Origin of the sequence: Marinobacter sp., assembly GCF_965229985.1 — a bacterium.
Classification (GTDB): Bacteria; Pseudomonadota; Gammaproteobacteria; order Pseudomonadales; family Oleiphilaceae; genus Marinobacter.
In genome coordinates, this window is record NZ_OZ245935.1 from 401,522 (window position 1) to 455,815 (window position 54,294).

The window sequence follows — 54,294 nt, forward strand, 5'->3', positions numbered from 1 at the left end:
TTCTGGAAAGAAGAGATTTTGTCCTGACCAGACAGCCAGCGAAAGTCCTCCTGCTTCACAAAAGTTGCCGCATTCGCCGATGATCCCGTTACCTTCCGGCAGAGGGAACAATGGCATTGGTAGAGGTTGGGAATATTGCCCTCAATCTTGAATTTCACTCCGCCGCAAAGGCACTCGCCTTTCATTGTTAATTCCTTGTCGCATTCATTCCGCAGTTGAGGCTATGGAGCTCTTTGAAAAATGCTCTATTTTCTAAAGGCGCCACCGCATAGGATGAGTCTGTTGAAGCATACCGTCCTCGTCCCAGTCTTCCCAGCCAGTAAAAGGGATGGGTGTTTCATCGAATAGTCCGGGTAGCCGCTCCGCCCATAGGGTTTTCTTCTGTTCCAGCTGTTCCCTGAACCTGGACTCGTCCTCGTAACGAATACCGCCTCCCTGAATGCCATAGCTCACCTGGGGTGGCAGAACATCAAACCCCACGTAATAAAGCGAGGAGTGCATCGGCCATAGCCATTCCACCATATTGCCAGCGCGGCCGAAGGGCATGAAAGCCTGCTCCGGAGACCCGGTGGTTAACGACAACATAGCTTTTTTGCCCCGGAAGTGTCCCCGGTTGTACCGTCGGCTCCCGGAATAGAGCCCTCCGTATACCAGAACCCGATCGAACCAACCCTTGAGGATTGCCGGTTGCGCGTGCCACCACAACGGAAACTGGAAGATCACGAGGTCGGCCCACTCCAGACGTCTGATTTCCCTCTGAACCTCAGGAGTCAGTATGCCTCGTTCATAATGAGCCCGCTGCTCGCTCAACGGGGCGAAATAGGTGTCATCAACCCGCTCGCGGTAGTGGCCCGCACGTTCAATCGGATCAAACTCTTCCTGGTAAAGGTCATTGAGTTCCACTGTGTGTCCAACAGCCTGAAGGGACTCTATCGCCACATCGACCAGCCCGCCATTAAACGATTTGCGCTCGGGGTGAGCGAAGACAATCAGCACGTTCATAGCCCATCACTCCTTTTGCATTCATCTGGCGATAGCCTAAGCTGTTCTTTGGTACACATAAATTCTCAATATGCGCGAACTAAATTTGCATGAATGAACAGCAAATACGGTGGGATGATCTGCAGATTGTGTCGGCTATTGCCGACACGGGAACGCTCTCAGGAGCTGGCAGGCAGCTGGGAATCAGCCATGCGACAGTCTTCCGCCGGCTCACCAATCTGGAAAATCAGCTGGGCGTGGTGCTTTTTGAGCGATCGCGCACTGGATACACGCCAAGCGCTGCCGGAGAGGACCTTTTCTCCGTCGCGAGAAGGGTGCAAGAGGATATCACTGGCGTTGAGCGCCGGCTTGCAGGAAAAGACCTCAAGCTTTCCGGAACCATCCGGGTCACCACAACCGACACTCTGTTTGCGGGTTTGCTGGCTACATTGTTCGAAAAGTTTCGTGTGGACTTCCCCGATATCAAGCTGGAAGTTGTCATCTCGAATCAGGTGCACAGCCTGAGCAAACGGGAAGCAGACGTCGCCATTCGCCCCACCGGGAATCCCCCGGAAACCCTGGTTGGGCGGAAGGTTGGAGTAATTCGTCAGAGCGTCTATGGGCAACTGCGTCATTGGCAGAACCGGCGGGCCTCTCTGGACACCTTAGCCGGGCACCAGTGGATCGGCCCGGATACGCACATGGGCAACCGGGCCCTGGAAACCTGGATGGCCCGGAAGGGTTTGAATGAATTCTGCAATTACCGCGTTGACTCAATGCTGGGCATGCAAACTGCCACTCGATCAGGTGACGCAGTGGCCGTACTTCCAGACTACTTGGGGGAGTCCGATTCTTTGCTCTGCCGGCTGACTGATCCCATTGCGGAACTGGATATACCTCTGTGGATTCTCACCCATCCTGATCTGAAACGCGTGAAGCGAATCCGCGAGTTTACCCAGGTCATCGGTGAGGGATTGAGGCAAGCGCTGGATTAGACCATAGGCCTGAAGTTCGGCAATGCCGCAATGCGATCCAGCCATGCCCGAATCGCAGGGTAGGCTTCCAGCTCAAAACCACCCTCATCTGCGACGTGGGTGTATGCATAGAGTGAGATATCTGCGTTAGTGACATTCTCGCCCGTCAGAAATGGCGTTTGTGCCAGCTGCTGCTCCATCACCTCTAAGGCCTTGTGTCCGCCGGTTTGCTTGGCGGCATACTCATCGGCTCTCTCCGCCGGCAGTCCCAGGTACTTGTTGATAAAGCGCGCGACGGCGATAAACGGCTCATGACTGTACTGCTCGAAGAATTGCCATTGCAGAACGCGGGCCTGGGCGAGGCCGCCATTCGGGTACAGATCAGAGCCGGACGCGAGGTAGTTGATGATGGCGTTGGACTCTGACAGTGTCTCGCCGCTATTGAGCTCCAGCAGAGGAACCTTGCCATTCGGGTTCTTTTTCAGAAATTCATCAGACTTTGTGTCGCCGGCGAGAATGTCGATATCAATCCATTGATGGTCAATGTTCAGCAGGTTGCAGACGAGCTGGACTTTGTAGCAGTTGCCGGACTTGGTATCGCCGTAGATTTTCATGCAGATTCCTTTGCCAGATTGGGCCGGTTTAATCCTTCACCCATTTCTCACCTTCCTTGTGATATTCCTGTTTTACCGCCGCCCAGGCAACCTTATGGGCCGTCTCTTCTCGGCTTGCGTCGCCACGGCGGTCTTCGGGATCACGGTATTCTTCCCATGCTGAATTGAACGCTTTGCGGTAAATTTCCTGAGCATGCCCTGGCAGGTTATTGCGCACGCTGGCTGGCAATTCCGAATTTTTGTTGTAGGGCATGAGGGGTACCTCCAAAAACTTGCTTGAATCAGAGGCTAGCATCTTTCAGCGGGAGGGAGCGGGTACAAGGTTACAACTCCAGCACAAGATTTCTACCGCCAAGAAAAAGCACCCAGACCGTTACAGCCGCCCAGTGAATGATAACCGGCACCCAGATCGATCTGGAAAGCGCATAAGCGTAGCCGCAGGTAAGTCCCATAACGCCCACGATAACCAGAAACCACGGATCAAGGAAAAGAGGAATAGCCGTTGGGTTAAAGGCCAGTGCATTGAACGGATGCCACGCAACGAATAGCAGCGTACTGATTACAACACGCCAGGTCGCTTTTACCCGGCCCGATGCCAGGATGTTTCTTGGAATCAGTACGCCCCTGAAAAAGGCTTCTTCGAGCAATGAGGGAAACAAAAACAATATGAAGGGAAGCAGGGGAGCAAGTGGCGAGTCCAGCCAACCCGGCCGAAATAAGCCAGTGCTGAGGCCGACGGACACTGCAATGATTGCGAAAATCGGCACAAGAGCCCAGGCTTTAAGCGGAGTCTTAAATGGGGAATGCAACAGCGCTTGGGTTAGATCGTCTGCCAAGCGCACTGTTATTTCAGATCACCAAAATAATATAGCGATGCCGGCACGCCTCCCAAGCCAGCTCCCAATGCAATACCCAGAGCTATCCCCGCCATAGGGGTCCACAATGTCACGCCGACAGCAGCGCCAATGGCGATGCCTGAGCCAAAACCAACAATCAGCCAAATTAACGCTTTCTGTCGGCCGGGCTGATTCGGTCGCTCCCTTCTGCTCATTTCCAAAACTCCATCAAAGTATGTCTCCCTCCGGGAAACTTAGAATTTAAGAGATGGTTTAGAACCCTTCAATTATTCCTTCTGATAATCGAAGAATTATCGATGAGGACTGCGCCCGCTAATCGCAACATTTTCGGACGCGTCGACAGTGAAACTCTCCCGATAGTGTTTGGGAGAGGAGCCCACGTAGCGTTTGAACAGCCTACGAAAAAAAGCAAGGTCATCATAGCCAACGGCTCGACTAACCTGTTGGATTGTTTGTTGCTCGTTTTCCAGCAAATGCCGCGCAGCATTGATTCGCAGCCGGTGGAGATAGTCTGTAGGTGTTTCTCCCGTTGCGAGCTTGAAACGCCGGGCGAAATTGCGCGGACTCATGGCCACGGACTCTGCCAGTTCACTGATACGGACCGGGCCGTTGTAATGTTCGAACAACCACTGCTGAGCTCGCCGTACCAACCGATCCTCATGGTTAGCCGCAGGGGGATCGGCTGCGTACCCAATCTGCCAAATCCGGGGCGTTTCCAGTAGCAAGGCCCTGGCGGTCTCGATGGCCACCCTGTGGCCACACAGCTTTTCAACCAGGTATAGGCTGAGATCTACGGAAGCATAGACGCCGCCGCTGCAGAGCAGGTTGTCACTCTCTGTCAGAAACCGCTCTGGCTGCCAATGAACATCGGGATACCGGCGACGACAGGCATCGACAACGCCCCAGTGGGTTGTCGCGGGCCTTTTATCCAGAAGGCCGGATTCAGCCAACAATGCAACGCCGGCACAGACCCCGGCAATTCTGGCGCCTCTCTGATGCCAATCGCGAAGCCAGGGGTAGAGTGGTGCGTTGGCCCGGCAAGCGGCCTCCAGATTTGTTCCCACTGCCGATACGATGATGAGATCGGTGGCGTCCACCTCGTCGAGGCGACGACCGGGCTCCAGGTTCAGGTTCACGGCGGTGGACACCTTTTTGCCATCCTGGGAAACGGTGCGCACCCTGAAACGCGGTTCGGCCGGCAGGCCTCGCATGGAGTTCCAAAGCACGCCGGCTGTGCTGAAAACCTCCACCGGAGCCACGGCGGTCGACGGCATTCCGCCCTCGACCAGAACGACGGTGACATCAATCATCCTGCACCTCGGAAGTCCGAAATGTCCCTTTATTGTGGCGCAGCCGCCACTACGCGAAAAGGTGCAAATAGCAAATACTTTACCCAGTACGTTTGATGGTGGATCCCGGAGCGGATCCTCGAAAGGGCGCAATTACCAACGGCGAGGAGGTGCAGATCATGAGCACGACGACCTACAAAGGAAGCTGCTTCTGCGGTGCGGTTGAATTGAATGCCCGCGGCCAGCCCGAGGCTATGGGCTATTGCCATTGTGATTCATGCAGGCATTGGTCCGCGGGGCCTGTGAATGCCTTTACCCTCTGGAAGCCGGAGGCAGTAGAGGTCACTAAGGGTGCGGACAACATTGGTTCGTATCACAAGACACCGCAAAGCCACCGCAAATGGTGCAGGATCTGCGGAGGGCACATTCTGACAGAGCATCCGGAGCTTGGCCTGACCGACGTTTACGCGGCCATCCTCCCGGATTTGCCGTTTACGCCCGGTGTGCATGTGCATTATCAGGAGAAAGTGCTGAGGGTGCACGACGGCTTGCCAAAGTTCCGGGATACCCCGGAAGACATTGGTGGATCTGGAATAACAATGGAAGAGTAAGCCCCGGCCAAAGACAAGCTCGCGGTGCAGCCGCCGGGCACGGTCAGAAGACCATGCCCGGCGGCCCGTCTCAACCAGCGTTGCGCTCGATACCGCTTTTCTCGTCCAGGGCTGCATTCCTTTCCTCGTTAACCGGAATAGTCAGCGCGCCTTCGGCGGGTGCGCCCAGGAGAACGGCAACCACCTCGGTTTCCTGATTACTGCTCGGGTTAAGCGCCGTGTGGACGGTGTCGCCCGGATCCACCAGTGCGTCCCCGGGGCCGTATTCGCGATCTACACAGTCTTCTGCGAACGTGAATACGAAATCGCCCTCGGTCACTGTGATCAGGACGGTGCCGGGGTGGGTGTGCCAGGGGAACACGGCGCCTGGCTGGATGGTGAACCGCACCACCGTGAGGTGCGATGCGTCATCAAAGGTGATGACCTGTTCTGGCAGACCCTCCAGGTCTTGCGAGATCTTGATCGCGACATCACCGTCAAAGGTGTGCCGCTGGGTCAAGGGTTCCGCCGCGATGGGCTTCGGTTCGCTTGCCTCGGCGGTCGCAGTCAGAACCAGGGCCGCGAGGGCGGCGATGATGGCAGTTTTGCTCAGTGTACGGAACATAGGAACATCTCCTGATTATTGGTGTGGAACACAGGCCCACAGGCGCCGCTGTTGGGCCTGTGAGGCGACATGGCCGGTCTCAGGCCACCTGGTCGATTTGCCAGTCTGTTGTCACCTTGGTGCCGGCCTTGAGGGTTTGAAAAACCACGCAACAGCCCTCTGCACCGACCAGCAGTGTTTTCATCGTCTTCTGGTCGGTTTCCGAGGGAACTTCCAGCCGCACATCGCAGTGCATGCGCTGAAAGCCGACGGGTACTGCCATATCCACCATGAGTGCGCCCCGCACGTCGACGCTGGCGGTTACCGTTACTTCGCTGTCGATGAGGCGTATCCCGAGCCGTTCGGCAACCATGCGAAGCGTTGCGTGCAGGCAGGCGGCGAGAGCCGAGCACAGAAGGTCACCCGGATTGGGGGCGTCGTGGTCGCCGCCCACCGCGCGATGGATTCCGTAAGGAATGCGCACGCCATCGTTGTTGGCGGTCTCCACCACGCCGTGAATCGCGTCTTTGTGGCTATCGGGCAGCGCCCGGGCATGGTCGTTAATCCAGGCATCCTCTGGAGCTTCCGCGTAATGTCGGCTTAGAGACTGCTGGCGTTCTGCGATGGATGATTCATTCGCTACTAACATGGCTCCTGCTCCTCTGCTGACTTGCTTACAGGGTCAGTTTGGGCAGGAGAGGCCTTTCCTTCCTGAGGTGTTTGTCCCGAATGACACAAATGGAATTGCGAAAAGCGGGACGGATGTCCCGGGGAGGGGGAATAAGTGTTTTACGGAGGTTACTCGATGCCGAAGCCTGCATTTCGGGCTTCGATGATCAGCTCCGGCCGAGAGGAAACGGCCAATTTACCGCAGATGTTGCTGACGTGGTTGCGGACGGTTTTCGGCGCCAACGACAGCTCGCTGGCAATGGCGACATTCGACTGCCCCCGTGCAACGTGATCCAGCACAACCCGCTCGCGTCGGGTCAGTTCATGAAATCCCGCAACCGATGCCACGCCCGCGCCTGGTTCCTCGGCGAGGAACCGCCGCACTTCCTCAATGAAGATGCGCCAGCCGGGATCACGCTGTTGGAGTATATGGTTCCGCCCCTCCAGCGGCAGAAACCGGCAATGGGGAATCCGCCCCGCCAGATCGCGGCCGGCCTCAAATGGCACCATGGAGTCGCCCTTGACGTGTGCCACCAGGGTCGGACAATGCACCTGCGGAAGCAGTTCGCGGATATCGATCTCGTGAAATGCACGCCAAAGTCGGGCCGCCATGGACGGATCGGCCGTCAGACGTTGCAGTTCGTCCCACCCGCTGATCTGATCCGCCGCATCAGCGGGCGAGAGCAGGCGAGCGAACACCTCCCGAAAAGCGCCGGTTCTCCGTGCCCAGCCGACTTCGATCATGCGCGCCAGGGTTTCGGCCTCCTGCACGCGATAGCCGGCCATACCTTCGGTAAATGCCCCGTGTGCATAGGGATTGTAAAGCACCAGGTGCGTGACCTTTTCCGGGTGCCGTACCGCGTAAAGCACGGCGATGGCCGCGCCCTGGCAGACACCTAACACAGGGAATTGGCGCCAGCCGAGGCTGTCGACCACTGCCTCCACGTCGCGAACCCAGGCTTCCAGGGTTTGCCCCTTCACGTCTCTGTCGGACAGGCCCGAACCACGAATATCAAAACGCGCCAGCGTGTGATCGCGCGTCAACTCCTGCAGCCAGTGGCGCCATACCGGGCTTTCAAGATCATGTTCGATGTGGGTCATCCAACCGCCGACACGCAGCAACGGCCTGCCTCGGCCGGTGGTTGCGTAGGCGATGCGCACATCATCCTCTGTGGTACAGAAACCGATCCGCTGTCTCATACCGGTAGCCCTTCCCGGCGGGTCCCCGCAGCTTCATCCATGTGTGTCTCATACCTGGAAACTTAGCAGCTGTGAGATGGTTTTGAAGTGTTACTTTTTAACCCGGACAGTTCAGAGCCAACGCCGCACCCGTCGCTCGTACTCCCGGAACTCCTCACCAAATAACTCCCGAAGGGCACGTTCCTCCGGTGCAATCTGGAATCGGTTCATATACAACACAAAGACAATCACGCCGATCAGAGCCCAGGCGGACGCCAGGAAAGCGCCCCAGGCCAGCAGCCACAACCCGAACCCCACATACATTGGATTGCGGGAGAAGCGGTAAACGCCGGAGTTGACCAAGGCAGAACTGGATTCCGGTTTGCGGGGGTCTACGGTTGTCTTCGAGGACCGGAAAGCCAGTACCCCGGCGAGTGCAAACAGGGCGCCCAGCAGAAACAGGGCAGTTGCAACCGCCAAACGCAGCGTGTCGCCAAACTCAACCCGCGGGCCTGCCTCTGCGATGAGCCACATCAGCAACCCTACAATCAGCACCAGAGCGACAGGTGGAATGCGCTTTTCCAGCATGTTCGGTTTCTCTCAGAAAAATCACTCGAATCAGGCAATGGCGGGACGCTAACCCCCGAATGTCAGTTACACCGACATTATTGGACTATCGGAGCTGGCTGTCTTTACTGCCTCTGCGATTGATGCCGCCTGAGTGAGGGTGCTCCTTTTCATAGGCCGCCTGGCAGTCAATGCACAGCCGAACACCGGGAATGGCCTTTCGCCGTGCCTCCGGAATTGGAGCACCGCACTCGTCACATTCTTCCGCGCTTTCGCCTCCGGCTAACTGGCTGCGAGCGCGCTGGATCTCGTCTTCAACGCTGGCGTCAATCTGTTCCTGAACTGCACCATCACGTGACCATCCGCCTGCCATGGGCGTCTCCCGCATCTGCATCATTGATACCACTAAACAGTATCATTGGAGCGCGGGCGCTCAAAGATCCGCAGCGCCGATTCTGCTGATGGGAAGATCAGAGCTTAGCGGGCTCGGTTTCAGGCTCGCGCCCACCTCGAAGAACCAGATATAGCAACGGCCCTGCAGACACAAACACCGCCGTCAGGATAAAAAACGGGATCAGGTATCCCAATCCTTTGCCACGCCTTTTGGCGTCCTGGTACATCCAGACACAAGCCAGGGCAGCAAGGATATAGAGATCAATTACCACTTGGGCGGTATCCGGACTGGACATCAGCTCCGCACCGAAGGCCAGGAGCGATTGCTCAGCTCCGGCCATTACCCAGAAAGTGAAGCCCATGAACAGGCAAAATACGATAAGGGGGAGGGGGGATAGTTTCATAATCGTCCTTGAGTAGGTGTTTCCAAAATGGAGCCTGTTAGATTCAACCTCAGGGATTTTCCTTGTATTGGGGTAAGTCGTCTGTGATCTCAAACCACGGCGCCTTGTTACCGACGTAAACGTGCCGCTCCGGCTTCACGCCCGGATCAGTATCCAGGGTGCCGATCGGGAACCCGAGCACATCCGGCTGGGCATCAAATCTCGTGTACAGGCTGGAGCCGCAGTTGGAACAAAAGGCCTTGTGTTCGCCGGGGGACGACTCGTAGAACTTGATAAGCTCTTGTCCTTTCACCATGTGCCAGTCTGCTGACTTCACTGTTGCACGGGTTCGAAATGCTGACGCGTGCAGCTTTCGGCACATGGTGCAGTGGCAGTTCAGAACATCTGTGAGGGGGCCATGGATTTCGTACTTGATGCCACCGCAGAGGCAGCTTCCTGTTTGGGTCACTGGGTCATCTCCTGTTGATCCTCCGAAGCTTAACGGAGACTTTGGTCTGCGAGTTGAAGCCTAGCGTTCATTTTCCTGGAATTACATGTCTTCAGTGATGCGCTTCAGGGATTCGCCATCAAGAAAATCGGAATCAATCTTGAGGAGCTTTGCATCTTTGCCGATCACAAACAGGAAGGCTTTGTTCCCGTGGTCGGAGTAGGCTAGTGAATAGGAATCCTGCGTCCAGGTGGCGACCTTCCGGTCTCTTAAAAAATTCTCCTGCATGGCCTCGATCAACGTCTGGTCACAATCGGCTGCGGCTTTCTCAAAGAAAACAGCCTCGAAGAAAGTGCCTGGGGGGCAGCCGTATTCCACCGTTTCATCATGGGTCATGTCTGCGAATGCCAGGAATCGTTTACCGAGCTCATCGCCGTATCGGAAAATCAAAATGTTCTGGCTGTCGCCAATATCGCCAACAACGGCAAAGCCTGCCGGAATGCTGAACCTCAAGTCCGAGTACACAAGCTCGATTCGGTTACCGGCATGAACAGCATGCGACAAACTTAAAGCAACAGCGATCAATCCAATCTTGAACATCTCAAATTCCCTTTAGTGCCATATGGATTTCAGAGCGGAAATTCTGGCTGACTTGCAGCTTGCAAATGTAATAAGTCTGACTGTTACCGGAAGCGATGTTTTTACCGATGCCAGCCACTTGCTTCACGATATAGGAGATTCCTGGCTTGCCGCCGCTCGGTCTGGGAACCAGATCCATGGAAGCTGAGCACGATTGCGACTCGGTTACTGCGGTATAGACGACCTCAGCGGATCGTTCATTGACGGATTCAGGTGAGGCCGTGCCATCGCCCCAGAAAAAGTTGATGGCAGCGGAGACATACTCACGGTCGCTGTGATCCATGATCCAATTCCTTTTGTTTACTGAGAGATTACGTCCTCCTGGACGCTTTGCACGTTAGCAAATGATCATTGCGAGAGCGAGAAAATCTAATGCGACCTCGTCACGTTTAGATTCGGAAAATAGATCTGCCACGGTTATTCGCGCCGGTCTCATTTTTTATGCAGCGCCCTGTAGCGTTCTTCCAGTTCGGCACGAATCGCGCGGCGCTCCTTACCGTTGGCAAATCGCCGTATCTGATCATCGGTGCTCGGGACCAGCTGCGGCAGGGCGACGGCTTTTCCGTTGTCATCAACCGCCACCATGGTAAAAAAGCAGCTGTTGCTATGACGGACCAACTTGTCGCGGATGTTCTCGGTAACCACCTTGATGCCGATCTCCATGGAGGTACGGCCGGTGTAGTTCACGCTGGCCAGAAAGGTCACCAGCTCGCCAATCTGGATGGGTTGAAGGAACATCACCTGGTCGACAGACAGGGTAACGACATACGTGCCCGCATAACGGCTGGCGCAGGCATAAGCGACTTCATCCAGGTACTTCAGCAGGGTGCCGCCGTGCACATTGCCGGAGAAATTGGCTTTGTCCGGCGTCATTAGGACGGTCATGCTCAGGCTTGTTGAATTGTTTTCCATGGCGCTTCTCTGGTGGTTTGCTATCCAGTATAGGTGCCAGGGTGCCAGCGGTGGCAGTAGTTATTAATCGGCCTCGAACGTCACCAGATCCACATCTGCTGCCTGGGTGCGTAACGGCACCAATGCCTGATAGGCAGGAGAGTCGTGCCAATCGACGACGGAATCCGCATTGGGAAAGCGGATAACCACCGTATCGGTGTGCCGGTATTGCCCGCTCAGCACCTTTGCCTGTGTACCCCGAAGTATCAGTTCCGCACCCCAGGGCACCAGCGTTTCCGGAACAAGGCTGCGGTACTCCGCCCATTTGTCGGGGTCTTTTACGGTAATGTTGCCGATCACGTAGGCTGTCATTGGTGGTCTCCGGTCATTAATTGAGAGGTCGGGTTAGATCGGATGGTCACGAAAAGCGGATGTCTTCCAGTTTCACATATTCAAACAAACCAGCGATCCGAATACGGGATAACCAAATGCGATTAAGTAGTCTGCGAATTCAGTTCCTCGGACAATAACCGGATAAACTCCCTTACTTTCACGGGCAGGTAGGAGCGCGCTGGAAAAACAGCGTGTATCGGAAAGCTTCGCAAGGGTTTGTCTGGCAGCAAGCGCACCAGCCTGCCACTCTCGATATCTTCCGCAAATACCCACAGAGGGCCAAGATGGATACCTTTGCCCTCAAGCACCAGCCTGCGTACCGCGGTGACGCTGTTGACTGTCAGGTTACTTCGGATCTTCAAGTGAGAATAACGACTGCCATCGGAAAACTCGATGTCACTTCTTGCCTGGCCGGACGAGTACAGAACGAAATTGTGCGCCTCCAGGTGTTCCGGGGATTCCGGCGTGCCATTTTTGCCCAGATACTCCGGGCTTGCCACCAGCACTCGCCTGTTTTGTCCCAGGTGCTTTGCGATCAGACTTGAATCCGGCAGGTCGCCGATTCGCACGGCCGCATCCAAATCGTTCTCCACCAAACGCTCGAAAGGGCTACCCAGTACTAGGTCCACCGACAATTCGGGGGCCAGCTCCTGCAGCTGGCAAACCACGGGAACTACGAATCGGGTCCCGAAATCCACCGGCGCAGTGATACGCAATTTACCGGTGAGTAGCGATACGCCGCTTCTGATTTCCTCTTCCAGAGCTTGTTGATCGTCAAGGATCACGCGCAGTCGCTCATAATAGCGCTGCCCAAGCTCCGTCGGCGTGGTGCGTTGCGTAGAACGACGCAGCAGCCTGACCTGGAGGCGTTCCTCCAGTGCTGCGACCTGTCGGCTCACAGAGGAAGGTTCGAGCTGCAAAGATTCTGCGGCTTTTTTGAAGCTGCCTGATTCCACCACTCGAACAAAGAGTTGCTCGACATGTCCCATGTTTATTGCGCTCTATGCAATTAGTAAATGCAGATTAGCACTCTTCCTGCGATATGCCCAATTGCATAGTCTGAATGGACAGGGAACGGCACCGCAATACCGCGCCGGGACCCCTTCAATAACAGCAGGAGAAAAGTCATGGCAAAGATAGATCTGAACGGGAAAGTGGCTCTTGTTTCTGGTGGCGCCAAGAACCTCGGTGGGCTAATAAGTCGGGAATTTGCCGCGAGCGGAATGGACATCGTGGTGCACTACAACAGCGATGCCACCGAGAAAGACGCTGACGAAACGGTAGACGCCATCAAAGGCATGGGCCGCAACGCCATTGCGATCCAGAGCGACCTGACCAAAGCAGCCAACGTAGCGGCGCTCTTTGAGCAGGCAAAAGACCACTTCGGAGGTATTGATGTTGCGGTAAACACCGTTGGGAGGGTGCTGCGCAAACCGATTACCGAAACTACGGAAGCCGAGTTCGATGACATGATGGCCATCAACGCCAAGTCCGCTTACTTTTTTATAAAAGAAGCGGGGCTGCATTTGAACGATGACGGCAAACTCATCACGATTCTCACCGCTCTGCTGGCTGCGTTTACCGATGGCTACTCCACCTATGCAGGCGGTAAGGCACCGGTGGAGCACTTCACTCGAGCCGCAGCCAAAGAGTTCTCCCCTCGGGGCATTTCAGTGAACAACATCGCCCCAGGTCCGATGGACACGCCGTTTTTCTACGGCCAGGAAACTCCCCAGCGCGTGGAATTCCACAAATCTCAAGGTATGGGTAACCAGCTCACGATGATTGAAGACATTGTCCCCATCGTGAAATTCCTGGCATCTGAGGGATGGTGGATAACCGGTCAGACACTGTTTGCGAACGGCGGCTACACCACCCGCTAACATAGCAAGCCAGTGCCGCCTCCGTCAGCGGGAGGCGGCACTCCTTTCCAGATAAGTCGTAACCAAAGTGACCGGAGACACGCATGAGAACATTAGTCGTTATCGTTGGAGGCATCCTACTTTGGGTAGTCACTATGGGGCTTGCCAGACTGCTTCACATCCACGCGAGCAGTAGCTGGACACCCCTGGGCATCTTTGCCGCCGTGTGGCTCGTGATCAGCGGTTGGAACGTTTGGATCGGGGTAACTCAAGCCGGCTATACCTTCTGGGAGGAATTGCCGATCTTCCTTTTGACCTATCTGCTTCCCGTCGCCGTTGCGGTTTTTATCAGGCTAAGGTGATCACCATGGCCGCAGGCATTATTGGTTCAGAATACCCTCGATCCAATTCAGGAATTTGGCCGCACTCCTCGTTTCGAAGCTATCCCTACCTGGAACGTAATAGCACAAATCTGATGTTACCGATTGAGTGTCGAAGTGCTGCAGAACGTTGGCCTTCAACAGCCTTTCGACGAGCGTTGTAGAGCAGAACACCAGCCCGTTGCCTGCCATAGCCTGTTGGATCCCGAAAAGCTCCTGATCAAACGTTTTGAGTTGAATATTTGCCCCCTCCAGTCCATTTTTCTCTAACCAAGCGGTGAGGGGAGGGGCCGGTAACGCTTTGTTTTTCCACTCCGTGGTAAAAAGGGTTATGGGACCATTTGCCCAGGAGGGAGGCGTCATTCCATAGGCACCAAACAAATTGAATGACTCAAATCGAACGACATCAGAACCCTCAACCACTGAGACATCACCGAGCCGAACGGGAATGATGTAGGATTGGCTGTCGACCGACTCGCCGGTCGATATTTCCACAGAAATCTCGGGGTTGGCTTGTTCGAAATCGTGCTGTGAAGGGATCAGCACCATCGCTGCCAAGGATGATGTCGTCGTCACCCTGACCGTATTGCCTGCCTTCACCACCTCTTCCAAAGCGCTGTCGATTTTCCGAAACCCTTCCGAGGTCGCTTTGGCTAATCGGATGCCCGTTCCAGTCAAGGATATCCGCCTTCCCTGCCGATGAAACAGGCTCACATTCAATCGGCTTTCCAGGTTGCCAATGTGGTGTGAGATGGCTGTCGGCGTCAGCGAAAGTTCTTCTGCCGCCAACTTGAAACTTCCCCGGCGGGCAGCCGACTCAAAGGCTTTCAGCGCTTGTAATGACACCTGCAATGTGAATCTCCAGGTCAATCACGAGTTCATGAACGTTTGGATGAGTTTAATTCATCTGCAAGTGTAATTTTTCCGTTTGTGCAAGTCCATCCAGCGCCACAAACTGGCTCCTGTCATTAATCAGCCAAGGAAATGAACATGAGCACACTATTACACATTGATTCAAGCGTCAGAGCGGCGACAAACCCGAACCCGGATCATGATTCCATATCGAAAAATGTCGCCCGTCGGTTCATTGATACCTGGAAACAGAACCGGCCTGAAGATGAATATATCTATCGTGATGTCGGCGTGAACCCACCCGCTTTCATCACCCAGGATTGGATTGCAGCGGTGTTTACCCCTGAGGAAAATAGGACCCCGGCGCAGCAGGAGACACTGGCACTCTCCGATACACTTATCGCTGAGGTCTCAGCAGCTGACGTTATTGTGATCTCCTCACCCATGTACAACTACGGTATGCCCGCTCAGCTAAAAGCCTGGTTCGATCAGATCGTTCGCATTGGCAAAACGTTTGATTTCGATCTCGAACGAGGGGACTTCCCGCTGCAGCCTCTGCTCTCAGGTAAGACATTGATCATCGTGACCTCCAGCGGAGAGTTTGGCTTTGAAAAAGGCGGAATAAGAGAAGAGTCTGGCCACCTGGTGCCGCACCTCAGAACGTTGAGTAAATACCTCGGGGTGGACACCATTTATGAGGTCGCCGCTGAATATCAGGAATTTGGCGACGAGAGACACCGCATGTCAGTCGCCAACGCAAAAGCTCGAGCCGAGAGCCTTGCTTCAGAGCTGAGCCTTTCAGCCCCGGCGCTATCGTCAAGAAATGAGGTCACCGATGCGTGACCGAATTGATGAAGAACGTCCAGCAACCTGTGGCGAAGGCGCCATTGATCTGGCTATTAGCAATGTAAAAGCCGGTGGTTTGCCGTTTTCCGCTGTGATCGTCAATCAAAATGGAGACGTTGTCGGCAAGGGGGTAAATCAGGTTGCCGAGCATCTGGATTGTACCGCACACGCAGAAATACAGGCGATAAGGGACGCTTCACGGAATGAGAATAGCATCTCGTTAAAAGGGACGACGTTGATTGCTTCAGGAGAGCCTTGCGCTCTCTGTTACTTGGCCATCCGTATGGCCGGCATTGCGAATGTCCGTATATTGTTGGATCGATATGAGGCGGCAGAAAACGGGTTCGATTATCGGTGGACTTACAGGTATTTGAATCCCAGCCTCATTAATGAGCTCGGTGTTGTGACTTTGGTTAACGAAAGGAAGTTACTCCCATTTCAGATGGCCCAAATGGGTCTGATTGATTGAGAGGAGGGGGGGCTAATGGCGTGGCAGCTCAAGCCAGAGCCGCCACGCTGGCATTTCCAAGTTTGTCTGGCTAGAAACTGAGTGCCAACGTAGATGCGTCTGGCAGCAGTCACCCGTTATCCGGACTTTCCTTTAACAATCTGGAGGTTGAACGCCTCGGACTCTTCGGGCGGCTCAAAGTAACCCGTCACCATTCTAAAGACCTCCTCCGTGTCGAACTGTGCTCGTTCGGGTTGTTCTTTCTGTCGCTGTTTCAGCTGCTTTAAACAAACTTCATCGTCTACCGACAAAAAGTACAGCTCATGAGGAATGCCGTGTTGCGAGTATATATCCTTGAACCAGGCTCTCTGCTTACGGGTGTTGCCGGGAAAGTCCAGGACCACAGAGGTACCAGCCAAGAGTACTTGCTCAACGTGTGATTTCAGCACTGGCTTGAGCCGAGATGAGTAACGAATGTAATCATTGAAATCATTGATCTCGCCGGGGAACAGAGCGGCCAGCCACTCATCCTCTGAAATAAGGACGGCTCCCCGCTCGCGAGCGATTTTGCCAGACAAAGTGCTTTTGCCAGCTCCCATCTTCCCACAGAAAAATATCAACGTTCCGTATGAACTCATTTTTTAATTTTTCCGCATAACTATGGTTTCAGCGGTTTCTTCGTTGTAATGCCTTGTTAGCTTCCAATATACGCTCTATATTTTTTGAAAAATCTGCCGTATCCGCGAAATAATTTGGATATGCCTTCCTTAAGCCATGCACCGATTCCGCTGATACTAAGACTACATCTATTTCAGAGTTATCTTTGTATTCCTTCTCAAATTCCGCGTATTTTTTGGTGGCGACATCCATATGATCCTGAGAGTAGCGCATAACTTTAATATTTGACTTGTCAATCTCAAGAACCAATAGAAAGTAGTCATCCTTATTGTTTTTATCTCTGCCCAGGTGTCTAGTTGAAACTGCAAATGCTTTTAATTTTGGAAGAACACCAAGTATATTAATGTACTTAATTAACTCTAAACGTTCTGGAGTGCTGGCATTTTTTGTTAATGATTTATTTTCAATCTCTTGGAACGCTATGCTTGCGAGTTTGAAAAAGTTCAGCCAAGCTTCGTGCCCTTGGCTCGCTTTGAGTCCTTGACGGGTGAAGGTGCCAACAACTTCTACAGCTGTTGCCCAAGAATGCTGGACCTTACTTCTAATTTGAAGCTCAATAGAATGATGTGAATACTCTTTTTTTTGACCATTATAGCGATAAACAACGTGAATGCCTCTGTATCCAGACTCTTTGGGTTCTTTAATGTAATCACGTTGGCGGCGGAGAGTATTCCTAGTTCTTCCATCTACAATGGCATCACGCACTTCATAAACTTGTCTTATATTGGATACTACGATTCTACAACCTCCGATGTCCTCCATTCGATCTAGTTTCATTCCCTCTTCGCGCCTTAGTTTGGCTAGAATTGAGGGCGTACGCTTCAATCTCCTTGCGACAATAGAGTTTTTGTCGACTTCAAAGGCCTTTTTTCTGAAATATCCAAGCATTGATTGAATCGGATACGCATGTGACGATCGCCAATTCTCAAGGATATCGTATGACTCAATAAACTTATCGATGTCAAAGTCCCGATCAATATCGATCAAATAGTCGCCAGCCCGCCTAACTGACTTCTTAGAGTGTTCCAGTTCTATCCACGGCAATGGGTATTTCTCCGTTTTGTATTTGTAAGCTATCGACAGAGTGCACCGGCGCTTTTTTTGCGTCCGCGCGGCGCGAATAGTTAACTCTCGTTGGCATATTGTTCAGCATATTTCGGTGCTCCAATTCCGCGATAGCGTGTGTCCATCGTTGATCTGCATTTTGGACATACCATCTGGACCACCCCCTGTTTGTTTCTTTGCGGGTTGAGAGCCTCTTTGCTCTCCTTGTGGAAGCATGAAGGGCAAACAAGGTGGGGCTGCTCTCCTTGAGAGTGTGATTCCCTTAAGGCATACGCCTGTGCTGGACCACGCCAGGGACTGACAAGTTGGTACCGTGACTTCTCTTTTGTCCAATCGCCTCGGTCTTTCAATTCTGCTTCGAGTTCTCTAATCCTCTCTCGAAGTTCAAACTGCGAGGCTGTAGCTGACAACGCTGCATTCTATGCTTCTAACAATGCGCTCTGGAGTTCGATTACCTTCGCTTGAACCTCAGACATATTGTTCATATCCATTATCGATTTGGATATGTCTGTCGCCGCCTTGAGGCTAGAAATTGCGGCTTGAATTGCTACCACGTCCATCTGACGATCTCCATTGTGGGTATAAAGCTTACGCCCGCAGCGTGCGCCGTCGCAATTCCTTAAAAGTCGTCGTGCCTAGTCTTATTAGGCACTTTATGGGTGTGACGTTGTGCACTCACACCGGCTATTCGTCTATCGAGTTTACCAAGTTTCTTAAGTTAATCAGGTGCCCTTTAAGCCCTAATTCGATACCCAATTTTGTATCGAAGCCGATTGGATCTCCGTCCTGATCAGATAATGAATCCCGGAAATCCTCGCACTCCTCGACAATTTCTTCCGCTTCTTCGTACTCGTCAGAAATTGCTTGAGCACTTTCCTTCACCTTCGCAATATAGATCTTCAAAGCATTGGTGCCAGCTTCGTCATGACTTGCTGGATATCCATATTCGTTCAGCAGAGCATCTTCCAAATCATTTAATCGCTGATTCATTTCCACCAGGTGTGCATTAAAACTCATAAGCAAGCTCCTTTTCGGTTAGTTCTGCCTAGCATCTGTACAGCGGTCGCCATGATCATATTTCCCGAATAAATTTCTGCTCAGGCCAATTTTCCAGTTCACCAAACAAAAAGGCCCGAAGTTCTCACTCCAGGCCTTCTCGTCACTCAGTGCAGTCAATCACCTCAACCGCACTTGCTATCGCCGCAGGAAAGGCAGGTCGCACACCCGTCCATCACGATCACCGCCTTGGTGCTGCACTTGCCACACATGGTGGCGTTCGGCGGGAAGTCGCTGGCCTTTTCATCGTTCGTGGCCGTGCTGTGGCTGGCTTCGAACTCAGCGCGCTTTTCGGCGAGGATGCGCTTGGTGGTTTCGCTCATTTCCTCGCTTTCCAGCAGGCCGATGGCCTTCAGGTGCTTCTCGATCACGGCGCCGATTTCAGCGACCAGAGAGGGCATGAACACGCCGCCTTTCTTGAAGTAGCCGCCGTTGGGGTCGTACACACTGCGCAACTCTTCCACCAGGAAGGTTACGTCGCCACCCTTGCGGAATACCGCAGAGATAACGCGGGTGAGGGCGATAACCCACTGGAAGTGTTCCATCGACTTGGAGTTGATGAACACTTCGTACGGCTGCCGGCTCTCGTGGTCGGTGCCTTCGTTGAGCAGGATGTCGTTGATGGTGATGTACATCGCGTGCTCAGCCACCGGCGGCTTGATCTTGTAGGTGGTGCCCAGCAGGAAGTCCGGCCGCTCGATGTATTCGTTCATCTGAACGGGCTTGGTTTCTGCGTGCACCGGTGCCTGGTGTTCGGCGGCTGCTTCTGGGTCGGCCTTCTTTACGCGGTAGCCGACGATTTTGTTGCTGATTTTAACTGTCATGTTCGTTGTCCTGTGTCGGTTCCCGGATCAGTACTTGCCGTAGGTGCCTTCTTTCAGCGCGTCAAACAGGTTGGCGGCGTTGTGGATTTCGCCGTCGTACTCTACCTGCTCGTTGCCCTTGAGGGTGACCTTGCTGCCATCGTCCAGGGTGAACTCGTACATTGTGTTCTCGAGGTCTTTTTCCTTAACCAGTACGCCCTGGAAGGCTTCCGGGTTGAAGCGGAAGGTGGTGCAACCCTTCAGGCCCTTGTCGTAGGCGTAGAGGTAAATGTCCTTGAAGTCCTGATAGGCGAAGTCTGTCGGAACGTTCGCGGTCTTGGAAATCGAGGAATCTACCCACTTCTGGGCGGCGGCCTGGATGTCCACGTGCTGCGACGGTGTTACGTCGTCGGAGGTGGTGAAGTAGGCCGGCAGCTTCTTGTCTTCATCTTCAGAGAAAGGCATGGCGCCCGGGTTCACCATGTGACGGTATGCGAGCAGCTCGAAGGAGAATACGTCGACTTTCTCTTTAGTCTTGCGGCCTTCGCGGATGATGTTACGCGCGTAGTGGTGCGAGAAGCTCGGCTCGATGCCGTTACTGGCGTTGTTGGCCAGTGACAGGCTGATGGTGCCGGTCGGCGCGATGGAGGTGTGGTGGGTAAAGCGGCCACCTTTCTCGGCCAGTTCTTCCACCAGTTTCGGCTCTACCTGGGCAATCTGCTGCATGTACTTGCTGTACTTGGCGTGCAGGATGCGGCCTTTCACCTTGTCGCCCAGTTTGTAGCCGTCTTCAGACAGCTGCGGGCACTTGGTGAGCATTTTCGGAGTAATCTCGAACTCATCGTCCATGATCGGCGCAACGCCTTTTTCCTCGGCCAGGGCGAGGGACTGGCGCCAGCCTTCAACGGCCATTTCACGCACGACTTCTTCGGTGAACTGTACGGATTCTTCAGAACCGTAAGGCATGCGCAGCATGGCGAGGGTGGAGCCCAGGCCGAGGATGCCCATACCGTGGCGGCGCTTGTAGGTGATTTCATGGCGCTGCTCAGCCAGCGGCAGGCCGTTGATCTCAACCACGTTGTCCAGCATGCGGGTGAAGATGGCCACAACCTTGCGGTACTTCTCGTAGTTAAAGCTGGCCTTGTCGGTGAACGGGTAGTCCACGAACATGGTCAGGTTCACGGAGCCCAGCAGGCAGCTGCCGTACGGGGGCAGGGGCTGCTCACCGCAGGGGTTGGTGGCACGGATGTCTTCGCAGAACCAGTTGTTGTTCATCTGGTTGACCTTGTCGATCAGGATGAAACCCGGCTCGGCGTAGTCGTAGGTGCTGGTCATGATGGTGTCCCAGATGAACTGGGCTTTCAGGGTGCGGTAGATGCGGCAGGCAACCTTGCCTTCACCGTTCACCACGTAGCCTTTCTGCTCCGGGAAATCACGGTATACAAACTTGCTTTCATCGCTCAGGTCCAGCTTCTCGTCTTCGACTTCCTTCTGGGTAACGGGGAAGGAGAGGTGCCAGTCGGCGTCGTTGCGCACGGCTTCGATGAAGTCTTCAGTGATCAGCAGTGAGAGGTTGAACTGGCGCAGGCGACCGTCTTCACGCTTGGCCTGGATGAAGTCGATCACGTCCGGATGGTGCACATCGAACGTGGCCATCTGGGCGCCACGGCGGCCACCGGCAGAGGACACGGTGAAGCACATGCGATCGAAGATATCCATAAACGAAAGCGGGCCAGAGGTGGTTGCACCAGCGCCGGCCACATACGCGCCTTTCGGGCGCAGGGTGGAGAACTCATAACCGATGCCACAACCTGCCTTGAGGGTAAGGCCGGCTTCGTGGTTCTTTTCCAGGATGTCGTTCATGGAGTCCTGAACGGTGCCGGAAACGGTGCAGTTAATGGTGGAGGTTGCCGGTTTGTGTGCTTCGGCACCAGCATTGGAGGTAATCCGGCCGGCGGGAATGGCGCCGTTCTGCAGGGCCCAGATGAAGTTTTTCATGTGCTGGGTGCGTACGGATTTGTTTTCCACCTCGGCAAGGGCTTTGGCAACACGTTCGTAGGTTGCGTTGATGTCCTTGTCCACGGGCTCGCCGGTCTTGGTCTTCAGCTGATATTTGCTGTGCCAGATGTCGATCGAGGCTTCCTGCATCGGGATTGTCGTTACCACTGCCTGTGCCTTAGCGTTCATTTCCACCCTCTGTCTTCCGGTATGTCTTCTTTTGATGGCACCAGTCCTTATACCGGCGGCGCCATACCCCTTGAAAATCGTCTGTTTGGCCTTGGGCCTGTTTTCTTTTTAACCACTATATATGGGCTGAATCTGAGATGAGTATAACAGGATATAGTGTTCTGTGAATAAGAACGCAACTATTGATAGGCGCTTCGGGGCAAAGAAAATCAATCGAAACCGGCTTGAATCCGGGAAATTTTTTCTAAAACAGCGGTTTGGGGTTAAAGGTTCAAAACCACTACATGTTGTGGTTTAAAAATTGATCAGGCCCTAGGAAGTTCAGGTAGTCACATGATTTGTGACCCCTGCACGTACCCGGTTTGAACGTGTCGCTAAAGTATGGACGTGGTGTCGAAAACTGCAGTGGCCCACAGGATGTGAAAAAGACTAAAAACAAGGAAATAACAATGAAAGGCCTGAAACCTACCTTGCTAGCGCTCTGCGTTGCGGGTGTTCCACCTGCAGCCGTAGCCGAGATCCAGATGCTGGATGATTCGGCGATGGGCATGATCACCGGCCAGGCCGGTGTGACCATTGAGCTGGAAACCAAACTGAACATTGATCGCTTCATCTATACCGATGAGGGCTCGCTTGAGATCAACGATATTTTCGTTGGCGGTGCGAATCGGACGGATATGTTTTCAGAGATGAACCTGAACCTAAACGGGCAAGCCACTGACCGGCTGGATAACATCCGGATCAACATTGATATTGCCCAGGACGGCGATGCCATAATCAACCTCCTGCCAATCAGCTTCAACGCGGTGGACTTCCGGATGCGGACCGGAGCCTGGAACCTGACGGGCACTGGGGGCAGCACGACCATACTTGATAACTTCAATATGGACATGCTTATCGGCTCCGGCACCATCCGGATTGATACCGCAACCGATAAGCTGAACCTGCTGACGGATATCGCGATCGATGATCTGGATTTTGATGTGCCGTTCCTGGCTCTGGGAATTCGTGACCTTCAGCTGACTGGCGCCGATTATGATCTTTCTGCGCCACAACCGTTGAGGGTGTTCGCGAATGTGGATATGGACATCTACAAAGCGGCCAATGCGGCTGGTACAGAAGTGCTTGCTGTGGATCTGGACACATTTGAAGCCGATATGAGAATCGGTGGTGTCCTGATAGGCGGCACCTCTATTGGCTCAGTAGCACTGGATAACCTGGCGATTACCAATACCGCCATGCGTATCTACGGGCATTGAGGGCCTCTGGCAAACAAAGAACGGGGCCGATTATGGCCCCGTTTTTTGTTTCGGCGCGTTAGCCCAGCAACAGACTGTCGTCATCCACTTCCAACCCGCGCTGTTTTTCAAACAAGCCGAGTAGATCTTTCACTTCCAGGCCTTCGCGGTCTTTGCCTTCGATATCAAATACCACCTGGCCCTGGTGCAGCATTACGGTGCGGCTGCCGACTTCCAGCGCCTGCTTCATGCTGTGGGTCACCATTAGTGCGGTGAGCTTCTGCTCCTCGATGATCTTGGTGGTGAGTTCCAGCACGAATGCAGCGGTTTTCGGGTCCAGAGCGGCAGTGTGTTCGTCCAGCAGCAGGATACTTGAGGGCGTCAGGCTTGCCATGAGCAAGCTCACGGCCTGGCGCTGACCGCCGGACAGCAGGCCCATCTTGTCGCCAAGGCGCTTTTCCAGGCCCAGGTTCAGGGACGAAAGGCTGTCCTTGAACTTCTCCATGTACTGTCTTTTAACGGCGCTTGTCAGGCTCCGGCGCTGGCCGCGCTTGATGGCCAGGGCGAGGTTTTCCTCGATGGTGAGACCTTCGCAGGTGCCGGCCAGCGGGTCCTGGAATACCCGTGCAACCCGGCCGGCCCGTTTGTGGGTCGGGAGTTTGGTTACGTCCAGGTTGTCCACGATGATCTGGCCGCTGTCTACCAGCACCTCGCCGGCCAGGGCATTCAGGAAGGTGGATTTACCGGCGCCGTTACTGCCTATGACCGTGACAAATTCCCCCTGGTTGACCGTCAGGCTCATGCCTCTAAGCGCGGGGTTTTCCAGCGGTGTTCCTTTGCCAAAGGTAAGTCGGAGGTCGGTTGCACTGATCATTTCGCCTCCTTAGGCCTTGCTACGGGAAAGTTTGCCGGCAATGGATGAGCGCACGCCGGGCAGAACGATGGCCAGGGTAACCAGCACCGCAGTAATCAGGTTCAGATCCTGGGCCTGAAGGCCAAGGAAATCCGCATTCAGAGCGAAGGCAATGGCCAGTCGGTAGATGATGGCGCCCACCACGCAGGCGATAAGGGCACGCAAAACCGAAGAGGGAGTAACCACCGCTTCACCGCCAATCAGGGAGGCAAGACCGATTACAATTACCCCCACGCCCATGGTGACGTCTGCTGCGCCCTGGCTCTGGGCGAACAGTGCGCCGGCGAGGCCAACCAGGCCGTTAGAGACGGCAACGCCAAGCACAATCATGGCGCCGGTGGCGATGCCCTGGGCCCGGGCCATTCTGGCGTTGGCGCCGGTGGCTCGCATGGCCAGGCCGGTCTCGGATTTCATAAAGCGCCACAGCAGGATGAGGGCAACAAAGACCACAATAATGAACAGAAGCACCGGCACCTGATGGTAGGCCAGATCCAGGTCGTACCAGGGAGTCAGCACCGTTTCTTCCGTCAGCAGAGCCACGTTCGGGCGGCCCATGATACGCAGATTGACTGAATAGAGCGCGATCATGGTGAGGATCGAGGCCAGCAGGTTCAGAATTTTGAGTTTTACATTCAGCAAAGCGGTTACCGCGCCAGCGGCCATGCCGGCAATTACCGCGCAACCGGTCGCCAACCAGGGATTCCAGCCTTCAATGATCAGTACAGCGGCGACGGCAGCACCGAGCGGAAAGCTGCCATCTACGGTGAGGTCCGGGAAATCGAGCACCCGGAAGGAGAGGTAGATGCCGAAAGCGACCAGGCCGTAGATCAGGCCGGTCTCGATGGCACCATAAAGAGCGATGTTACTCAGCATGGTCGGGTATCACCAATGATAAAACGGGCAGCCCCTTGTGAGGGCCGCCCGTGAGGGTTCAGGGAGGTTATTTGGCGCTGTCGATAACCTGCTCGGCGTCTGCGATGACGTCATCGGACAAGGTGATACCCATGCGCTCTGCGGCAGCCGGGTTCACGAAAAGGTCCAGTTTTTCCATAGTCTCAACAGCCATGTCACCGGGCTTCTCGCCATTGAGTACCCGGGCAACCATCACGCCGGTCTGGCGGCCATGGTCGTAGTAGTCAAAGCCCAGTGCAGCGACAGCACCACGTTCAACGGTGGCGGTGTCAGCGGCGAATACCGGAATGCCGGCGCGTTCGCCAACAGAGATAACGGCTTCGGCAGCACTGATCACGGTGTTATCAGTGGTCAGGTAAATGGCATCGGCTTTACCAACCAGGGAGCGGGCGGCACCAAGAACTTCGGAGGTTTTGGTGGCGGCACCTTTTACCAGTTCAAGACCGCGGGCGGCGAGGCGCTCTTCCAGCAGTTCCACCAGGGACACAGCGTTGGCTTCGCCCGGGTTGTAGACGGTGCCAATGCGTTTGGCATCGGGCATAACTCGCTGAAGCATATCCAGGTGTTTGTCGATGGGCAGCATGTCGCTCACACCAGTGATGTTGGCCCCTGGCGCTTCCAGGTTGCTAACCAGCTTGGCACCAAGCGGGTCGGTAACAGCGGAGAAGATGACCGGCGTATTGCGGGCTGCTGCGGCAACGGTCTGGGCCGAAGGGGTGGCAATCGCCACGATCACGTCGGGGCTTTCGCCAACAAATTTGCGGGCGATCTGGGAGGCGATGGCGGAATTGCCCTGGGCACTTTCGTGCATCACTTCCAGGTTGTCGCCTTCTTTGAAGCCGCGCTCGGCAAGTTCGTCTTTAATGCCCTGGTAGACGGCGTCCAGTGCCGGGTGCTCCACAATCTGTGTGATGGCTACAACGCGGGGTTCCTGTGCCTGAACGAGGGTTGCCAGCGCCAGCAGTGTGGCACCGAACAGGGTACGCAGGGTTGTCTTGGCCATATGCCCATCTCCGGGTAGGTTAACTGGTATGTTGCAATTCTGAAGGGGCGCAAGTTTACCACAGGCAAAGGGTTTGAGGGGTAGGGATCTTGGCCCGGGAGAGCAGGGATGTGGAAAATAGGTGCAGTTGGAAATTATTTTGCTTGTGTCACGTTTTGACGGCTCATACTATGTTGAAATACCCTACGAAAGTCTAATAATAAGTCATCCATAATTCGAATAACGAACTGCAAGGAAGGTCCATGGACACAACAAATAAACTTCCCCTGGATATGGTCTATCACTGGGAGAAGGCCAAGGCGAACTCTGTCTATATGACTCAGCCCATCGGGGGCGGGAAAACGGTGGAGTACACCTGGGGCCGGGCGGTGGATGAGGCAAGGCGCATGGCGTCTTACCTGAAGTCCCTGAACCTCCCCGAAAAGAGCCGCATCGGCCTGATTTCCAAAAACTGCGCCCACTGGATAATGACCGACTGGGCCATCTGGATGGCTGGTCACATTTCCGTTCCGCTTTATCCCACACTCAACGCCGACACCGTGAATTACATCCTCAACCATGCCGAGTGTGAAGTGGTGTTTGTCGGCAAGCTGGATGACTGGGACATGATGAAACCGGGCGTGCCGGAATCCGTGCGTTGCATCTCCTTCCCGCTGAGCCCGCCCAATGATTTCGAAACCTGGGACGATATTGTCGCCAAGTATCCGCCTCTGGAAGAAAACGTTCAGCGTGATGCCGACGAACTGGCCACCATCGTTTACACCTCCGGCAGCACCGGTAAACCCAAGGGCGTGATGCTCAGCTTCTACAACATGGCCTATGCGGCAGAGGGGGGCATGGAGGTGCTCGGTGTGGGCTCCGAAGAGCGCATGTTGTCGTACCTGCCGCTGGCTCACGTGTTCGAGCGTACCTTTGTTGAGCTGGCATCGCTTTATGCCGGGTTCCACCTGTATTTTGCGGAATCTCTGGATACCTTCGTGGAAGATTTGCGTCGGGCCCAGCCAACGCTGTTCCTCTCGGTACCGCGCCTGTGGGTGAAATTCCAGCACGGTGTGCTCCAGAAGCTGCCGAAGAAGAAGCTGGACCGCCTGCTGAAGATTCCGGTGGTCAACAAACTGATCAAGAAGAAAATCCTCAAGGGCCTTGGCCTGGACAAGGTCAAGCTGGCTGGCAGTGGCTCGGCCCCCCTGGCGAGCGACGTTCTGGACTGGTACCGCAACCTTGGCCTTGAGTTGCTCGAAGGCTATGGCATGTCTGAGAACTTTGCCTATTCCCACATGAGCAAGCCAGGGCGATCAAGAACCGGTTACGTCGGCGAGTCCGCGCCGGGGGTCGAAACCCGTATCAGCCCGGAGGGTGAGATTCAGATCAAGAGCCCGGCCACCATGATGGGCTATTACAAGGACGAGGAGAAAACCCGGGAGACCTTTACCGAGGATGGCTTCCTGAAGACCGGCGACAAGGGTGAGATTGATGAGATGGGCCGCCTGAAGATCACCGGCCGCATCAAGGAAATCTTCAAGACCAGCAAGGGCAAGTATATTGCGCCTGCACCAATTGAGAACCGCCTGATGTCTCACGATGCCATCGAGATGGTGTGTGTCTCCGGTGCCAATCAGACCCAGCCCCACGCCCTCGTGATGCTGGCCGAGGAGTCCCGTCCGAAAATGGCGGATGAAGCGTTCCGGAAGGAAATCGAGGAGAGCTTCAAGAAGCTGATTGCCGACGTAAACAAGACCGTGGATCCCCACGAACAGCTGGCATTTATCACGGTTGTGAGCGATGAATGGTCCATCGAGAACAGCTTCCTCACACCCACGATGAAGCTCAAGCGGAACGTGGTTGAAGACGCATACCAGGAGAAAGTCGACAATTGGTATGCGCAGCGTCAGCCAGTTATCTGGCAGTAACGCTTTCGATTACAGGTGAAGATGTTCTGGCCCGGCTCTGCCGGGCCTTTTTTTGTAGTGGAAAAAACCGACGTAAGTCGCATAGGGAATCGGGGGAAGCAGGCCTAAACTGAAGGGATATCAGGAGGATGTTATGAGCCAGTTGTCCCTTTTCCAGAAACGTATTCAGGACGAGATTCCCCTTTCTCGCGCCTTGGGGATTCAATTGCATTCCTGGGACGGCCATTCGTTGTTACTCAGTGCACCTCTTGAGCCCAACAGTAACCACCAGGGTACCGGGTTCGGAGGCAGTGTTTACTCGGCGGCGGTAACGGCGGCCTGGGGCCTGACGGAGCTGGCGCTCTGGGATCTCGGCCTCCGGGGGAGTGTCGTGGTGCAGAGCGGGAATATCGACTATCTGGAGCCCGTGACATCAGACTTCTACGTGATCTGCCGCCTGCCGGGGGACGAGATTCCCGAACGTTTTCGCAAGAGCCTTGCGAGGCACGGCAAGGGACGGCTGGATCTGACTGCTGAAGTCTTCTGTGGGGAGCCAACCACGATGCCGGAAGGCGACCCTGTGGCTGTGTTCCAGGGGCGATTCGTGGTTCAGGATGTGAAATCCCGGGTCACTTTCTGATCCGCTCAGGCGATTGAGCGGCTGTTGGAAATGGAGCGGCTCATCAGAATGATCGGAATGATGCCAGCCAGGACTATGATCAGCGCGGGCAGGGCGCTGTGGTACAGTCGCTCGTCCGACGCAAACTGGTACACGTAGGTGGCCAGTGTCTCGAAATTGAACGGTCTGAGAATCAGTGTGGCCGGCAATTCCTTCATGCAATCCACGAACACCACCAGGGCTGCGGTAACCAGCGTGCCCCTCAGCATGGGCAGGTGAACACGTACCAGGGTGTTACCCGGGCTGTGTCCAAGAGACCGCGATGCCATGTCCATGCTTGGTGTGATTTTCTGCAACGCACTTTCCACGCTACCGGCGGAAACCGCCAGGAACCTCACGGTATAGGCAAACACCAGGGCGAAGGCCGAGCCGCTGAGTAACAGACCGGTGCTGATGCCGAAAACATCCCGCATCAGGCTGTCCAGCCAGTTGTCAAAACCCGCCAGTGGCACAATCACGCCCACGGCCAGCACCGCCCCGGGCATGGCGTAGCCAAGACTGGACAGGCGCATAAGCACCTGCATTTTGCGAGTGTTGTGCAAGCGGCGGCTGTAGGCGAGCGTGATACCGATCAGCAGAGTGGTGAGGGCCGCAGTACCGGAGAGGAAGAGGCTGTTGAAGGTGTTGCGGACAAAATCCGGGTTCCAGCTTTCGCCAAAATATTCCCAGGCATAGAGGCCGAGCGTGGCTCCGGGAATCACAAACCCGAACAGCACCGGTAATGCGCACACGGCCACGCAAATCATCTGGCGCGGGAATGACATGGTAAAGCGCTGGATCGGATCCCGGTTATCCCGGGCTGCGAATTGTTGTTGGCGTCTTCGCGAGTAGCGCTCAAGGGTCACCAGGATGACCACGAAAATCAGCATGGTGGTGGCTATCTGGGCCGCGCCGCCAAGGTTGCCCAGGTTCATCCAGGTATCAAACAGGCCGGCGGTGAGGGTCTGAACCGCGAAGAAATCCACGGTGCCGAAATCGTTCAGGGTTTCCATCAACACCAGCGAGAGACCCACGGCAACCGCCGGGCGGGCGATGGGGAGAACCACCTTGAAGAACGTGCTCAGAGCGGAGTGGCCAAGACTGCGGCTGACGGCGAACAGAGACGGGGACTGCTCCAGAAAGGCAGCCCGGGCCAGCAGGTAAACGTAGGGATACAGGACCAGCCCGATCATCAGCGTGGCGCCTTCAAGGCTGCGGATTTCCGGGAACCAGTAATCGGCAGCGCTGTTCCAGCCGAAAAGGTCCCTCAGTGCGCCCTGGACCGGCCCTGCGTAGTCCAGGAGGCTGGTGTACACATAGGCAATAACGTAGGCCGGCACCGCGAACGGCAGTAGCATGGCCCACTCAAAGAATTTGCGGCCGGGAAACTCGCACATGGTGACTGCCCAGGCCGAGGCCAGGCCTATCACCAGAGTAAGGGCGCCCACGCCAATCATCAGCTTCAGTGTGGTTGTCAGGTAACGGGGAAGCGTGGTCTCGATGAGGTGAGGCCAGATATTCTCTTCGGGAAAAAACGCCAGGAAAATAACGGAAAGAACCGGGAGGGCGACGATGGCGGTGGTCAGCAATGCGCTGATCATCCATTTTGGAGAGGTACGCTTTGCCAGCAAGGGCTGGGATAGCCCGGGGTTAACGCTGGTTGCGGCCTCGCTCATAGTGTTCCTGTGTCTGGATGTGGGGTCTGTCCGATTGAAGGTTGCAGATTGTAGTCACCTGGCCTGATGCCTGCAATGACTGGCGTCACCCACGGATTGGGCAGTTGCCTGCCGAGTAGCGGGTGAGGGCAGCGAAGCCACCCTCACCACTTGCGATTACTCGCCGTCGTAATCGACGCGGTCAACCAGCTTGACTGCAGCATTGCGGTTGTTGGCAATTTCCTGCAGAGAAAGGTCGTCCGGGTTGATTTCACCCCACTCGGCAACCAGTCCGGAAGGCTGTACTTCCGGGTTTGCCGGGTATTCGGTGTTTGCCTCGGCATAGATGCGCTGGGCCTCCGGCGAGGACAGGAATTCCATCAGTTTGACGGCGTTCTCGCGGTTTGGCGCGCTCTTGGTCAGGGAAATGCCACTGATGTTCACGTGGGTTCCCCGGCCTTCGGCGTTCGGGAACACAAGGCGAACCTGCTCGGCGATCGGACGCTGGTTCTCATCCTGCAGCATGTTGCCGTAGTAGTAGCTGTTACCGATGGAGATGTCGCAGACGCCCTCGGCAATGGCTTTGATCTGGTCACGGTCGCCACCCTGGGGCTTGCGGGCCAGGTTGTCCTTCAGGCCTTCCAGCCACTTCTCGGTCTCGGCCTCACCGTGGTGGGCAATCATGGAGGAGAACAGGGCAATGTTGTACGGATGCTTGCCGCTGCGAGTACAGATCCGGTTGTCCCACTTGTCGTCTGCCAGTTGCTCGTAGGTGGTGATCTCGCCTTCCTCAACGCGCTCCTTGGAGGCGAAGATCAGACGGCCGCGGGTGGTCAGTGCAAACCATTTGCCGTCTGGGTGGCGAAGGTTCTCCGGAATGTTCTCTTCAAGGGTGTCGTTTTCCACGCCCTGGACCAGATCACGCTCTACCAGCTCGTTCAGGCGAGAAATATCAACGGTCATCACCACATCGGCCGGGCTGTTGCGGCCTTCACGTTCCAGGCGCTCTGCAAGGCCCTGTTTGGCGAATACTACATTGCTCTTGATGCCGGTTTCCTGCTCGAAAGCGTTCAGCAGGGGCTCAAGCAGGTATGCCTGACGGTAGGAGTAGATGTTGACCTCGCCGTCTGCGGAGGCGGCCATGGGCATGGCGGTAAGGGCGATTGCTGCGGTGGCAGCCAGTTTCATTCGCATAGTCCCATCCTTTTCAGGTGATTCCGTTAATGAGCTGCCTGCATTGAGATTTGCAGGCGTTTAAAAACGCCAACCATTCTCATTCCTATTAATTGTATAGTCAATATCTCCTTTGGCATATTTTTCTGAAAATGGTGTTATGCTTCGGAAGACTATAAAAACTATGCAAAAAGTAGTGGAATCCTCAGATGGTTGGGAACGATCGAAGAGAACACATGCGCACTGCCATGAGTGCGAAAGTAAAGGTGGTGCACGCGGAGCTGGGAGAATTCATATTCTCGACCCGCGATATTTCCGATGGCGGTGTTTTTATCGTTGTCGACACTGAGCCTTTTGCGCCAAACCTTGGCGACAAGGTCACCGTGCAGGTGCAGGGTCTGCCTGTTCCGGCGCCGGTGCTTGAAATGGTGGTCGTGCGTAAAACCAATGACGGGTATGGCCTCCAGTTTGATCAAAATGGTGACTGATAGGCGGATTCACGGCGCCTGCCATGGATAATGGCAGGGCTAACTCCACCGCCGTCAGGGATGTGCCAGTCAGATGATCTTTTCAGCCTTTTCCAGAGCTTACAAGCCAGTTATTGCAAGCCTGATGCTGTTGTTTACATCGGGCTGTGCCAGCTATTACTCACATTTTGCGATGTTTCCGGCGGAGAATTCATCAGGGGAACCAAGGCATGTGCGGATGTCCTGGCAGAGCGCTGAATACCCCGATTGGTGGTTCGCCGGTGATAAGGCAACCTCGGTAAAGCTGGAAACCCAGTGCAGCGACCGTGTCTGGCGGTTGCGCGACGGCAATGAGGCGGGGGGCTGTGGCACGGGCATTCGCGCCTGCGGCGAACCGGGCAAGGATCTTGTAGCAGGGACGGGCCAGCCGGCAACCGGCTCGACTCGATGCATGTCTATTAATCCGGCGGATCGGGAAGCCCTTATCGCCGAAGTGGACGGCAAACTGGAGCTGCTAGTTTCCTGTACCCCCGCGGCTGTCACCGAGGGTGAGGGCGATGATGCCGTGAACCTTGATTACCTGAGGGCCTCTTCAGTGCCCTACACCGTCTATGTCCGTAAGGCCCCGCGGGGCTCCATGCGTGCACGGTTGCCGGAGTTTGATGAATCCGTATGTGACGCAGAGTGACACTTTCTGACGTTGATATGTGACTCCCATCACGTTGCTACATTTTGTTTCCCATTGAAGATTAGCGTTACGCTTTGTCGCGTTTGGGTTACCTGGCGATACGATATTGTAATTGTGTCTTCCGGCGGTTCGGTCAGAATGGTAGCTATCGAAAAGTTTGTTGTGTGAGGTGGCCCGTGGGTGTCCAACAGAAAAAAGTCGCAGTACATGATCTGGAAGTGGGCATGTTCGTGTCTGATCTGGACCGGCCCTGGCACCAGACTCCCTTCCCGATCCAGGGTTTCCATATTCGCTCCCAGGATGACGTTCGCGCGCTGGTTTCCCACTGTAAGTGGGTCATGGTCGATGTGGCGGAAGCGCGGGAAGCAAAAGAGGTAAAAGGCGGTAGCAAGCCGGTTTTCGGCAAGACACTGAACAAGCGTGGCGGCGGGCGAGAGCAGCTTCAGTTGCCGCCACTGAGTATTCGGGAGCCGGTAGCCTACGAAACCGTCACCAGCCTTAAAAAGGAAATGAAAACGTCCAAACGCCTGCTGGACGATATGGAAGTGGCGCTGGATCAGCTTTTCGAGACCCTCCGTGCCGACGGCGTTCCGGATCTCCGGCCGATAGCGGCAATCACCAGTAAAATGGTAAGTAGCGTTGTTCGCCAGCCTGATGCGTTATTGTGGCTCAGTCGCACCCGTGCGCATGACAGCTATCTTTACCGCCATGCCTTGAACACATCGGTATGGGCCCTGGTTTGTGGTCGACATCTGGGTTTGAACGAAGGGCTTCTTAATCATCTTGGCCTGGGCTGTTTGCTGTCCCAGGTGGGCAAAACCACGCTGCCGCCTGAGTTGCTGGCCCGGGAAGGTCAGTTGAGCGCCGAGGAATACCTTACTTACCGTGGTTATGTTTCCCGTGGTGTTGCCATGCTGGAAAATACTGGGCTCTCACGTGCGGTGCTCAGTGTGGTTCAGGGGCATCGCGAGCGTCATAACGGTTCCGGCTTCCCGGAAGGTGTCCGGGGGGATCGCATTCCGTTGTTGGCGAAGGTGGCCGGCATTGCGGAATTTTTCGAATCTTTGATTGCGCCCCGCTCCCACACCGAGCCCATGACACCAGCGAAAGCGGTGACGCTGCTCTACGAGATGCGCAACATCGAATTCCAGGAAGACCTGGTGGAGAATTTTATCCAGGCGATTGGTATCTATCCCACTGGCAGCCTCGTGGAGCTGACCGACGGCCAGCGTGGCATCGTGGTTTCTCACTCGCCGGAACGCCGGCTCTGGCCCCGTGTCATGGTTATGACAGATGCCGCTTCCAGACCTTTGAAAACTGCCAAGATCATTGATCTGTCCCGGTACAACGAAGGCAAGGAAGCGGCGGAAACGGTGCGGATTCGTGAATGCCTGCCACATGGCACGGAAGGTCTGGATCCGTCCTACTATGATGTTACCGGTGTGGAGTCACGCTGGAGTCTGTCCCGCCTGATCAGCGGATAATCACACGCAGCTGTTTGCGAACCCACCGATAGGTATCCTCCGGACGGAAGCTGAGCAGAAGCTCGGATTCTCCGCCGGGGGGACCGGCGACAAAATACTCCACTTTTCCGCTCTGCCAGTCGGCTGAATTTATCTGGACATCCTGCGGGCGTGTGCTGATGGCTTCCAGCTCTGCCAGGGAGAGCCCGCCTCCGATCTTTCGAACCGCTACCTCCTTCAGGGCTGTATCAGTGGCCGGATGGCTGGCTACGTCTTCGTCCAGGAAATAACGGTTGGCAACGGTTGTACTGATGGCCTTGAGTTCCCGCGTGAGGTAGGTCTGGGCATCTTCCGAGTCGATATCTTCCATGGTGCGCACGGCATTTTCGATCCTGTCCTTTTTAGCCTGCAGGTCTTCACTGTATTCAATGTCCGGATCGCGATCCTCGTCATTTTCCGGCCTTGGAGGCGCATTATCGATCTCCTCCTGGGTTGGCGGCTCCTCACACAGTTCGTCGTCTTCGGGGTAAAAGCAGATTGCGGCGAGCAGCTGGTTGGCCGGGGACATGGGATCCGTTGCAGTGAACTCCGATTCGCTGACAGTGAAGTCAATGGGTGCTGTCAGGTCCGGAAGGGCGGCATTCAACTGCGCAATAACCCGGTCGCGAATATCGATACCTTCCCCTTCCGCGACATTCTGGCTCCAGTTCAGAAGCATCAGAAACCGGGACAGGTTCATCAGCGCCGTGTTTTCCAGAACCTGTTGCTCGGTAAGCGTATGGGTGCTCAGACCTTCATCATCCACCATCGGCGTCTGCAGCTCTGTGCGGGTGGTCTCGAAGAACTCGAGCAGTGTTACGTATTGCCGGGCCGGCACACCACTGACCAACGGCAGGTCCCCAACGCGGAAGGTCAGTGTTTCGCCGGGGTAGTAGCGGAACTCTCCTGCGGGGTTCGTGGTGCCCGATTGGCTCGCCGTCTGGTAGGAGAGGCCGTTAAAGCCGTTGAAATTAACCCGGCCGGCGCTGGTGTCGTCGCCGGAACCTCCGTCGTCATCCAGGCAGCCAGAGAGGGCGAGGGCGCCCAGCAGGGTAAACGTTAGTCGGATGCGGTGAACGGATCTCATGGTTGGTCGTACATTCCCTTCGATTCAGCGCGCCCGCACTCAGGGTGCGGCAGCCCCTTTTGTAAATTGTTGTAACCGCATTATAGGGGCGGGGTTTGCCTCATATCGGGATTCCTGTCGCAGTTTCCGTTATTGGCCAGGGTATACGTCCGGCTGATAAGGGCCTTGAAATCAGCGACTTTGTCACAATAAATAGCATTCTAAATTCTGGCGGGCGGCTGGGGCCGTTCATGCTGTTTTTCACCGAATCGGGATGATTTATGACCAATGCACTGGAAATTGAGGGCCTCACCAAGACCTACGGTGACGGGTTTCAGGCTCTCAAGGGGATTGATCTGCACGTCGCCGAGGGGGATTTCTTTGCCTTGTTGGGGCCTAACGGGGCTGGCAAATCGACTACCCTGGGCATCGTTTGCTCTCTGGTGAACAAGACAGCAGGCAAGGTTCGGGTGTTCGGGTATGACACCGATACTCACCTTTCCGATGCCAAGCTGACCCTTGGTGTGGTGCCCCAGGAGTTCAACTTCAACCAGTTCGAGAAAGTCTTTGATATTGTGACCACCCAGGCCGGCTACTACGGAATTCCGTTGAAGCAGGCTTCCGCGTCGGCCGAGAAGTACCTGAAAAAACTTGGTCTGTGGGACAAGCGGAACACCCCGGCCCGGATGCTGTCCGGCGGCATGAAGCGCCGTCTGATGATTGCCCGCGCCCTGGTCCACGAACCAAAACTGCTGATTCTGGACGAGCCCACCGCCGGTGTGGATATTGAACTCCGCCGTTCCATGTGGACCTTTCTGGAGGAGATGAATCGCCAGGGCACAACTATCATCCTGACGACCCATTACCTGGAGGAGGCGGAAGCCCTTTGCCGCAACATTGCCATTATCGACCATGGCAAGATCCTCAAGCACACCAGCAAGAAAGCACTGCTGCAGCAACTGAGCCTGGAGACTTTTGTGCTGGATACCGAGAAGACCCTCGACTCCGCGCCCGAGCTCAATGGTTTTCCGACACGCCTCGACGCGGAAGGAGCCCTTGAGGTGGAAGTGGAGAAAGGTCAGGGGCTCAACCAGGTGTTTGTGGAGCTTGAGCGGCTGGGCATAAAGGTAGTCAGCATGAGAACCAAGGCCAACCGTCTGGAGGAACTGTTCATTCGAATGGTTGAGGAGAACGCGGAATCCAGCAAGGCAGTGGAGGGTGCAGCATGACCCCACATGCCCTGTTCACCGCCTTCAGCACCATCGTTGTCCGGGAGATACGCCGGTTTACCCGTATCTGGGCTCAGACGCTGCTGCCGCCTGCTGTCACCATGACCCTGTATTTCATTATTTTCGGCAACCTGATCGGCTCCCGGATCGGCGAAATGGGCGGCTTCGACTATATGTCGTTTATTGTGCCCGGGCTGATCATGATGGCGGTAATCACCAGTTCCTATGCCAACGTGGTGTCGTCGTTTTTCTCCATGAAGTTCCAGCGCAGCATTGAGGAGCTATTGGTGTCCCCCGTACCTAACTGGGTCATCCTTGCCGGCTACGTGTGCGGAGGCATGGCCCGGGGCCTCGGTATCGGCCTGATTGTAACGCTGCTTTCACTGGCGTTTACCCGGTTGTCCATCCACAACCTGCCCATGATGATTCTGACGGTCTTTCTGACGTCTGCCCTGTTCGCACTGGGCGGTTTTATCAACGCCATGCTGGCAACCAAGTTTGATGACATCTCAATCGTGCCCACGTTCGTACTGACGCCGCTGACTTACCTGGGCGGAGTGTTCTATAGCATTGATCTGCTGCCCGGGTTCTGGCAGGGCGTATCCATGGCCAATCCCATCCTGTATATGGTTAATGGCTTCCGGTACGGGATTCTGGGTGTGTCAGACGTTAATCCGTTCGTTTCTCTTGGTATGATTCTGGTCTTCATCTCCGTGCTGGCATTCATTGCGCTCAGAATGCTCGAGCGTGGAAAAGGCATTCGCCACTGATCTCAGGAACACCTATGGCACTTAATGACGCGCCGCTTGGCAAAACAAGCGATTACCCGGACAGCTACGACCCGGGCCTGTTGTTCCCCGTGGCGAGGGAGGAAAACCGCCGACGCCTGGGGCTGGAAGATGGCCGCTGGCCCTGGTTTGGCGAGGACTTGTGGCAGGCCTGGGAAATCTCTTGGCTGAGGCCAAATGGCGTGCCGGACGTGGCCTGGGCGGAGATAGTCTTCCCGGCGGCCTCGCCTTCGATCATTGAGTCCAAATCGCTCAAGCTGTACCTCAACTCGCTCAACCAGACGGTTTACTCCTCCCGGGAGCAGGTCGCGGAAGTGATTACCCAGGATCTGTCCAGCGCTTGCGGTGGAGCGGTTCAGGTCAACCTGTTAAGCGTCGACGAATCCGGGGAGGCGATAGGCCGCCCTGAGGGTTTTGAGCTCATTGATGACGAGCCGCTGAGTGATGTGGTGTATGAGTATTCACCGGACTCCCTCAATGCCGGCAATGAGGTGGTGACTGAGCAGCTTTGTTCCCATCTCCTCAAGAGCAACTGTCCGGTGACGGGTCAACCAGACTGGGCCACCCTGCTGGTAAGTTATACTGGCCCGAAAATAGACCGGGCTGGCTTGTTGCGTTATGTCGTGAGCTTCCGGCAGAAACAGGATTTCCACGAGCATTGCGTGGAAACGGTGTTTACCGATCTGATGAGCCGATGCAACCCGGAGTCGCTAACAGTAGTTGCCCGATACACACGGCGGGGCGGGCTGGATATCAACCCCTGGCGAAGCACAGAAACCGGCAAGGATGCCGGGCCGCGACTGATACGTCAGTAATGCCGGTGGTCGTGAGCGCAGGGATGCGCCTCAGGAAACATCCTCTTCCCGTCGCAGACGGTCTGCGGCGTCTTCCAGGGCGATCAGAATGGCCTGGCGTTCCTTCTCGGTGATCTTGTCTGAATCCAGATACATGGCGAAGCCACTGTGCTCGTGCTCGAGGAAACTGCGGTTGGGACCCATGTCGCGCCGGAAATCCACCACCTCATAAATTGGCACCGGTTTGCCGAAGCCTTTCACGGTAATTTCGCCCTTGTCCCGGCACATGATCTTGTCCTTGATCAGCGAGAAGGTCTCGTAGGACACCAGGATTTCACCCGGTTCCGCCAGGGATTCAAGCCGGCTCGCAAGATTTACTTCCTTGCCGATGATGGTGTAATCCATCCGGTTTTCCGCACCGAAGTTGCCGACGGTTGTGTAACCGGTGCTGATCCCCATTCGAATTTCAAGCGGGGTCTTGATGCCCTGGCTGCGCCATTTCTGGCGCATGATTTTCATGTGCTTGCGCATCTCGATGGCCATGGAGACACAGGCAAAGGCGTCCTCGCGCTGGCCCCGGCTGGTGGGGTCGCCAAAGAACACCATGATGGAATCGCCAACGAACTTGTCGATGGTACCGCCATACTTCAGGGCAACTTCCGACATCTCGTTGAAGTAGTGATTCAGTAGCTCGGTCAGGGCCTCGGGTTCCATTTCCTCGGACAGTTCGGTGAAGCCCTTGATGTCCGAAAAGAACACCGCCAGTTTCTTGCGCTGGGTTTCCAACCGCACATCCCGCTCGCCAGTAAAGATGGACTGCCAAACCTGAGGCGAGAGGTATTTGGAAAGCTTGTGGGAGAGTGCGATGGACTGCTCCCGCTGGTTCTGGATCTGGGTTTTTGCCAGCATCAGCGCACGTGCCTGTTGGTGGGAATAATAGGCGGTGACGCAAATATATATGCCGGTTGAGAGAATCGACACAATGCTGGTGAGCAGGGGCGAATGTGGCCCGTCTGCCGGGCCGAGGATAGCGACAGAGCCAGCAATGGCGGCGGCCATGAAAACGGTGCCCATAAGCCACTGGCGGATGCCCCCGACAATCAGGCAGCTGAACATCAGCATCAGGGCGACTGCCAGGGATGGGATGACGATCAGCCCGATGCAGCCAATAAACGCGCCGCCAACAACGCAATCAAAAATCAGCATCTTCTGGCGAATGCGTGGGGAATTTCTCAGGAACGTTCGGCGGGTGAGGGCGTGGGCGATATGTGGCCAGGTCAGGGCACCGGCCACAAGCCAGAGGAGCCATTGGGGAAATGCACCCTGCAGAACACCGGTTACGATAATGGCGGCGGTTGAGGTATAGGCCAGAACCCGGCCGTTGTAATCGGGCATTGGGGGAATCGCAATCGGGTTGCCTGACGCCTCGGACGCCAGGGACCTGCCAGCTGAGCTGCTGGCGCTGCGAAGGTCTGCCGGGGCGCTCATCATTTCAGAAACGGATCCTGCCAATGAGCATGTCACGGAACATGACCCAGTCGCCCATCAGGCTGTACAGTGGGTACTTGAAGGTGGCAGGGCGGTTCTTCTCAAACTTGAAATGACCCACCCAGGCAAAACCATAGCCGATGACCGGCAAGGCCAGAAGCCACAAAAGCTTGCCTGTAGTCAGTGCCCACAAGGCCACGATCAGAACCAGCAGGCTGCCGGCAAAGTGCAGACGGCGACAGGTAACGTCGCTGTGCTCTTCAAGGTAGTAAGGATAGAATTCGGAAAAGTTGTTGAAGGTTTGCTGGTTGCTCATTGTGTTGCCACTCACCGTTGTACGACCGCGTCATTTATAATTGTTGGTAGACCCGACTACGACTAAAGGTTAACAGCATTACGTACAAGCCACAATTCACGGCAGGGAATTGTATTCGTACCTATTTTTCCAACTCATCAGAATAGCGATCAGACAGCGAGCAGATATGACAGCAGTTACCGATTTTCTCCTCAATCGTTCGTCAGAACCCAGGCTGGAGTCGCCGGCGCCGGACCCGACAACCCTCGACCGGGCTTTTGCCTGTGCCGCCCGCGCGCCTGATCACGCGCTGCTGAGGCCCTGGCGCTACCTGGTCGTGGAGGGCGAAGGACTGGAAGCCCTGGGCGAACTGTTTGCCTCTACCTGTGCCAACAACAGCGACGAGAAAGAGATCGAGAAGCTCAGGCGTGCCCCTCTTCGCGCGCCGATGGTGATTGTCGGTATCGCGTCGCCGAAAACGCATCCGAAGGTACCTGAAATCGAGCAGGTGATGTCGGCCGCAGCCGGCATGAGTTTTATTGAGATTGCCCTGCAGGACGCCGGGTACGGCGTTATGTGGAGAACGGGCGGTGTTGCGTACCATTCTTCTGTTCACGCCGGGCTGGGACTGGAAGAGCATGAGCTGATCGTCGGCTTTCTCTACACCGGAACAGTCTCCGCTTCCAAGCCGGCTGTTCCCCGGCCGGGAGTTGATGAGTTCGTGCGTCATTGGCCCTGATCTTTTGATCGAACGCCCCCGGTCCGCGCCGGGGGAAGCAGCTTGCCGCTTTTTCCTGCCCTTTCCTTACTCGCTTTGCCCTGACCGTTAATGCACCACTGGTCAGGGCCCGCCAATACTCGCTTTCCTGACAAATTCACACCACACCTGAATTCTGGCATCCAGCTTGCTTTAGTCCTGTCAAAGAGCACAGCCGGCAAAAACAGGTCGGCATACTGGTGCAGTTTTCGGGAGGCAACATGGCAATTACGTTCGATTCGGCTCTGGGCATTCACCAACACGCGGTTGAAGCGCGGGTTAAACGTGCCGAAGTTCTGGCAAACAACCTGGCGAACGCTGATACCCCGGGATTCAAAGCCCGCGACCTGGATTTTCAGGCGATGATGCAGAGGGCCCAGGAGCAGGTCAGCGGATTCCAGATGGCCAAAACGCATGATGCGCACATGGATACCTCCCTCTCGGCCTCGGAAAGCGATCTGATGTATCGGGTACCTCACCAGCCGTCGGTTGACGGCAATACCGTGGACGCCCAGCAGGAGCAGACCCGCTTCATGCGCAACGCCATGGATTTCCAGGCCAGTTTCCAGTTTCTGAACAGCAAGTTCAGCGGTTTGACCAAAGCCATTAAAGGCGAGTAAGCCGCAGTCACAGGGTTAGCGAAGGAGAGTTTTCATGTCACTTGGCAGCATTTTTGATATCGCCGGTTCCGGCATGACCGCGCAATCACTGCGGCTGAACACAACCGCGTCCAACATCGCCAATGCGGAGACAGCGAGCTCCAGCACCGGCGAAACCTATCGGGCCAGAAAGCCGGTTTTCTCGGCCATTCAGCAGTCCCTGATGAATCCGGGGCAGGGCGGTTTGCCGATGGCGGCCGATGAGGGCCCGGGTGCCGGTGTCAGGGTGGAAGGTATCGTTGAAAGCGATGCGGAGCTGCAGATGCGTTACGAGCCACATCATCCGGCGGCCAACGAGGACGGTTACGTCTACTACCCCAATGTGAATGTGGTTGAAGAGATGGCGGACATGATGTCGTCGTCCAGAAGTTTCCAGATGAATGTGGATGTCATGAATACAGCCAAGTCCATGATGCAGCGCATTCTGACTCTCGGTCAGCAGTAACAGGGTGAGGAGCACAACATGACTGCAGTAAATGCAACAGACGCGTCGGATGTTCTGAGCCAGTACCAGCTGAAGCAACAGAATGGCGGCCAGGGCACCAGCGAGCTGGGCCGGAATGAGTTCATGGAACTGATGCTGGCGCAGTTGAAAAATCAGAATCCGTTGGAGCCACAGGACAACGGCGAATTTATTTCCCAGCTGGCGCAGTTCAGCTCGCTGGAGGAGATGCAGAATCTCTCCGGAACGGTTGAGGATGTGGTCGGGCAGTTCCGATCCACCCAGGCGCTCCAGGCCTCGGCCATGGTGGGTAAAACCGTACTTGCGCCCTCACAGATCGGGATCCTGGGTGCCGAAGGTGAGATTACCGGAACCATTGAAGTGCCTGCCTCTACGGGCGGCCTGCGCCTGTCTATCGAAGGACAGAATGGTGAGCGGGTGCGGCAGATTGATATGGGCAGCAGCCAGGCAGGTGTTGTGTCCTTCCGCTGGGACGGCCAGGACGGTAACGGCAATCCCTTGCCGCCGGGCCCCTACCGCATTGTGGCCGAGGCTTCCTATCCGGATGGGCCCCAGCAGCTGGGCACGATGGTGAGCGCCAATGTGGACAGCGTATCCCTGGGCCAGGGCGGCTCGATAACCCTGAATCTTGCGGGCATGGGCTCCATTGCCCTGTCTGATGTGAAACAAATTAACTGAGACCGGTGAAACACCAAGGGGTGAACCATGGCATTTAATACAGGTTTGAGCGGCCTTCGTGCGGCATCGGTGGATCTGGACGTCACCGGCAACAACATTGCGAACGCCAGTACTGTTGGCTTCAAGGGCAGCAAGGCCCAGTTTGGCGACCTCTACGCCAGCGGCTTCCTGAGCGCAGGCACCAACCCGATCGGTGACGGTGTAAGGGTTCAGGATGTAAAGCAGTCCTTTGGCCAGGGCAATATCAGCTTCACTGACAACGGCCTGGACATGGCGATCAGTGGCGATGGCTTCTTTATTCTTAACAACGGTGGCGAGATTCGCTACTCCCGGGCGGGGCAGTTTGGTATTGATAAGGAAGGCTATGTAACGAATAACCAGAACATGCGGGTGCAGGGCTATACCGCAGACGAAGACGGCAATCTATCCGGGATTCGCGGGGATCTTCAGATTGAGACGGATAACCTGGCGCCGCGTCGCACGACCAATCTGGATTCCGACCTGAACCTGGACTCAAGAGAGTCTGTTCTGGAAACCCGCGTGAGAGATATCGGGCCGTTGACGCTTGCGTCGATTCAGGGTGAGAGCTTTGATGTGCAGTATTCGGACGGCTCGCCGGACTTCAACGTGGCTATTGACCCCACCGCGAGCGCCCGTGAGGCGGCTTCCACCATCAACGATGCCTCTGGATTAAGTGCCTCTGCCACAACAACGGCGACGTTTGACGGTACACCGGCTCTTGATGATGCTTTCATTACCGGAGCCAGTTCTTTCTCCTTCAGTCTCGATATTAATGGTTCGCCGTTGACACTGGATACCTCCAACATCAATTCGCTTCAGGATCTGGTGGATTCCATCAACAATTCCTCTGAAACCGCAATTTCGGCATCTCTAGTGGACGATGGGTCTGGTAGTAATGATGTCCTGCGCGTAATTCATAATCAGGGTGAAACACTGGATTACACCTTTGCAGATGGAAATGGAAACGGCGATACGGGCACCGTTGAGGGAGATATAAATGTTACCGCTGACCGAACGGTAGCTGGCATTACATCAACTACTGCCGATAATGATTTTGAGGTAGCCTTCAACGCGTCTCCGATTCGCGTTACCAACCAATTCAATCCTCTGGATCAGCGCACCTATAACCACGCCACATCCACCACGGTTTACGACAGCCTGGGTAACTCTCATGAACTGACACAGTTCTTCGTGAAAAACCCGTCTCCGGGTAATGGTGTTGGGGTGAGTGAGTGGTCGGTCTATGCCCAGATTGATGGCGAATTTGTGGGCGGAACCGACGTGACACCGTATACGGCCCGGTTTGACCAGGACGGTGCTTTACAGTCTATTGATGGCGACCCAAGCGGTGAAATTCTGATCGACGACTGGATTCCAAAGGATGATGCCGGTCAGCCCAATGGCGCGGACGGACCTCCTGCAGCCGGCGAGACGGTGGTGACGCCGATTCCCGAGCCGCCAACAACCTCGGCTTTTGTAATAAATCTGAGCGGTACAACCCAGTACGGTGCGGCATTCGGGGTAAATGACCAGCAGCAAAATGGTTATACCACCGGTCGCCTTTCCGGACTTGACGTATCGGATCAGGGGGTATTGTTCGCCCGTTACACAAACGGCCAATCCCAGGCATTGGGTCAGGTAGCGTTGGCATCGTTCAATAACACCAATGGGCTGTCGCCGGTAGGGGACACCTCCTGGGTCGAAACCTTCGAATCCGGCCAACCAATCATCGGTGCTCCCGATACTGGAACCCTTGGATCGATCAAGGCCAGCTCGGTGGAAGAGTCCAACGTGGATCTGTCCGCGGAACTGGTCAACCTGATCATTGCCCAGCGAAACTATCAGGCCAACGCCAAGACCATTGAAACCTCCGATGCGGTCACCCAGACCATCATCAACCTCCGTTAATATCGCGACCTAGAGAACATGGCATGACTCCTGCAGGAAGACTGGAAACAGTCAAAATTCCGGCAGGAGTTTTCCCATGGACAAAGCCCTCTATATCGGCATGTCTGGCGCCAAGCAGAACATGCTGGCCCAGCAGGCCCATGCCAATAACCTGGCGAACGTCAGTACCACCGGCTTCAAGAAAGATTTCGCCCAGGCCCGCAGCATGCCTGTCTACGGGGAGCACCACCCGACTCGCGCCTATGCCATGACAGAAAGACCCGGCACGGACCTTTCCGCCGGTGCGCTGATGGAAACCGGGCGCAAACTGGATGTGGCGGTTGAAGGCGAGGGATGGCTTGCCATTCAAAACGATCAGGGCGAGGAAGTCTTCACCCGCAGTGGCAGTCTCCAGGTCGATGTCAACGGCCTGGTGCGCCTGGCCAACGGTGAACTGGTGCTCGGCAACGGTGGGCCGGTGGCGCTCCCGCCTTTTGACAACGTCGAGATTGGCGCCGATGGCACCGTCTCAATTGTTCCTGTGGGTGGACCACCGGACCAGCTGGTTGAAGTGGACCGGCTGAAACTGGTCAGCCCGCCGCCGGAAGCCCTGGAGAAAGGCCTGGACGGACACATGCGCCGCAAGCCGGATCAGGCTCTGGATGGCCCCGAGCCACCGGATGCAAACCAGCGGGTTGCCTCCGGGTTCCTTGAGAGCTCCAACGTGAATGCGGTGGAAGAGATGATCTCGAACCTTCAGCTGTCCCGGCAATACGAGATGCAGGTGAAGGTAATGACCACCGCCAACGAGAATTCCGAAGCAACGGCACGGCTGTTGCAGAACCTTTAAGTAACGACTGAACACATTGGCCTGGCGGGCCTGAAGCGGCAAAAAATGGCCGCCTGACTGCCCCCGGCAAGGAGTAAGCAGCATGCATCCAGCACTTTGGGTCAGCAAGACCGGGTTGAGCGCTCAGGACACCAACATGTCCACCATTTCCAACAACCTGGCGAACGTCAACACCACTGGCTTCAAGCGGGACAGGGCCGTGTTTCAGGACCTTCTGTACCAGATCAACCGGCAACCCGGCGGTCTGACAACCCAGAACTCCGAATTACCTTCCGGCCTGCAGCTGGGTACCGGTGTGCGGGTTGTCGGTACCGCCAAGCAATTCTCCCAGGGCAACCTGCAGATTACCGAGCAGCCCCTGGATATGGCCATCAATGGCCGCGGCTTCCTGCAGGTTCAGTTGCCGGATGGCCAGATTGCCTACACCCGGGATGGCCAGTTCCAGCTCAATGCTGACGGTGATGTGGTCAACCCGGATGGCTACCCGTTGGAACCAGCCATCAACGTGCCGGAGAACGCCACCAATATCACTATTGGCAAAGACGGCACTGTGACGGCAGTAACGGATGATCAGGCGGCACCGGTAAACCTGGGCCAGATTACGCTGGTGGATTTTATCAACCCCCAGGGCCTGCAGGCCATCGGCAACAACCTGTTCAAGGCGACCAACGCCAGTGGCGATCCTGCGGAAGGTGAACCCGGGCTGGCCGGGCTTGGCAGTATCGAGCAGGGCTCCGTGGAGTCCTCCAACGTTGAGGTGGTTGAGGAGCTGGTGAACATGATTACCACTCAGCGGGCCTACGAGATGAACTCGAAAGTGGTCTCCACAACCGACCAGATGCTCCAGTTCATTACTCAAAACATTGGCTAACGCCGCCAGAGGTGACGTCATGAAATTGATGACATCAAACCGGACAACCCGAGGTGCCAGCACACTGGCGACTGTGGTGGTTCTCATTGTGTTGCAGGGGTGCACGGCCATGAGCCGGCCCCGGGCAATTCCGGATGACCCCGAGTATGCACCGGTTCGCCCTCAGGCCATGATGCAGCGGGACAGTGCGTCGGGTTCGATTTACCAGGTCTCCCGGAACTACAACTTCTACGGCGATACCGTAGCGTTGAACGTGGGTGACGTGCTCACAGTCATTCTTGAAGAATCTACCCGAGCCAGCAAGAACGCAGAAACCAGCATCACCAAGGACAATGAGGTAACGCTGCCAGAGCCGACCATCCTGGGTAAGAGCAATTTCGGAATTAATACCTCCCTGAATCACGAACGTGATTTCGAGGGCAGCGCTGAAGCAGATCAAAGCAACAGTCTGGCCGGCAGTATCACCGTCACCGTGACAGAGGTGTTGCCAAACGGTGTTTTGAGGATTCGCGGGGAAAAATGGCTTTCGTTGACCAATGGTGATGAATACATCCGCCTGACGGGTCTGGTTCGCCCCCAGGATATCCAGCCTGATAACACGGTGGCGTCCAATCGCATTGCTGATGCCCGGTTCGCTTATGGCGGCACCGGTGATTTTGACCAGGCAAACCAGATGGGGTGGCTGGCACGCTTCTTTAATAGCGAGTGGTGGCCACTATGACCTTACGCCGTTTAATTGTCTGGGTACTTGCCCTGGCTGTTGTTTCGGCCCCGGTAATGGCGGACCGCCTGAAGGATCTGTCCCGGATCAAGGGTGTCCGCAACAACCAACTGGTGGGATATGGCCTGGTGGTTGGTCTTGATGGAACCGGTGACAAGGCACCGTTTACCAATCAGACCTTCAGGAACATGATGAATCAGTTTGGCGTGACCCTTCCGGAAGGTGTCAATCCGAACCTTGCCAACGTTGCTGCTGTAACGGTGAGTGCGACATTACCGCCCTTCGCAAAAGCTGGCCAGGAAATCGACATCACCGTCTCGTCCATCGGCAACGCAGACAGCCTGCGTGGCGGCACCCTTCTGATGACACCGCTGAAGGGCGCGGACAACAATGTTTATGCCATGGCTCAGGGGAGTCTGGTGGTTGGTGGCTTCGGGGCCCAGGGGCAGGACGGGTCCAGAATTACCGTGAATGTTCCCAGTGTTGGTCGCATTCCTAATGGGGCTACGATTGAGCGCGAGGTAGCTTCGCCGTTCACTGAGGGCGACACCATTACCTTCCATCTGCTGCGCCCGGATTTCACAACGGCACGTCGGGTGGTGGAAGCCGTGAACGACCGGCTGGGACCGGACATGGCCTACGCCCACGATGCCACGTCGGTTTCTGTGCGAGCACCCCGGGATCCGTCCCAGCGGGTTAGCTTTCTGTCGATCCTCGAGAACATCGAAGTGGATCCGGCCGAGGATGCTGCAAAAGTGGTGATCAACAGCCGTACCGGCACCATTGTGGTTGGCCAGAATGTTCAGGTCAGCCCGGCAGCCGTTACCCACGGCAACCTGACAGTCACCATTCAGGAAAACCCCAATGTGGAGCAGCCGAACCCCTTTGCCGGTGGTGACACCGCCATTGAGCAGGATTCCCAGATTGCCATTACCGAGGAGCCAGCTCGGATGTTCAAGTTCGGCCCCGCCGTCACACTGAACGAGATCGTGCAGGCCGTAAACCAGGTGGGCGCTGCACCCGGCGACGTTATGGCGGTACTCGAAGCCCTGAAACAGGCCGGTGCACTGCGCGCCGAGCTGATTGTTATCTAGGTGGCGTGATGCAGGACTACAAGGTTCAACAGGCCCAGGTTTACACCGATTTCAACGGTCTCAATGCGTTGAAGGCCCAGGCTCGCACTGACAAAGAGTCAGCCCTGCGTGAGGTGGCGCGCCAGTTCGAGAGCCTGTTCCTGTCTGAAATGCTGAAGTCCATGCGCAAGGCCGGCGACGTCTTCTCCGAGGGCAACTACCTGAAGAGCAATCAGTCCGAGCTATACCGGGATATGTTCGATAGCCAGATGAGTCTGACCATGGCGGGAGGCAAGGGCAGTGGTCTTGCCGAGGCACTCGTACGCCAATTGAGCAAACAGATCCCGGGCATGAACGATGAAGGTGGCAGGCTCGCTGGCCACAAGGCAAGTCTTGCGGATTATGATCGAAGCCTGCCCGCCCTCAATGCCCGATTACCAGAGCAGGTGCAGAAGGTGAATTCTGTGGCAGAGGAAGCGCCTTTGGCAGTGACCGCGACCCCGCAGAATTTGCCGCACCAGTTTGAATCTCCGGAGCACTTCGTCACCGAGCTGCTGCCGGTGGCCGAGCGAATTGCACGCGATTCGGGCATTGATCCGAAACTCATGGTGGCCCAGGCCGCCCTGGAAACCGGCTGGGGCCGGCACATGATTCGTGGGGAGCAGGGTGAACCCAGTTTCAACCTGTTCGGCATCAAGGCAGATAGCCGCTGGCAGGGCGACGCGGTATCCATCACCACCACGGAATACCGGGAAGGGCTGCCAATGAAGGAGCAGGCCAGCTTCCGGGCCTACCGGGATTACGAATCCAGCTTCCGTGATTATGTCTCGTTCCTGGAATCCAATCCCCGATACCGGGAGGTGCTGTCAGTAGCAGACCAGCCTGAAGTCTTTGCAGAGAAACTCCAGGAAGCCGGCTACGCCACCGACCCCAACTACGGCAGCAAGATCCGCCAGATCATGAACCGTGACTCACTGATGACACTGTCCATGGGCAGTGACGGGATGAAGGAGTAAACCTTATGGCAGGGCTGATAGGCATTGGTCTGACCGGCATCCTTAGTCATCAGGCTGCGCTGAATACTACAGGCAACAATATAACCAACGCCAACACGCCTGGTTACAGTCGCCAGGAAGTGCTGTTTGAAACCCAGGAAGGCCAGCGCACTGGCGCCGGCACCATTGGCAGCGGCGTGAACGTTGCAGACATTCGGCGCCTGGCCAATGAATATCTGGTTCAGCAGGTGCGGGAAGACAGCACGCTGTACGGCGAGCAACAGGCCCTCAACTCGGAGCTTTCCAGGCTTGATAACCTCCTGGGCGGCGAAACCACGGGCCTTAGTAATGCCCTGAACAATTTCTTTGCCAGCCTTCAGAACGCAGCCGAGGATCCGACGTCTCTGCCACAGCGTCAGCTGGTTCTGAGCGAGGCGCAACAGGTTGTTAACCGGTTCCAGGCCCTTAACCAGGAATTCATTCAGCAGCGGGAATCCATCAAGACCCAGATGCAGCAGGGCGTGAAGGATGCTAACACCCTGCTCAAAAGCATTGCGGAACTGAACCTGGCGATTTCTGAATCACCCGGCATTGCCCAGGGGCAAATGCCTAACGAACTGCTGGACAAGCGGGACGAGAAACTGCGTCAGCTTTCCGAGCTGGTCAGCATCAAAGTAACTCCGACCGACGGCAGCCAGGTCAACGTGTCACTGTCGAATGGCCTTTCCCTGGTGGTAGGCAGCAATGCGTCGACTCTTGGTACCCGGGAAAACGCCGAGGACCCGACCCGTTTGGAATTCACCCTGAACAACGGTGGCCGAACACTCAATATTGATGAGCAGATAACCGGCGGCAAGCTGGGGGGGCTTCTGCGTTTCGATACCGAAGGTCTGAAGCCGGCTTTCGATGAGCTTGGCAGAATTGCTATTGCCCTGTCCGACACCATGAACCACCAGCATGAAATCGGGATGGACCTGGAGGGCGAGCTTGGTGGCCTGTTTTTTACCGATATCAATTCGCTCGAGGCACAACGCAGCCGGGTGGTCCCTAACGGGAATAACGCGCCTTCCACCACCGGCCAGCTGGCCGTGGAAATAACCGACAGCTCTGCGCTTCCTGCAGGACGCTGGACCCTGCAGTTCAGTGGCGACGGCCGGAGCTACGAGTTGATTGACCAGGCCACAGGCAAGACGGTGAACCAGGGGCGCTTGCCGGATCCTGCGCAGTCTGAGATCAGCATGCCGGGCTTCAACATCCGCGTTGAAGGCGGCACCTTCAACGCCGGCGACAAGTACCTGATTCAGCCCAGTCGAAATGCTGCTGAAAGCATCGGTCTGGTGGTTAATCGGGAAGAGGATCTGGCCTTTGCCAGCCCGGTTCGTGCGACGACCGGAGACGGCAACATCGGAACCGGCAAGATCGACCAGGGCACCATGTTGAACGTGAGGAATCCGTTCACCAATTCCTTGTTGCCCGCTTTCCAGTCGTCCGGTCAGCTGGCGAATGGCCCGATAACCGTGGAATTTGATGATCCGGGTACCGGCCTGGTGTTCACCGTGACGGACGGCAGTGGCAACCCGATAGGTCCGGCCAATAGGCCATACACTCCAGGCGTTGCCAATGAACTGTTTAGCGATAATCCGGCCGATGGTGCCGAGTATCAGGGCTTTCAGTTCACGATAACCGGTCAGCCGGCCGACGGTGACACCTTCGAGATCAATTACAACTCCAACGGCGTTTCCGACAATCGGAACGCGGAATTGCTGGCCGCCCTGGGCACTGCCAATACCCTGAACGGCGGCAGCCAGAATTTTTCCGAAGGTTATGCGGGGCTTGTTGAAGATATCGGTGTTAAAACGCGCCAGAGTCAACTGGATGTGGATGCCGGAAAAACCCTTCTGGAGCAATCAACCAACCAGCGGGAATCGGTATCTGGTGTCAACCTGGATGAGGAAGCCGGCCGCCTGATCCAGTATCAGGCCGCATACAACGCCTCGGCCCAGGTGATGTCGGTGGCTCAGGACCTGTTCAATACCCTGTTGCAGAGTTTCCGGTAACGGTTGAGGTGATGTGACATGATCAGAATTTCATCACAGCAGATTTTCTCGGGCGGTATAAATCGGCTTCAGGAGCTGAATACCAGCCTGAATAACACCCAGCAACAGATCTCGACCGGCCAGAGGGTAAACAAACCTTCCGACGATCCGGTCGCTGCGGCCCGGATTCTGAAACTGGACCAGGAGCTTTCGCGGGTTGAAACCTACCAGCGTAACGTTGACCTGGCAGACAACCGGCTGAAGCAGGAAGAGAGCGCGTTGGAAAGCTCAATCGATGTGATTCAGCGGATCCGCGAGTTGACTGTTCAAGCCGGTAACGGTTCGTTGTCGGCCAACGATCGACGCTCGATTTCTTCCGAGCTGGAGGAGCGCCTTGGCCAGCTGGCGAATATTGCCAATACCCGCGATGCGTCTGGTGAGTACATTTTCAGTGGCTTTCAGGGCTCGGTGAAGGCCTTTGAACAGGACCCTTCAGGCAGCTGGGTCTACCAGGGCGACGAGGGTCAGCGTGTCCTGGAGATTGATGACGGCGTTACCGTTCCCATCAGTGATAACGGCAAGGACATTTTTGTCCGGGTTCCTGCTGCCATAACCGGCGAGCACAGCACTGTGAATACGCCGGGCGCCTCCATTTCCGGGGTCAGTCTGGTTAACGAAGCAGACCTTGCTGCGGAGTATCCCAATTCCTTCCCGGACGACATCACGGTTGAGGTAGATGCCGGTGGCAATATCATCGCTACAGACAGTCAGGGTGATGTGCTGACGGTAGATCCAGCCACCTATCAGAGTGGCGAGCCGTTCGTTGTCGCAGGTGTTGAGGTGACTCTGACCGATGCGGTGCCGGGCGCGGGCGATGTGTTTACGCTCCAGATCAACGAAAAGCAGTCGGTGTTCGGTACCATCGAAAACCTGATTGCCGGCTTGAACAGCATCGACAAGAGCAGCCCGGGCGGGCAGGCCGAGTACGATGATCTGATCGCCAATTCCCTGATCAACCTGGACAACGCCCAGGAGAGCATCATCCTCAAGCAAACCGAACTTGGTGGCCGGATGAACGCGGTGGAATCGACCAAGACCTTCCTTGAGGATTCTTCCGTTTATACCAATGAAATCCGATCCCAGTTACAGGACGTGGACTACGCAGAAGCAATCAGTAACCTGAGTTTCCAGAGCTTCGTGCTGCAGGCGGCGCAGCAGTCATTTGCGCAGGTTTCGCAACTGTCTTTGTTCGACAGACTGTAAATATCTGAACCAGCGGGCAGTTGTGTCCGCTGGCTTATTGCTTTCGCGATTTAGCTCAGTATAATCCCCAACACTCTCCGATGGCGGCGTGGTGAAATTGGTAGACACGACGGATTCAAAATCCGTTGGGGTAAAACCCGTGGCGGTTCGAGTCCGCCCGCCGCTACCATCTTCTTTCCTTCGGCGTCGTTAACAGTCCATTCCATGAATGTCTCCGATTTTCATTTTGACCTGCCGGACGAATTGATCGCCCGCTATCCGCTCAAAGATCGCAGCGCGTCCCGGCTACTTTGTCTTGATGGCCTTTCCGGCAAGCTCGACCATCGCATTTTCAGTGAACTTCCTGACCTGCTTCAGCCCGGCGACCTGTTGGTGTTCAACGACACACGGGTGATACCGGCGCGGCTTTTTGGCAAAAAGGAAACCGGTGGCCAGGTTGAGGTGCTGGTTGAGCGGGTGACTGGGGAGCATGAAATCATCGCCCATGTTCGAGCCTCCAAGGCTTTGAAGGATGGCCAGAAGGTTATTCTGGAAGACGGTACCTGCATGCGTATGTCGGGCCGGGAAGAAGCGCTGTTTCATCTGGTGTGTGAGGCTGAGGAACCTGTGCTCGACGTTCTGGAGCGCATTGGTCATATGCCGCTGCCGCCTTACGTTGATCGACCGGATGAATCCACCGATAGGGAACGCTACCAGACTGTTTACGCCAGGGAGGCCGGCGCTGTTGCCGCACCGACGGCGGGGCTGCATTTCGATGAGAGTCTGCTGGGAAAGCTGGCCGCCTGTGGAATCGAAAGTACCTTCGTGACGCTGCACGTGGGTGCCGGGACCTTTCAGCCGGTTCGGGTGGACAAAATCGAAGAACACACAATGCACAGCGAGGTGGTGAACGTTCCCCAGGACGCCGTTGACGCGATCGAGCGGACCCGCGCAAGGGGAGGGCGTGTGGTTGCTGTAGGTACCACGTCGGTTCGCTCCCTTGAATCTGCCAGCCGTGGCGGCCGCTTGAGGGCGTTCACTGGTGAGACCGACATCTTTATTTACCCGGGGTATCGTTTCCAGACCGTTGATGCCCTGATAACGAACTTCCATTTGCCGGAGTCCACCCTGATCATGTTGGTCAGTGCATTCGCCGGCTATGACAATGTGATGGCGGCCTACCGGGAAGCGGTGAAGGAACGCTACCGCTTTTTCAGTTACGGCGACGCCATGTTTATTACCGGGCAGGAACCCAGCCGTGGCATGTTGCTGGGTTCGGCCGTGGAATCCAATGAAGCCGGTAACAATAATGCCGGGGAGGCCTTGTGACACAAACCTGTTTCATGTCGTTCGAAAAACTGGGTGAGGACGGGCGGGCCCGTCGTGGCCGGCTGACGTTTCCCCGGGGCACCGTTGAAACACCTGCATTCATGCCCGTCGGCACCTATGGCACCGTCAAGGGTATGCTGCCCCGCGATATCCATGAAATTGGCGCAGAAATCATCCTGGGAAACACGTTTCATCTGATGCTCCGGCCGGGAACCGAAGTGGTCAAAGCACACGGCGACCTTCATGATTTCACTCAATGGCAGGGGCCGATCCTGACCGATTCCGGTGGCTTCCAGGTGTTCAGCCTGGGCGAAATGCGCAAGATTACCGAGGACTGCGTTACCTTCCGCTCACCGGTAGACGGCTCGCCGGTGGAGCTGTCCCCGGAGATTGCTATTCAGGTCCAGCGGGATCTGGGGTCGGACATCGTCATGATTTTTGACGAGTGCACGCCTTATCCTGCTACCGAACGCCAGGCAAAAGACTCCATGGAGCTTTCCCTGCGCTGGGCGCAACGGAGCAAGGATGCCCACGAGGGCAATCCTGCGGCATTGTTCGGCATTGTCCAGGGTGGCATGTACGAGGGCCTGCGTGACCTTTCCCTGGAGGGGCTCACAGACATTGGCTTTGATGGCTATGCCATTGGTGGCCTCTCGGTTGGCGAGCCCAAGGAGGACATGATCCGGATTCTGGATCATTTGCCGCCGAAGATGCCGGAGGACAAACCGCGGTACCTGATGGGTGTGGGGCGGCCCGAAGATATTGTTGAGGCAGTCCGGCGTGGTGTGGACATGTTTGACTGCGTGATGCCGACCCGGAATGCCAGGAATGGTTACCTGTTTACCTCAACCGGGATTGTAAAGATCCGCAATGCCCGGCACCGTCATGATACCTCGCCCCTGGATGAGCGTTGCGACTGTTACACCTGTAAGAACTTTTCGAGAAGTTATCTGCATCATCTGGATAAATGTGGAGAAATGCTGGGCTCACAGCTGAATACCATCCATAACCTCCGGTTCTATCAGAACCTGATGGCTGGATTGCGTGGGGCCATTGAAGCAGGTACATTGTCGGACTTTGTAACCGACTTCTATGCTCTGCGCGGAGAGACCGTTCCGCCTCTGGGCAATGATTGATCTATTCGCTAAACCAACGGAGATATTCAATGAAATCTATTAAAATGCTCGTTGCCGGCCTTTTGGCTCTGATGCCTGCTCTGGCCATGGCACAGGACCCAGGTGCCCAGGGAATGGGTGTTATGGGCCAGGTAATCTTTTTTGCAGGCTTCATCCTGATTTTCTATTTC

General features: G+C 55.8%; 63 protein-coding genes and 1 tRNA gene (2 of these 64 only partly in view). 31 read left to right on the plus strand and 33 right to left on the minus strand.

Annotated features, from left to right (window positions below; translation table 11 throughout):
* On the minus strand, window positions 1-185 hold the beginning of the coding sequence (locus ACO06L_RS01815) for a GFA family protein (protein ID WP_202346761.1). It extends 244 nt beyond the left edge of the window; 185 of the gene's 429 nt are visible here — the first part of the coding sequence; its start codon is at window positions 183-185; its stop codon lies beyond the left edge, outside the window.
* A gap of 67 nt (window positions 186-252) precedes the next feature.
* On the minus strand, window positions 253-1,002 hold the full coding sequence (locus tag ACO06L_RS01820; RefSeq protein WP_202346760.1) for an NAD(P)H-dependent oxidoreductase: 750 nt from the start codon (window positions 1,000-1,002) through the stop codon (window positions 253-255).
* An 89-nt stretch (window positions 1,003-1,091) separates the two neighbouring features.
* On the opposite strand from ACO06L_RS01820, the gene ACO06L_RS01825 reads away from it, so the two are divergent.
* On the plus strand, window positions 1,092-1,976 hold the full coding sequence (locus ACO06L_RS01825) for a LysR family transcriptional regulator (RefSeq protein WP_202346759.1): 885 nt from the start codon (window positions 1,092-1,094) through the stop codon (window positions 1,974-1,976).
* Here the strand turns inward: ACO06L_RS01825 and ACO06L_RS01830 are convergent.
* The 5 genes from ACO06L_RS01830 to ACO06L_RS01850 form a co-directional block, all read right to left on the minus strand.
* On the minus strand, window positions 1,973-2,569 hold the full coding sequence (locus ACO06L_RS01830; protein ID WP_202346758.1) for a glutathione S-transferase family protein: 597 nt from the start codon (window positions 2,567-2,569) through the stop codon (window positions 1,973-1,975). The two genes, ACO06L_RS01825 and ACO06L_RS01830, sit on opposite strands and share 4 nt — an antisense overlap.
* Window positions 2,570-2,597: 28 nt before the next feature.
* Window positions 2,598-2,822, minus strand: a complete 225-nt coding sequence (gene chaB, locus ACO06L_RS01835) for a putative cation transport regulator ChaB (protein ID WP_202346757.1) — start codon at window positions 2,820-2,822, stop codon at window positions 2,598-2,600.
* A gap of 70 nt (window positions 2,823-2,892) precedes the next feature.
* A complete protein-coding gene (locus ACO06L_RS01840) occupies window positions 2,893-3,405 on the minus strand; it encodes a type II CAAX prenyl endopeptidase Rce1 family protein (protein WP_202346756.1) in 513 nt (170 codons plus the stop codon).
* A gap of 8 nt (window positions 3,406-3,413) precedes the next feature.
* On the minus strand, window positions 3,414-3,620 hold the full coding sequence (locus tag ACO06L_RS01845) for a hypothetical protein (RefSeq protein ID WP_202346755.1): 207 nt from the start codon (window positions 3,618-3,620) through the stop codon (window positions 3,414-3,416).
* A gap of 96 nt (window positions 3,621-3,716) precedes the next feature.
* The gene (locus tag ACO06L_RS01850; protein WP_202346754.1) at window positions 3,717-4,736 is read right to left on the minus strand and encodes a GlxA family transcriptional regulator; all 1,020 of its coding nucleotides are present in this window, start codon (window positions 4,734-4,736) and stop codon (window positions 3,717-3,719) included.
* A gap of 158 nt (window positions 4,737-4,894) precedes the next feature.
* On the opposite strand from ACO06L_RS01850, the gene ACO06L_RS01855 reads away from it, so the two are divergent.
* Window positions 4,895-5,326: a GFA family protein gene (locus tag ACO06L_RS01855; protein WP_227715806.1), complete on the plus strand. Its 432-nt coding sequence runs from the start codon at window positions 4,895-4,897 to the stop codon at window positions 5,324-5,326.
* A gap of 70 nt (window positions 5,327-5,396) precedes the next feature.
* Here ACO06L_RS01855 and ACO06L_RS01860 read toward each other — a convergent pair whose 3' ends face one another.
* The 12 genes from ACO06L_RS01860 to ACO06L_RS01915 form a co-directional block, all read right to left on the minus strand.
* Window positions 5,397-5,930: a cupin domain-containing protein gene (locus ACO06L_RS01860; protein WP_202346753.1), complete on the minus strand. Its 534-nt coding sequence runs from the start codon at window positions 5,928-5,930 to the stop codon at window positions 5,397-5,399.
* 79 nt (window positions 5,931-6,009) lie between these two features.
* A complete protein-coding gene (locus ACO06L_RS01865; protein ID WP_202346752.1) occupies window positions 6,010-6,558 on the minus strand; it encodes an OsmC family protein in 549 nt (182 codons plus the stop codon).
* 149 nt (window positions 6,559-6,707) lie between these two features.
* Window positions 6,708-7,778 carry an alpha/beta fold hydrolase gene (locus tag ACO06L_RS01870; protein WP_227715807.1) on the minus strand — a complete coding sequence of 357 codons (1,071 nt, stop codon included), beginning with the start codon at window positions 7,776-7,778 and terminating at the stop codon, window positions 6,708-6,710.
* A 111-nt stretch (window positions 7,779-7,889) separates the two neighbouring features.
* Entirely contained in the window at window positions 7,890-8,345 is a 456-nt protein-coding gene (locus ACO06L_RS01875; RefSeq protein ID WP_202346751.1) for a methyltransferase family protein, read from the minus strand.
* Between the two features lie 85 nt (window positions 8,346-8,430).
* Window positions 8,431-8,697 (minus strand): DksA/TraR family C4-type zinc finger protein, encoded by a 267-nt coding sequence (locus ACO06L_RS01880; RefSeq protein WP_104320669.1) that lies wholly within the window; start codon window positions 8,695-8,697, stop codon window positions 8,431-8,433.
* A gap of 97 nt (window positions 8,698-8,794) precedes the next feature.
* Window positions 8,795-9,121 carry a DUF2834 domain-containing protein gene (locus tag ACO06L_RS01885; RefSeq protein ID WP_202346750.1) on the minus strand — a complete coding sequence of 109 codons (327 nt, stop codon included), beginning with the start codon at window positions 9,119-9,121 and terminating at the stop codon, window positions 8,795-8,797.
* 49 nt (window positions 9,122-9,170) lie between these two features.
* Window positions 9,171-9,569, minus strand: a complete 399-nt coding sequence (locus ACO06L_RS01890; RefSeq protein WP_202346749.1) for a GFA family protein — start codon at window positions 9,567-9,569, stop codon at window positions 9,171-9,173.
* 81 nt (window positions 9,570-9,650) lie between these two features.
* Window positions 9,651-10,148, minus strand: coding sequence for a hypothetical protein (locus tag ACO06L_RS01895; protein ID WP_202346748.1), 498 nt, complete (start codon window positions 10,146-10,148; stop codon window positions 9,651-9,653).
* 1 nt (window position 10,149) lies between these two features.
* On the minus strand, window positions 10,150-10,470 hold the full coding sequence (locus ACO06L_RS01900; RefSeq protein WP_014576852.1) for a hypothetical protein: 321 nt from the start codon (window positions 10,468-10,470) through the stop codon (window positions 10,150-10,152).
* Between the two features lie 149 nt (window positions 10,471-10,619).
* Window positions 10,620-11,099 carry an acyl-CoA thioesterase gene (locus ACO06L_RS01905; protein WP_202346747.1) on the minus strand — a complete coding sequence of 160 codons (480 nt, stop codon included), beginning with the start codon at window positions 11,097-11,099 and terminating at the stop codon, window positions 10,620-10,622.
* 63 nt (window positions 11,100-11,162) lie between these two features.
* Window positions 11,163-11,450, minus strand: a complete 288-nt coding sequence (locus ACO06L_RS01910; protein WP_202346746.1) for a DUF1330 domain-containing protein — start codon at window positions 11,448-11,450, stop codon at window positions 11,163-11,165.
* 122 nt (window positions 11,451-11,572) lie between these two features.
* Entirely contained in the window at window positions 11,573-12,460 is an 888-nt protein-coding gene (locus tag ACO06L_RS01915; RefSeq protein WP_202346745.1) for a LysR family transcriptional regulator, read from the minus strand.
* A gap of 138 nt (window positions 12,461-12,598) precedes the next feature.
* Between ACO06L_RS01915 and ACO06L_RS01920 the strand changes: the two genes are divergently transcribed.
* Together ACO06L_RS01920 and ACO06L_RS01925 are read left to right on the plus strand one after the other, a co-directional pair.
* Window positions 12,599-13,354: an SDR family oxidoreductase gene (locus ACO06L_RS01920; protein ID WP_202346744.1), complete on the plus strand. Its 756-nt coding sequence runs from the start codon at window positions 12,599-12,601 to the stop codon at window positions 13,352-13,354.
* Window positions 13,355-13,437: 83 nt separating this feature from the next.
* On the plus strand, window positions 13,438-13,695 hold the full coding sequence (locus ACO06L_RS01925; protein ID WP_202346743.1) for a hypothetical protein: 258 nt from the start codon (window positions 13,438-13,440) through the stop codon (window positions 13,693-13,695).
* Between the two features lie 18 nt (window positions 13,696-13,713).
* On the opposite strand, the gene ACO06L_RS01930 is transcribed toward ACO06L_RS01925, so the two are convergent.
* Window positions 13,714-14,559, minus strand: coding sequence for a LysR family transcriptional regulator (locus tag ACO06L_RS01930; protein WP_320407627.1), 846 nt, complete (start codon window positions 14,557-14,559; stop codon window positions 13,714-13,716).
* Between the two features lie 144 nt (window positions 14,560-14,703).
* On the opposite strand from ACO06L_RS01930, the gene ACO06L_RS01935 reads away from it, so the two are divergent.
* Both ACO06L_RS01935 and ACO06L_RS01940 read left to right on the plus strand, forming a co-directional pair.
* A complete protein-coding gene (locus ACO06L_RS01935) occupies window positions 14,704-15,408 on the plus strand; it encodes an FMN-dependent NADH-azoreductase (RefSeq protein WP_202346741.1) in 705 nt (234 codons plus the stop codon).
* A complete protein-coding gene (locus ACO06L_RS01940) occupies window positions 15,401-15,880 on the plus strand; it encodes a nucleoside deaminase (RefSeq protein WP_202346740.1) in 480 nt (159 codons plus the stop codon). Before ACO06L_RS01935 ends, ACO06L_RS01940 begins: the two co-directional genes overlap by 8 nt.
* Before the next feature lie 116 nt (window positions 15,881-15,996).
* On the opposite strand, the gene ACO06L_RS01945 is transcribed toward ACO06L_RS01940, so the two are convergent.
* The 5 genes from ACO06L_RS01945 to ACO06L_RS01965 form a co-directional block, all read right to left on the minus strand.
* Window positions 15,997-16,497 carry an AAA family ATPase gene (locus tag ACO06L_RS01945; RefSeq protein WP_202346739.1) on the minus strand — a complete coding sequence of 167 codons (501 nt, stop codon included), beginning with the start codon at window positions 16,495-16,497 and terminating at the stop codon, window positions 15,997-15,999.
* 28 nt (window positions 16,498-16,525) lie between these two features.
* Window positions 16,526-17,581, minus strand: coding sequence for a RelA/SpoT domain-containing protein (locus ACO06L_RS01950; RefSeq protein ID WP_202346738.1), 1,056 nt, complete (start codon window positions 17,579-17,581; stop codon window positions 16,526-16,528).
* A gap of 705 nt (window positions 17,582-18,286) precedes the next feature.
* Window positions 18,287-18,619, minus strand: a complete 333-nt coding sequence (locus ACO06L_RS01955; protein WP_202346737.1) for a hypothetical protein — start codon at window positions 18,617-18,619, stop codon at window positions 18,287-18,289.
* 164 nt (window positions 18,620-18,783) lie between these two features.
* The gene (locus ACO06L_RS01960) at window positions 18,784-19,482 is read right to left on the minus strand and encodes a ribonucleotide reductase subunit alpha (protein ID WP_014576864.1); all 699 of its coding nucleotides are present in this window, start codon (window positions 19,480-19,482) and stop codon (window positions 18,784-18,786) included.
* 27 nt (window positions 19,483-19,509) lie between these two features.
* Complete coding sequence (locus ACO06L_RS01965; RefSeq protein ID WP_202346736.1) at window positions 19,510-21,648, minus strand: adenosylcobalamin-dependent ribonucleoside-diphosphate reductase; 2,139 nt, start codon at window positions 21,646-21,648, stop codon at window positions 19,510-19,512.
* Between the two features lie 449 nt (window positions 21,649-22,097).
* Here ACO06L_RS01965 and ACO06L_RS01970 point away from each other — a divergent pair, with 449 nt between their 5' ends.
* Entirely contained in the window at window positions 22,098-22,907 is an 810-nt protein-coding gene (locus ACO06L_RS01970; RefSeq protein ID WP_202346735.1) for a DUF6160 family protein, read from the plus strand.
* Window positions 22,908-22,965: 58 nt separating this feature from the next.
* On the opposite strand, the gene ACO06L_RS01975 is transcribed toward ACO06L_RS01970, so the two are convergent.
* The 3 genes from ACO06L_RS01975 to ACO06L_RS01985 all read right to left on the minus strand — a co-directional run bounded on the left by ACO06L_RS01975 (window position 22,966) and on the right by ACO06L_RS01985 (window position 25,714).
* Complete coding sequence (locus tag ACO06L_RS01975) at window positions 22,966-23,760, minus strand: ABC transporter ATP-binding protein (protein WP_202346734.1); 795 nt, start codon at window positions 23,758-23,760, stop codon at window positions 22,966-22,968.
* Between the two features lie 9 nt (window positions 23,761-23,769).
* Complete coding sequence (locus ACO06L_RS01980; RefSeq protein ID WP_202346733.1) at window positions 23,770-24,672, minus strand: ABC transporter permease; 903 nt, start codon at window positions 24,670-24,672, stop codon at window positions 23,770-23,772.
* Window positions 24,673-24,739: 67 nt separating this feature from the next.
* Window positions 24,740-25,714, minus strand: coding sequence for an ABC transporter substrate-binding protein (locus ACO06L_RS01985; RefSeq protein ID WP_202346732.1), 975 nt, complete (start codon window positions 25,712-25,714; stop codon window positions 24,740-24,742).
* Window positions 25,715-25,956: 242 nt separating this feature from the next.
* On the opposite strand from ACO06L_RS01985, the gene ACO06L_RS01990 reads away from it, so the two are divergent.
* Together ACO06L_RS01990 and ACO06L_RS01995 are read left to right on the plus strand one after the other, a co-directional pair.
* Window positions 25,957-27,624, plus strand: a complete 1,668-nt coding sequence (locus tag ACO06L_RS01990; RefSeq protein ID WP_202346731.1) for an AMP-binding protein — start codon at window positions 25,957-25,959, stop codon at window positions 27,622-27,624.
* A 133-nt stretch (window positions 27,625-27,757) separates the two neighbouring features.
* The gene (locus ACO06L_RS01995) at window positions 27,758-28,243 is read left to right on the plus strand and encodes a thioesterase domain-containing protein (protein WP_202346730.1); all 486 of its coding nucleotides are present in this window, start codon (window positions 27,758-27,760) and stop codon (window positions 28,241-28,243) included.
* A gap of 5 nt (window positions 28,244-28,248) precedes the next feature.
* On the opposite strand, the gene ACO06L_RS02000 is transcribed toward ACO06L_RS01995, so the two are convergent.
* Both ACO06L_RS02000 and ACO06L_RS02005 read right to left on the minus strand, forming a co-directional pair.
* Complete coding sequence (locus ACO06L_RS02000) at window positions 28,249-29,937, minus strand: ABC transporter permease (protein ID WP_202346729.1); 1,689 nt, start codon at window positions 29,935-29,937, stop codon at window positions 28,249-28,251.
* 156 nt (window positions 29,938-30,093) lie between these two features.
* Window positions 30,094-31,110 (minus strand): Fe(3+) ABC transporter substrate-binding protein, encoded by a 1,017-nt coding sequence (locus ACO06L_RS02005; RefSeq protein ID WP_202346728.1) that lies wholly within the window; start codon window positions 31,108-31,110, stop codon window positions 30,094-30,096.
* A gap of 188 nt (window positions 31,111-31,298) precedes the next feature.
* On the opposite strand from ACO06L_RS02005, the gene ACO06L_RS02010 reads away from it, so the two are divergent.
* The 3 genes from ACO06L_RS02010 to ACO06L_RS02020 all read left to right on the plus strand — a co-directional run bounded on the left by ACO06L_RS02010 (window position 31,299) and on the right by ACO06L_RS02020 (window position 33,728).
* On the plus strand, window positions 31,299-31,577 hold the full coding sequence (locus ACO06L_RS02010) for a PilZ domain-containing protein (protein WP_064226887.1): 279 nt from the start codon (window positions 31,299-31,301) through the stop codon (window positions 31,575-31,577).
* Window positions 31,578-31,794: 217 nt separating this feature from the next.
* Complete coding sequence (locus ACO06L_RS02015) at window positions 31,795-32,244, plus strand: hypothetical protein (protein ID WP_227715808.1); 450 nt, start codon at window positions 31,795-31,797, stop codon at window positions 32,242-32,244.
* 176 nt (window positions 32,245-32,420) lie between these two features.
* Window positions 32,421-33,728, plus strand: coding sequence for an HD-GYP domain-containing protein (locus ACO06L_RS02020; protein WP_202346726.1), 1,308 nt, complete (start codon window positions 32,421-32,423; stop codon window positions 33,726-33,728).
* Here the strand turns inward: ACO06L_RS02020 and ACO06L_RS02025 are convergent.
* A complete protein-coding gene (locus tag ACO06L_RS02025; RefSeq protein WP_202346725.1) occupies window positions 33,718-34,833 on the minus strand; it encodes an organic solvent ABC transporter permease in 1,116 nt (371 codons plus the stop codon). The genes ACO06L_RS02020 and ACO06L_RS02025 overlap by 11 nt on opposite strands.
* Before the next feature lie 260 nt (window positions 34,834-35,093).
* Between ACO06L_RS02025 and ACO06L_RS02030 the strand changes: the two genes are divergently transcribed.
* Genes ACO06L_RS02030 through queF form a run of 3 tightly spaced genes read left to right on the plus strand, consistent with a single transcriptional unit; the run spans window position 35,094 to window position 37,644 of the window.
* Entirely contained in the window at window positions 35,094-36,041 is a 948-nt protein-coding gene (locus ACO06L_RS02030; RefSeq protein ID WP_202346724.1) for an ABC transporter ATP-binding protein, read from the plus strand.
* Entirely contained in the window at window positions 36,038-36,811 is a 774-nt protein-coding gene (locus tag ACO06L_RS02035; protein WP_064226892.1) for an ABC transporter permease, read from the plus strand. The genes ACO06L_RS02030 and ACO06L_RS02035 overlap by 4 nt, the downstream gene beginning before the upstream one ends.
* A gap of 14 nt (window positions 36,812-36,825) precedes the next feature.
* A complete protein-coding gene (queF, locus tag ACO06L_RS02040) occupies window positions 36,826-37,644 on the plus strand; it encodes an NADPH-dependent 7-cyano-7-deazaguanine reductase QueF (RefSeq protein ID WP_421845225.1) in 819 nt (272 codons plus the stop codon).
* Between the two features lie 30 nt (window positions 37,645-37,674).
* Here queF and ACO06L_RS02045 read toward each other — a convergent pair whose 3' ends face one another.
* Window positions 37,675-39,018 (minus strand): adenylate/guanylate cyclase domain-containing protein, encoded by a 1,344-nt coding sequence (locus ACO06L_RS02045; RefSeq protein ID WP_227715828.1) that lies wholly within the window; start codon window positions 39,016-39,018, stop codon window positions 37,675-37,677.
* A gap of 97 nt (window positions 39,019-39,115) precedes the next feature.
* Complete coding sequence (locus ACO06L_RS02050) at window positions 39,116-39,427, minus strand: Mpo1-like protein (protein ID WP_064226895.1); 312 nt, start codon at window positions 39,425-39,427, stop codon at window positions 39,116-39,118.
* Window positions 39,428-39,593: 166 nt separating this feature from the next.
* Between ACO06L_RS02050 and ACO06L_RS02055 the strand changes: the two genes are divergently transcribed.
* The 16 genes from ACO06L_RS02055 to yajC form a co-directional block, all read left to right on the plus strand.
* Complete coding sequence (locus ACO06L_RS02055; RefSeq protein ID WP_202346721.1) at window positions 39,594-40,145, plus strand: nitroreductase family protein; 552 nt, start codon at window positions 39,594-39,596, stop codon at window positions 40,143-40,145.
* A 239-nt stretch (window positions 40,146-40,384) separates the two neighbouring features.
* The gene (gene flgB / locus ACO06L_RS02060) at window positions 40,385-40,783 is read left to right on the plus strand and encodes a flagellar basal body rod protein FlgB (RefSeq protein WP_202346720.1); all 399 of its coding nucleotides are present in this window, start codon (window positions 40,385-40,387) and stop codon (window positions 40,781-40,783) included.
* A 34-nt stretch (window positions 40,784-40,817) separates the two neighbouring features.
* A complete protein-coding gene (gene flgC, locus ACO06L_RS02065; protein ID WP_008174287.1) occupies window positions 40,818-41,267 on the plus strand; it encodes a flagellar basal body rod protein FlgC in 450 nt (149 codons plus the stop codon).
* Between the two features lie 18 nt (window positions 41,268-41,285).
* Window positions 41,286-41,963, plus strand: coding sequence for a flagellar hook assembly protein FlgD (locus ACO06L_RS02070; protein ID WP_064226898.1), 678 nt, complete (start codon window positions 41,286-41,288; stop codon window positions 41,961-41,963).
* 27 nt (window positions 41,964-41,990) lie between these two features.
* Entirely contained in the window at window positions 41,991-43,892 is a 1,902-nt protein-coding gene (locus ACO06L_RS02075) for a flagellar hook protein FlgE (RefSeq protein WP_064226899.1), read from the plus strand.
* A gap of 76 nt (window positions 43,893-43,968) precedes the next feature.
* Window positions 43,969-44,721: a flagellar basal body rod protein FlgF gene (locus ACO06L_RS02080; protein WP_014576887.1), complete on the plus strand. Its 753-nt coding sequence runs from the start codon at window positions 43,969-43,971 to the stop codon at window positions 44,719-44,721.
* Between the two features lie 82 nt (window positions 44,722-44,803).
* A complete protein-coding gene (gene flgG / locus ACO06L_RS02085) occupies window positions 44,804-45,592 on the plus strand; it encodes a flagellar basal-body rod protein FlgG (RefSeq protein ID WP_014576888.1) in 789 nt (262 codons plus the stop codon).
* A 19-nt stretch (window positions 45,593-45,611) separates the two neighbouring features.
* On the plus strand, window positions 45,612-46,313 hold the full coding sequence (flgH, locus tag ACO06L_RS02090; protein ID WP_227715809.1) for a flagellar basal body L-ring protein FlgH: 702 nt from the start codon (window positions 45,612-45,614) through the stop codon (window positions 46,311-46,313).
* Window positions 46,310-47,407: a flagellar basal body P-ring protein FlgI gene (locus ACO06L_RS02095; protein ID WP_202346719.1), complete on the plus strand. Its 1,098-nt coding sequence runs from the start codon at window positions 46,310-46,312 to the stop codon at window positions 47,405-47,407. The genes flgH and ACO06L_RS02095 overlap by 4 nt, the downstream gene beginning before the upstream one ends.
* Window positions 47,408-47,415: 8 nt before the next feature.
* A complete protein-coding gene (gene flgJ / locus ACO06L_RS02100) occupies window positions 47,416-48,402 on the plus strand; it encodes a flagellar assembly peptidoglycan hydrolase FlgJ (RefSeq protein ID WP_202346718.1) in 987 nt (328 codons plus the stop codon).
* Between the two features lie 5 nt (window positions 48,403-48,407).
* The gene (flgK, locus tag ACO06L_RS02105) at window positions 48,408-50,438 is read left to right on the plus strand and encodes a flagellar hook-associated protein FlgK (RefSeq protein ID WP_202346717.1); all 2,031 of its coding nucleotides are present in this window, start codon (window positions 48,408-48,410) and stop codon (window positions 50,436-50,438) included.
* An 18-nt stretch (window positions 50,439-50,456) separates the two neighbouring features.
* Entirely contained in the window at window positions 50,457-51,680 is a 1,224-nt protein-coding gene (flgL, locus tag ACO06L_RS02110; RefSeq protein ID WP_064226903.1) for a flagellar hook-associated protein FlgL, read from the plus strand.
* 82 nt (window positions 51,681-51,762) lie between these two features.
* Window positions 51,763-51,849: transfer RNA gene (locus ACO06L_RS02115), tRNA-Leu, on the plus strand.
* A gap of 35 nt (window positions 51,850-51,884) precedes the next feature.
* Window positions 51,885-52,988, plus strand: a complete 1,104-nt coding sequence (gene queA / locus ACO06L_RS02120) for a tRNA preQ1(34) S-adenosylmethionine ribosyltransferase-isomerase QueA (RefSeq protein ID WP_064228063.1) — start codon at window positions 51,885-51,887, stop codon at window positions 52,986-52,988.
* 14 nt (window positions 52,989-53,002) lie between these two features.
* Window positions 53,003-54,124, plus strand: a complete 1,122-nt coding sequence (gene tgt, locus ACO06L_RS02125) for a tRNA guanosine(34) transglycosylase Tgt (RefSeq protein WP_202346820.1) — start codon at window positions 53,003-53,005, stop codon at window positions 54,122-54,124.
* Window positions 54,125-54,210: 86 nt separating this feature from the next.
* Window positions 54,211-54,294 carry the 5' end (the start) of a preprotein translocase subunit YajC gene (gene yajC / locus ACO06L_RS02130; protein ID WP_228739403.1) on the plus strand. 222 nt of this gene lie beyond the right edge of the window, so the window shows 84 of its 306 coding nt (coding positions 1-84); its start codon is at window positions 54,211-54,213; its stop codon lies off the right edge, out of view.

Excerpts from the sequence above, each read along its gene's own strand:
- ACO06L_RS02080 (WP_014576887.1), top strand. The coding sequence starts at position 43,969 with ATGGACAAAGCCCTCTATATCGGCATGTCTGGCGCCAAGCAGAACATG.
- ACO06L_RS01965 (WP_202346736.1), bottom strand. The coding sequence starts at position 21,648 with ATGAACGCTAAGGCACAGGCAGTGGTAACGACAATCCCGATGCAGGAA.
- ACO06L_RS01925 (WP_202346743.1), top strand. The coding sequence starts at position 13,438 with ATGAGAACATTAGTCGTTATCGTTGGAGGCATCCTACTTTGGGTAGTC.
- ACO06L_RS01980 (WP_202346733.1), bottom strand. The coding sequence starts at position 24,672 with ATGCTGAGTAACATCGCTCTTTATGGTGCCATCGAGACCGGCCTGATC.
- ACO06L_RS02000 (WP_202346729.1), bottom strand. The coding sequence starts at position 29,937 with ATGAGCGAGGCCGCAACCAGCGTTAACCCCGGGCTATCCCAGCCCTTG.
- tgt (WP_202346820.1), top strand. The coding sequence starts at position 53,003 with ATGTCGTTCGAAAAACTGGGTGAGGACGGGCGGGCCCGTCGTGGCCGG.
- ACO06L_RS02015 (WP_227715808.1), top strand. The coding sequence starts at position 31,795 with ATGTCCTGGCAGAGCGCTGAATACCCCGATTGGTGGTTCGCCGGTGAT.
- ACO06L_RS01895 (WP_202346748.1), bottom strand. The coding sequence starts at position 10,148 with ATGTTCAAGATTGGATTGATCGCTGTTGCTTTAAGTTTGTCGCATGCT.
- ACO06L_RS02030 (WP_202346724.1), top strand. The coding sequence starts at position 35,094 with ATGACCAATGCACTGGAAATTGAGGGCCTCACCAAGACCTACGGTGAC.
- chaB (WP_202346757.1), bottom strand. The coding sequence starts at position 2,822 with ATGCCCTACAACAAAAATTCGGAATTGCCAGCCAGCGTGCGCAATAAC.
- ACO06L_RS02050 (WP_064226895.1), bottom strand. The coding sequence starts at position 39,427 with ATGAGCAACCAGCAAACCTTCAACAACTTTTCCGAATTCTATCCTTAC.
- ACO06L_RS02075 (WP_064226899.1), top strand. The coding sequence starts at position 41,991 with ATGGCATTTAATACAGGTTTGAGCGGCCTTCGTGCGGCATCGGTGGAT.
- ACO06L_RS01985 (WP_202346732.1), bottom strand. The coding sequence starts at position 25,714 with ATGGCCAAGACAACCCTGCGTACCCTGTTCGGTGCCACACTGCTGGCG.
- ACO06L_RS01940 (WP_202346740.1), top strand. The coding sequence starts at position 15,401 with ATGCGTGACCGAATTGATGAAGAACGTCCAGCAACCTGTGGCGAAGGC.
- ACO06L_RS01825 (WP_202346759.1), top strand. The coding sequence starts at position 1,092 with ATGAATGAACAGCAAATACGGTGGGATGATCTGCAGATTGTGTCGGCT.
- ACO06L_RS01900 (WP_014576852.1), bottom strand. The coding sequence starts at position 10,470 with ATGGATCACAGCGACCGTGAGTATGTCTCCGCTGCCATCAACTTTTTC.
- ACO06L_RS02035 (WP_064226892.1), top strand. The coding sequence starts at position 36,038 with ATGACCCCACATGCCCTGTTCACCGCCTTCAGCACCATCGTTGTCCGG.
- ACO06L_RS01990 (WP_202346731.1), top strand. The coding sequence starts at position 25,957 with ATGGACACAACAAATAAACTTCCCCTGGATATGGTCTATCACTGGGAG.
- flgH (WP_227715809.1), top strand. The coding sequence starts at position 45,612 with ATGAAATTGATGACATCAAACCGGACAACCCGAGGTGCCAGCACACTG.
- flgC (WP_008174287.1), top strand. The coding sequence starts at position 40,818 with ATGTCACTTGGCAGCATTTTTGATATCGCCGGTTCCGGCATGACCGCG.
- ACO06L_RS01860 (WP_202346753.1), bottom strand. The coding sequence starts at position 5,930 with ATGTTCCGTACACTGAGCAAAACTGCCATCATCGCCGCCCTCGCGGCC.
- flgJ (WP_202346718.1), top strand. The coding sequence starts at position 47,416 with ATGCAGGACTACAAGGTTCAACAGGCCCAGGTTTACACCGATTTCAAC.
- ACO06L_RS01935 (WP_202346741.1), top strand. The coding sequence starts at position 14,704 with ATGAGCACACTATTACACATTGATTCAAGCGTCAGAGCGGCGACAAAC.
- queA (WP_064228063.1), top strand. The coding sequence starts at position 51,885 with ATGAATGTCTCCGATTTTCATTTTGACCTGCCGGACGAATTGATCGCC.
- ACO06L_RS01875 (WP_202346751.1), bottom strand. The coding sequence starts at position 8,345 with ATGCTGGAAAAGCGCATTCCACCTGTCGCTCTGGTGCTGATTGTAGGG.
- ACO06L_RS01955 (WP_202346737.1), bottom strand. The coding sequence starts at position 18,619 with ATGAGTTTTAATGCACACCTGGTGGAAATGAATCAGCGATTAAATGAT.
- ACO06L_RS01870 (WP_227715807.1), bottom strand. The coding sequence starts at position 7,778 with ATGAGACAGCGGATCGGTTTCTGTACCACAGAGGATGATGTGCGCATC.
- ACO06L_RS01970 (WP_202346735.1), top strand. The coding sequence starts at position 22,098 with ATGAAAGGCCTGAAACCTACCTTGCTAGCGCTCTGCGTTGCGGGTGTT.
- ACO06L_RS02070 (WP_064226898.1), top strand. The coding sequence starts at position 41,286 with ATGACTGCAGTAAATGCAACAGACGCGTCGGATGTTCTGAGCCAGTAC.
- ACO06L_RS02095 (WP_202346719.1), top strand. The coding sequence starts at position 46,310 with ATGACCTTACGCCGTTTAATTGTCTGGGTACTTGCCCTGGCTGTTGTT.
- flgG (WP_014576888.1), top strand. The coding sequence starts at position 44,804 with ATGCATCCAGCACTTTGGGTCAGCAAGACCGGGTTGAGCGCTCAGGAC.
- ACO06L_RS01880 (WP_104320669.1), bottom strand. The coding sequence starts at position 8,697 with ATGGCAGGCGGATGGTCACGTGATGGTGCAGTTCAGGAACAGATTGAC.
- ACO06L_RS02025 (WP_202346725.1), bottom strand. The coding sequence starts at position 34,833 with ATGAGATCCGTTCACCGCATCCGACTAACGTTTACCCTGCTGGGCGCC.
- ACO06L_RS01915 (WP_202346745.1), bottom strand. The coding sequence starts at position 12,460 with ATGGGACATGTCGAGCAACTCTTTGTTCGAGTGGTGGAATCAGGCAGC.
- queF (WP_421845225.1), top strand. The coding sequence starts at position 36,826 with ATGGCACTTAATGACGCGCCGCTTGGCAAAACAAGCGATTACCCGGAC.
- flgK (WP_202346717.1), top strand. The coding sequence starts at position 48,408 with ATGGCAGGGCTGATAGGCATTGGTCTGACCGGCATCCTTAGTCATCAG.
- ACO06L_RS01850 (WP_202346754.1), bottom strand. The coding sequence starts at position 4,736 with ATGATTGATGTCACCGTCGTTCTGGTCGAGGGCGGAATGCCGTCGACC.
- ACO06L_RS01910 (WP_202346746.1), bottom strand. The coding sequence starts at position 11,450 with ATGACAGCCTACGTGATCGGCAACATTACCGTAAAAGACCCCGACAAA.
- ACO06L_RS01975 (WP_202346734.1), bottom strand. The coding sequence starts at position 23,760 with ATGATCAGTGCAACCGACCTCCGACTTACCTTTGGCAAAGGAACACCG.
- ACO06L_RS01905 (WP_202346747.1), bottom strand. The coding sequence starts at position 11,099 with ATGGAAAACAATTCAACAAGCCTGAGCATGACCGTCCTAATGACGCCG.
- ACO06L_RS02055 (WP_202346721.1), top strand. The coding sequence starts at position 39,594 with ATGACAGCAGTTACCGATTTTCTCCTCAATCGTTCGTCAGAACCCAGG.
- ACO06L_RS01865 (WP_202346752.1), bottom strand. The coding sequence starts at position 6,558 with ATGTTAGTAGCGAATGAATCATCCATCGCAGAACGCCAGCAGTCTCTA.
- ACO06L_RS01855 (WP_227715806.1), top strand. The coding sequence starts at position 4,895 with ATGAGCACGACGACCTACAAAGGAAGCTGCTTCTGCGGTGCGGTTGAA.
- ACO06L_RS01995 (WP_202346730.1), top strand. The coding sequence starts at position 27,758 with ATGAGCCAGTTGTCCCTTTTCCAGAAACGTATTCAGGACGAGATTCCC.
- ACO06L_RS02045 (WP_227715828.1), bottom strand. The coding sequence starts at position 39,018 with ATGCCCGATTACAACGGCCGGGTTCTGGCCTATACCTCAACCGCCGCC.
- ACO06L_RS01945 (WP_202346739.1), bottom strand. The coding sequence starts at position 16,497 with ATGAGTTCATACGGAACGTTGATATTTTTCTGTGGGAAGATGGGAGCT.
- ACO06L_RS01845 (WP_202346755.1), bottom strand. The coding sequence starts at position 3,620 with ATGAGCAGAAGGGAGCGACCGAATCAGCCCGGCCGACAGAAAGCGTTA.
- ACO06L_RS01820 (WP_202346760.1), bottom strand. The coding sequence starts at position 1,002 with ATGAACGTGCTGATTGTCTTCGCTCACCCCGAGCGCAAATCGTTTAAT.
- flgL (WP_064226903.1), top strand. The coding sequence starts at position 50,457 with ATGATCAGAATTTCATCACAGCAGATTTTCTCGGGCGGTATAAATCGG.
- ACO06L_RS02005 (WP_202346728.1), bottom strand. The coding sequence starts at position 31,110 with ATGCGAATGAAACTGGCTGCCACCGCAGCAATCGCCCTTACCGCCATG.
- ACO06L_RS01885 (WP_202346750.1), bottom strand. The coding sequence starts at position 9,121 with ATGAAACTATCCCCCCTCCCCCTTATCGTATTTTGCCTGTTCATGGGC.
- ACO06L_RS01960 (WP_014576864.1), bottom strand. The coding sequence starts at position 19,482 with ATGACAGTTAAAATCAGCAACAAAATCGTCGGCTACCGCGTAAAGAAG.
- ACO06L_RS01920 (WP_202346744.1), top strand. The coding sequence starts at position 12,599 with ATGGCAAAGATAGATCTGAACGGGAAAGTGGCTCTTGTTTCTGGTGGC.
- ACO06L_RS01830 (WP_202346758.1), bottom strand. The coding sequence starts at position 2,569 with ATGAAAATCTACGGCGATACCAAGTCCGGCAACTGCTACAAAGTCCAG.
- flgB (WP_202346720.1), top strand. The coding sequence starts at position 40,385 with ATGGCAATTACGTTCGATTCGGCTCTGGGCATTCACCAACACGCGGTT.
- ACO06L_RS02010 (WP_064226887.1), top strand. The coding sequence starts at position 31,299 with ATGGTTGGGAACGATCGAAGAGAACACATGCGCACTGCCATGAGTGCG.